The sequence below is a fragment of the Thalassoglobus sp. JC818 genome (assembly GCF_040717535.1).
Lineage (GTDB): Bacteria > Planctomycetota > Planctomycetia > Planctomycetales > Planctomycetaceae > Thalassoglobus.
The window spans coordinates 288358-346028 of record NZ_JBFEFI010000001.1 but is presented as its reverse complement, the minus strand read 5'-3'; the positions used below and the strand labels follow the sequence as shown (position 1 = coordinate 346028).

The 57671-nt window shown below is 51.6% G+C and carries 35 protein-coding genes (2 of these 35 only partly in view); 18 read left to right on the top strand and 17 right to left on the bottom strand.

What is annotated here, in order from left to right:
* Window positions 1-1209: the 3' portion of a GMC oxidoreductase gene (locus AB1L42_RS01175; RefSeq protein ID WP_367050295.1), read on the top strand. Its footprint begins 984 nt before the window's first position; 1209 of the gene's 2193 nt are visible here — the last part of the coding sequence; the start codon falls outside the window, past its left edge; its stop codon occupies window positions 1207-1209.
* Between the two features lie 72 nt (window positions 1210-1281).
* Entirely contained in the window at window positions 1282-3108 is a 1827-nt protein-coding gene (locus AB1L42_RS01170) for an alpha-amylase family glycosyl hydrolase (RefSeq protein WP_367050293.1), read from the top strand.
* Between the two features lie 18 nt (window positions 3109-3126).
* On the opposite strand, the gene AB1L42_RS01165 is transcribed toward AB1L42_RS01170, so the two are convergent.
* Window positions 3127-7431 (bottom strand): protein kinase, encoded by a 4305-nt coding sequence (locus tag AB1L42_RS01165; RefSeq protein WP_367050291.1) that lies wholly within the window; start codon window positions 7429-7431, stop codon window positions 3127-3129.
* 592 nt (window positions 7432-8023) lie between these two features.
* Here AB1L42_RS01165 and AB1L42_RS01160 point away from each other — a divergent pair.
* Together AB1L42_RS01160 and AB1L42_RS01155 are read left to right on the top strand one after the other, a co-directional pair.
* The gene (locus AB1L42_RS01160; protein ID WP_367050289.1) at window positions 8024-9220 is read left to right on the top strand and encodes a hypothetical protein; all 1197 of its coding nucleotides are present in this window, start codon (window positions 8024-8026) and stop codon (window positions 9218-9220) included.
* Between the two features lie 175 nt (window positions 9221-9395).
* Window positions 9396-10967 carry a sulfatase gene (locus AB1L42_RS01155; protein WP_367050287.1) on the top strand — a complete coding sequence of 524 codons (1572 nt, stop codon included), beginning with the start codon at window positions 9396-9398 and terminating at the stop codon, window positions 10965-10967.
* A gap of 103 nt (window positions 10968-11070) precedes the next feature.
* Here the strand turns inward: AB1L42_RS01155 and AB1L42_RS01150 are convergent, their stop codons facing one another.
* Window positions 11071-12636, bottom strand: a complete 1566-nt coding sequence (locus tag AB1L42_RS01150) for a sulfatase (RefSeq protein WP_367050285.1) — start codon at window positions 12634-12636, stop codon at window positions 11071-11073.
* 202 nt (window positions 12637-12838) lie between these two features.
* Here AB1L42_RS01150 and AB1L42_RS01145 point away from each other — a divergent pair, with 202 nt between their 5' ends.
* Window positions 12839-14038, top strand: coding sequence for an agarase (locus tag AB1L42_RS01145; RefSeq protein ID WP_367050283.1), 1200 nt, complete (start codon window positions 12839-12841; stop codon window positions 14036-14038).
* A gap of 298 nt (window positions 14039-14336) precedes the next feature.
* Here AB1L42_RS01145 and AB1L42_RS01140 read toward each other — a convergent pair whose 3' ends face one another.
* The 6 genes from AB1L42_RS01140 to AB1L42_RS01115 form a co-directional block, all read right to left on the bottom strand.
* Window positions 14337-15062, bottom strand: coding sequence for a hypothetical protein (locus tag AB1L42_RS01140; protein ID WP_367050281.1), 726 nt, complete (start codon window positions 15060-15062; stop codon window positions 14337-14339).
* A 155-nt stretch (window positions 15063-15217) separates the two neighbouring features.
* A complete protein-coding gene (locus tag AB1L42_RS01135; RefSeq protein WP_367050279.1) occupies window positions 15218-16873 on the bottom strand; it encodes an FAD-dependent oxidoreductase in 1656 nt (551 codons plus the stop codon).
* 39 nt (window positions 16874-16912) lie between these two features.
* On the bottom strand, window positions 16913-18187 hold the full coding sequence (locus AB1L42_RS01130; RefSeq protein ID WP_367050277.1) for a putative sensor domain DACNV-containing protein: 1275 nt from the start codon (window positions 18185-18187) through the stop codon (window positions 16913-16915).
* 146 nt (window positions 18188-18333) lie between these two features.
* Window positions 18334-19104, bottom strand: a complete 771-nt coding sequence (locus AB1L42_RS01125) for a DNA alkylation repair protein (protein ID WP_367050275.1) — start codon at window positions 19102-19104, stop codon at window positions 18334-18336.
* Between the two features lie 124 nt (window positions 19105-19228).
* Window positions 19229-19873 carry a hypothetical protein gene (locus AB1L42_RS01120; protein WP_367050273.1) on the bottom strand — a complete coding sequence of 215 codons (645 nt, stop codon included), beginning with the start codon at window positions 19871-19873 and terminating at the stop codon, window positions 19229-19231.
* On the bottom strand, window positions 19870-20313 hold the full coding sequence (locus AB1L42_RS01115; protein ID WP_367050271.1) for a sigma-70 family RNA polymerase sigma factor: 444 nt from the start codon (window positions 20311-20313) through the stop codon (window positions 19870-19872). Before AB1L42_RS01115 ends, AB1L42_RS01120 begins: the two co-directional genes overlap by 4 nt.
* Window positions 20314-20504: 191 nt before the next feature.
* Between AB1L42_RS01115 and AB1L42_RS01110 the strand changes: the two genes are divergently transcribed.
* Both AB1L42_RS01110 and AB1L42_RS01105 read left to right on the top strand, forming a co-directional pair.
* The gene (locus AB1L42_RS01110; RefSeq protein ID WP_367050269.1) at window positions 20505-21872 is read left to right on the top strand and encodes a PQQ-binding-like beta-propeller repeat protein; all 1368 of its coding nucleotides are present in this window, start codon (window positions 20505-20507) and stop codon (window positions 21870-21872) included.
* A gap of 168 nt (window positions 21873-22040) precedes the next feature.
* Window positions 22041-22787, top strand: a complete 747-nt coding sequence (locus tag AB1L42_RS01105) for a family 16 glycoside hydrolase (RefSeq protein WP_367050267.1) — start codon at window positions 22041-22043, stop codon at window positions 22785-22787.
* A 127-nt stretch (window positions 22788-22914) separates the two neighbouring features.
* Here AB1L42_RS01105 and AB1L42_RS01100 read toward each other — a convergent pair whose 3' ends face one another.
* The 4 genes from AB1L42_RS01100 to AB1L42_RS01085 form a co-directional block, all read right to left on the bottom strand.
* Complete coding sequence (locus tag AB1L42_RS01100; RefSeq protein ID WP_367050265.1) at window positions 22915-25560, bottom strand: CehA/McbA family metallohydrolase; 2646 nt, start codon at window positions 25558-25560, stop codon at window positions 22915-22917.
* 341 nt (window positions 25561-25901) lie between these two features.
* A complete protein-coding gene (locus AB1L42_RS01095; RefSeq protein WP_367050262.1) occupies window positions 25902-27131 on the bottom strand; it encodes a serine/threonine-protein kinase in 1230 nt (409 codons plus the stop codon).
* A 66-nt stretch (window positions 27132-27197) separates the two neighbouring features.
* A complete protein-coding gene (locus AB1L42_RS01090; RefSeq protein WP_367050260.1) occupies window positions 27198-30266 on the bottom strand; it encodes a DNA translocase FtsK in 3069 nt (1022 codons plus the stop codon).
* Window positions 30266-31012: a hypothetical protein gene (locus tag AB1L42_RS01085; protein ID WP_367050258.1), complete on the bottom strand. Its 747-nt coding sequence runs from the start codon at window positions 31010-31012 to the stop codon at window positions 30266-30268. The genes AB1L42_RS01090 and AB1L42_RS01085 overlap by 1 nt, the downstream gene beginning before the upstream one ends.
* 752 nt (window positions 31013-31764) lie before the next feature.
* Here AB1L42_RS01085 and AB1L42_RS01080 point away from each other — a divergent pair.
* Together AB1L42_RS01080 and AB1L42_RS01075 are read left to right on the top strand one after the other, a co-directional pair.
* Complete coding sequence (locus AB1L42_RS01080) at window positions 31765-33561, top strand: chloroperoxidase (protein ID WP_367050256.1); 1797 nt, start codon at window positions 31765-31767, stop codon at window positions 33559-33561.
* A gap of 1490 nt (window positions 33562-35051) precedes the next feature.
* On the top strand, window positions 35052-35189 hold the full coding sequence (locus AB1L42_RS01075) for a hypothetical protein (protein WP_367050254.1): 138 nt from the start codon (window positions 35052-35054) through the stop codon (window positions 35187-35189).
* A 1335-nt stretch (window positions 35190-36524) separates the two neighbouring features.
* Here the strand turns inward: AB1L42_RS01075 and AB1L42_RS01070 are convergent.
* The 3 genes from AB1L42_RS01070 to AB1L42_RS01060 all read right to left on the bottom strand — a co-directional run bounded on the left by AB1L42_RS01070 (window position 36525) and on the right by AB1L42_RS01060 (window position 40005).
* Complete coding sequence (locus AB1L42_RS01070; protein ID WP_367050252.1) at window positions 36525-38255, bottom strand: potassium/proton antiporter; 1731 nt, start codon at window positions 38253-38255, stop codon at window positions 36525-36527.
* A 124-nt stretch (window positions 38256-38379) separates the two neighbouring features.
* Window positions 38380-38925 carry a hypothetical protein gene (locus tag AB1L42_RS01065; protein WP_367050250.1) on the bottom strand — a complete coding sequence of 182 codons (546 nt, stop codon included), beginning with the start codon at window positions 38923-38925 and terminating at the stop codon, window positions 38380-38382.
* An 834-nt stretch (window positions 38926-39759) separates the two neighbouring features.
* The gene (locus AB1L42_RS01060; RefSeq protein ID WP_367050248.1) at window positions 39760-40005 is read right to left on the bottom strand and encodes a hypothetical protein; all 246 of its coding nucleotides are present in this window, start codon (window positions 40003-40005) and stop codon (window positions 39760-39762) included.
* Here AB1L42_RS01060 and AB1L42_RS01055 point away from each other — a divergent pair.
* From AB1L42_RS01055 to AB1L42_RS01020, 8 genes are all read left to right on the top strand, one after another.
* Entirely contained in the window at window positions 39995-42640 is a 2646-nt protein-coding gene (locus AB1L42_RS01055; protein WP_367050246.1) for a DUF1592 domain-containing protein, read from the top strand. The genes AB1L42_RS01060 and AB1L42_RS01055 overlap by 11 nt on opposite strands.
* 84 nt (window positions 42641-42724) lie before the next feature.
* Window positions 42725-44131 (top strand): DUF1552 domain-containing protein, encoded by a 1407-nt coding sequence (locus tag AB1L42_RS01050; RefSeq protein WP_367050244.1) that lies wholly within the window; start codon window positions 42725-42727, stop codon window positions 44129-44131.
* Between the two features lie 318 nt (window positions 44132-44449).
* On the top strand, window positions 44450-45676 hold the full coding sequence (locus tag AB1L42_RS01045; protein ID WP_367050242.1) for a hypothetical protein: 1227 nt from the start codon (window positions 44450-44452) through the stop codon (window positions 45674-45676).
* A gap of 63 nt (window positions 45677-45739) precedes the next feature.
* Window positions 45740-47098 (top strand): FtsX-like permease family protein, encoded by a 1359-nt coding sequence (locus tag AB1L42_RS01040; RefSeq protein WP_367050240.1) that lies wholly within the window; start codon window positions 45740-45742, stop codon window positions 47096-47098.
* Window positions 47095-47835 carry an ABC transporter ATP-binding protein gene (locus AB1L42_RS01035; protein ID WP_367050238.1) on the top strand — a complete coding sequence of 247 codons (741 nt, stop codon included), beginning with the start codon at window positions 47095-47097 and terminating at the stop codon, window positions 47833-47835. Before AB1L42_RS01040 ends, AB1L42_RS01035 begins: the two co-directional genes overlap by 4 nt.
* Before the next feature lie 199 nt (window positions 47836-48034).
* Window positions 48035-49510: a molybdate ABC transporter substrate-binding protein gene (modA, locus tag AB1L42_RS01030; RefSeq protein ID WP_367050236.1), complete on the top strand. Its 1476-nt coding sequence runs from the start codon at window positions 48035-48037 to the stop codon at window positions 49508-49510.
* Entirely contained in the window at window positions 49510-50403 is an 894-nt protein-coding gene (locus AB1L42_RS01025; RefSeq protein WP_367050234.1) for an ABC transporter permease, read from the top strand. Before modA ends, AB1L42_RS01025 begins: the two co-directional genes overlap by 1 nt.
* Before the next feature lie 13 nt (window positions 50404-50416).
* Window positions 50417-51064, top strand: a complete 648-nt coding sequence (locus tag AB1L42_RS01020; RefSeq protein ID WP_367050232.1) for an ATP-binding cassette domain-containing protein — start codon at window positions 50417-50419, stop codon at window positions 51062-51064.
* 56 nt (window positions 51065-51120) lie between these two features.
* On the opposite strand, the gene AB1L42_RS01015 is transcribed toward AB1L42_RS01020, so the two are convergent.
* Window positions 51121-55449: a PQQ-binding-like beta-propeller repeat protein gene (locus AB1L42_RS01015; RefSeq protein ID WP_367050230.1), complete on the bottom strand. Its 4329-nt coding sequence runs from the start codon at window positions 55447-55449 to the stop codon at window positions 51121-51123.
* Between the two features lie 226 nt (window positions 55450-55675).
* Here AB1L42_RS01015 and AB1L42_RS01010 point away from each other — a divergent pair, with 226 nt between their 5' ends.
* Window positions 55676-56272 (top strand): heme-binding protein, encoded by a 597-nt coding sequence (locus AB1L42_RS01010; protein WP_367050228.1) that lies wholly within the window; start codon window positions 55676-55678, stop codon window positions 56270-56272.
* Window positions 56273-56397: 125 nt separating this feature from the next.
* Here AB1L42_RS01010 and AB1L42_RS01005 read toward each other — a convergent pair whose 3' ends face one another.
* Window positions 56398-57671: the 3' portion of a sulfatase gene (locus tag AB1L42_RS01005; RefSeq protein ID WP_367051686.1), read on the bottom strand. The gene runs 187 nt beyond the window's last position; the window shows 1274 of its 1461 coding nt (coding positions 188-1461); its start codon lies off the right edge, out of view; the stop codon is at window positions 56398-56400.

Genomic DNA, 57671 nt, shown 5'->3' with positions numbered 1-57671 from the left:
CTGATCCCGAGGATGCAGGACTACGAGTTTCGTGAACCGTGGCCAGACGCCGTCAAGCAGGCACTCACGACAGCAGAATCGTCGCAGCCTTCCCGATACGATCAGGCTGAGCAAACCCTGAAGAAAGGTGTCACACTGGGGGCGTTTCAACGCCGTATTCTTGATCACTTGTGCAAAGAACTTCCCGACTACGATGTCGAAGAACTCCCCCGATCCTATCATCAGCCTAACATCGACTCTCAAGGAGTCATGCAAAACCTGCTGCGTCGCGCGAACGGAGTATTCTCGAGTTCGGACCTGCTTCTGGAATCACTTGGCTTCAGTGAACTCAACGGGAACCACAATCTAAGAATTAATTTGCATCAGTTGGCAACGCGAATTGAACACACTGATGGAAGAGCGACGGCTGTTGTCTGCCAGGATCTTGTTGGTGGAGTCGAGCGACACTATCGAGGGAAGAATATTGTGTTGGCGTGCGGTTCTGTGGAGAGCGCCAAGCTCGCATTGAACAGCCAGCTCGATGACCCGAAGAAGCGCATCGGCCGAGGACTTACGGATCATCCGACCTATTTCTACAAAGTCGATCATGTGTTGCCGCAGACTGGTCCATTTGGCTGGATTGGAAATCCAACTGGACACGCCAAGGTGATGCTGCGACACAAAGATGCTGCACCCGGCGTTCATCCATACAACATTGAACTGCTGATCAATCCTCGGTACTGGGACACCCGCTTTGTGGATGACAATCTGTGGCAGAGTCGCGTCGATCCGGGCGGTGACTCAAAAGTTGAAATTAAGTTCATCTTCGACAGTCCGCTCAACAACAAGAACTTCGTGCGATCCAATGGGATTGGTCGTAAACCGGAGGTCTCAGTTGCACGCAATGAAACAGCTGCTTGCTACAAAGAAGGTCTGTTGCCTGTGCGTGATGAAATACTGACGAAGTTAGGAGTTCCTGAATGCGACCTCAGCAAAACCTGGGTTCCGAAACAATGGGACGAAGGTGTTAATGGTAGCGTGCACCATGCTGGCGGGACGTTGCGGATGGCGAAAGACGGTCGTGGAGTCGTCGATGAGAACTTGGCGTTTCTTGCGTACGAAAATCTGTATTGTTGTGATGCTTCGGTCTTCGCCAGTATCCCGGCAGCGAATCCGTCGTTGACAGTTGCTGCGTTGTCATTGCGATTGGCTGACCATCTCTCGCCGTAGTCATTACATCTTTCAAGAGTGCGTCGCCTGGAATCCTGTTCCTATTTGGTCTCTACTCATTAGGAGTTTTGCATGCCATCACCGTCGCGACATTCAGGTTTGGGATCGATGGTGACATCGGATGGAGTCGCTTTTCGAGTTTGGGCTCCACATGCACAGTGGGTTCGGGTTGCCGGGACGTTCAACGGTTGGGACTCAAGTTCACATCCGCTGTCATCTGAAGGAAACGGGTATTGGTCCGCCGATGTTGCTGAAGCTGCCGTCGGGGATGAGTATCGCTACATCCTCGGTGATCTCAATCACTGGCGAGTTGATCCTCGAGCACTGGATGTTGGCCACTCGAATGGCAATGGAATCATCGTTGATTCGCACTACGACTGGCAGGTCAACGACTTTCAGATGCCGTCCTGGGATCAATTCGTTATTTACGAAATGCACCTCGGAACATTCTTGCGGAAGCCTGTTTCGGATGAAGAGATTTTCGAAGAACTCTGCTGTGAGATTGAGTATCTAAAATCGCTCGGTATTAACGCTGTTCAAATAATGCCGGTCAGTGAATTCCCGGGTGATCATTCCTGGGGGTACAACCCAGCGCATATCTTTGCAGTTGAAAGCCACTACGGGGGACCGAACGCATTAAAGAAATTCATCGATCACGCACACTCGCTCGGCATCGCAGTCTTTCTCGATGTAGTTTACAACCACTTCGGTCCCAACGATTTGATCCACTCGTTGTGGCAATTCGATGGCTGGTATCAGAACGATATGGGTGGGATTTATTTCTACAATGACTGGCGTGCTTTTACAGAATGGGGAGCGAAGAACCGTCCTGACTATGGTCGTCCAGAGGTTCGACAGTTCATTCGCGACAATGTACTCATGTGGCTCGAAGATTTTCGAGTCGATGGCCTGCGTTTCGACATGACCTGTTGGATTCGAAATGTTTATGCCTGGGACCATGTTGCTCTCGATGATCCAACCAATCTGGGCGGCTGGGGTTGGAATTTGCTGCGTTGGATCAATGACGAAGTGAATCATCGTCAGCCCTGGAAAATCACCATCGCTGAAGACATGCGACAAAACGCTGCTGTGACTCGTTCAACGTCACACGGCGGTGCAGGTTTTGATAGTCAGTGGGATGATCAATATCACCACAAATTGCGGCATGCCATGGTTACTCCGAGCGATCATGATCGAAATATGGATGACGTGGCAGCTGCGATCACTCGACGATACAGCGGAGACGCCTTCCAACGCGTGATTTATACCGAGTCGCATGATGAAGTCGGTGATCCCTATGGTCGCCCACACGGCAAACAACGCGTCCCGGAACAAATTCATCCCGGCCAAGCTGACGGCTGGTATGCTCAGAAACGTTCAACACTAGGGGCGGCGATTACGTTTACAAGTCCCGGAATTCCGATGATCTTTCAGGGTCAGGAAATGCTGGAGTGGCAACAGTTTGACGGAAAGCATCGACTCGACTGGAACAGGGTTCGAAACTTTTCCGGGATCGTTCAGCTGTATCGTGATCTAATCAAACTCCGCCGCAACGTCTCGAATTGCACACGAGGGTTGTCAGGCCATCACACAAATTTGTTTCACGTTAATCACGATGCGAACGTGATCGCCTGGCATCGTTGGCACAACGGCGGTGCTGGTGATGATGTTGTGATCGTCATCAATTTCAGTAACCAGGCGTTCCCATGGTACCGCATCGGATTCCCTCGCGAGGGAGTCTGGAAGGTGCGATTCAACAGTGATTGGTCCGGCTACAGCGATCTCTTTGAGAATCATTACAGCGATGTCGTCAATGCGTCCGCTGATCCGATGCATGGGTTGAGATACAGCGGAGAAGTGAGCATTGGGCGTTATTCAGCAATTATTCTTTCGCAATGATCGAGGCACGCGGAGCCTCTATTTGCTCTTCTCAATTACGGTTCTGGCCACTCGAAAGCCATCTGCCCCTGTGAAGTGCGAAACCGAATTCCAGTTTTCGAATTCAAATCGCAAAGTCTGTGCATCATTCAGATAGGTGCCTCCGCAAAGTCGCCGGATATCACCGTCACGGACAATGATATCCTGATTCAAGTCAGACGTGAGGGAGCGTTGGTTTCCTTGTTGTTCTTCCGCTTCTCCCAGCGTCCACTCCCAGGCATTCCCGTGCATGTCGAACGCTCCAAAGTCGTTCGGCCGTTGTTGAGCGACGCTGTGGGTGCGAAAGCCAGAGTTGTCGAGAAACCAGGCGCATTCCGTTAGAAACTCTGGTGAGTTCCCGATGGACCATTGAGTCGTTGATCCGGAGCGAGCGGTCGCCAACCATTCGTCGACTGTCGGTAACCGATACCCGGCAAGCTCCGAGTAGTTGCCTCGAATCGACATCCCGGAAGCGTATTCTCCATTGGCGTTTGGCTTGAAGCACCATTCTGTCTCCGGAATGTCGTCTTGTTGACTTAGCCAATTACAATAGGCTGCAGCGTCGTACCACGTAACGTTGTTGACAGGACACTGATCATTTGGTGCTGAACGCCGATCGAAATCATGGTCCGGGCGGAATTTCAGAAAGTCCTCAACGGTGATTTCACACACCCCAACTGAGAATTTGTAGTCGACAGCATCCTGAACTCCTGTTTCAATCGTGACCATTATTGGGGAAGTGGTGGTGCTCCGGTGATTGAGTTCCAATCGCGACTTCCAAGCCCCCTGCCTCGCCATCCATTCCAGTGCGGAGCGAAGTCCTTGATCTGTCGTGTTATCGTAAAGTACGCAAATTTCTTCGATGAGTGCTTCACCTCCGCGCTCGATCGAACGCGAGTCGGCTTTCTCCGCCAGAATCAGTGCCAATGCAAATTTGACCGAAGCATCTCGTTCACGAATATTACGAAGTTGGTCGAGAAATCGTCTTGCCGGGATTTGGCTGTTCTTGAGGCGCTCGATCAGTTCAGTTCGCGCCGTTGGATCGGGGGCATGTTTTAGGTTCGGCCACACGAGAGTCCATCGGTTGGCGACAGCCAGCGCAAACACTGCAGCTGCCCGTTGCGAAGCTTGTTCAGGACTCGCGATCTCGCTGTCTTCGTTGATCACGTCCACCAGAGGAGTAAACGCAGAGTCCTCACCATCCGCGAGATTCGAATAGACTTCGGCGAGTGTCTCGCAAACACGATGGTCGTGAGTTTGAATGATTTCACTCGCCAAATGTGGGCTCAAATGGTCAGCGATCGGAGTCAGCAGGTTGACCCACGACTTCCATTGAAGACTGTTTTCCTGCATTAACCAGTACACGATGTCCGCATTGACTGTGTCCCAACGATCATCGTTTGGATTAGTTTGTGCCAGTATTGAAGCTGCCCTCAAGCGGCATGGATCATTCGCATTCGGATCTTGTAATACCTCCCAGAGCTGCTTGGGGGAATCAATTCCAGCAATTCGCAGGCAACGAAGAACTGCCTGAACTTCTTCAGGTGTTTGGCTGTTGACTGCGAAGTCGTAAACTTCATTCCGATATCGATCGTCATGTTTCAAGAGAGCTAGGCTGGTATGGATTCGTTCGGTTGAGCCATCATCAGCTTTTTGGTGGACAGCAAGAAGTTGTGGTTGAACCCAATTCCAGTGAGCATTCATGTCTCGAATGAGCCGCGGGACTTGTTCAATCCCTGCAGACTGAAGAGCGAGGACCATTCGTTTTGATTCGCGAGCATGATCGAATTGAATCGCAGCCACGACTGCCAGGATCAAAGCCGCGAGAACAATGACTGTTCGCAAGCCGTAGTATTTTCTTGCGTGAGAAAGAAAGTCCTTCTGACGCGACGTCCGATTGCAGGCTTTAGTTACGCTTTGAATCTGCAGGAACTCTAATAACGTCGGCAACTGACGAACATCACGATTCGACTTCCAGCTTTCGGCGAGCGATGAGAGCAGCAAGTACGAACGTCCTTTAAGCGTTGTTCGTTCATAGCGGGCAAGCCATTCTCTCACTGACGGAACGAGAGCGTCGTGCCCTAGCTGATAACTCTTTTGAGATATGTTCGATGATGAAGCATGAGCGAGAGTTATCAAGTTCAAATCTTCAGACAAGGCTCGCACGATTTCCCGAAGTGTTGTATCGCTGACATTGACTGCGTCACGAAGTTCACTCTCTGTCACTCCATGTTGTTTCAAATCACTCGGCTCGACTGGCAGCATCTTCTTTAAGACGACTCTCACGGCTGCGGTGTTTGCTTTCAAGACTTGAGGCGCGTGGGGCCCGGTCAACTTCTCGTCAAGATAACTCACTCCCAGATTTTCAAAGCCTCCTGAATCTGCAAGACCGGCCGAACTCCATTCCCGATGTCGCATCATTTCTGCAAACATGACAAGTTGAATCGGGACCACTTGTCCTGCTTCAGCGAGCCAGTCGACTGAGTCACTCAAGAACTGCTGTTGCTCCGCTGTCAGGTCCTGCAGGTTGGATGGCAAACATTCAAAGTAAGCTCCGAACCCGGCCAATACACGGCGTGCGTGCTCCTTTGAAAACAAGTCGAGCAGAGAGGCGTTGCTGCGATTGTGAATTTCAATGTCTAGCGCTTGCATCAATCGGCTCGCACTCATCCAAAACTCGTCGCGAACGACAAGAACAGCTTGAAGGCGACTTCCATCACATTGCCTGAGGGAACTCGTTAGTTCAGCTTTCTCGAACTCTGACTGGGCTGAGAGCCATTGCTCGAATTGATCGAGCACCAACACGATTTTCGGAGCCGACTCATCATGATGTTCACGAATGGCTCGACATGCCTCAGTTAATGATTGAGTGTCGGCGACTTCGGGAACGGCGTCATGGATTGCCTCCAAAAGCCTCAATTCAAATCCTTCCGGAGAGGCTTCCATAATGACTGGTAAGACGTCCTGCGTCAGAGTTGGAAGCACACCAGCTTTGATGAAGGAACTCTTTCCTGATCCGCTTGGTCCGTACAAGAGGCATACAGACTTTGAATGATCAGCTTCTCTCGACTCGAAGACGTTCTTCCAGAAGCTGATGCTTTCGGGGAACCCCGACCTGTTCTTCGGTCCGGGGAGTAAACCCATAAAGAATTCAGCATCGTCTCGGTCGAACGACCTGACTCCTTTCGGGATAACAATCAGTGATGAATGAGCACCGTTGGTTGTTGCGAATTCAACACTTGATTCATCCAGATAACTTCTGAGTTCGTCTGCAAATTCAGCACATGAGTTGTAGCGTTGCGTGGCTGACTTCGCCAAAGCCTTCAAACAGATACGTTCGAGCGGTTTGGGGATCGTCGCGTCAAGTTGACAGAGCGGAATGGGGTTCGCGTAGGCGGTCTGTTCGAGGATTTCGTGCTTCGTCTTGCCTTTGAAAGGACGCTGTCGAGTTAACAGTTCATACATTGTCACTGCCAGGCTAAACAAATCACTTCGCCCATCGACTCGGTGTCCCTCTCCTCGAGCCTGTTCTGGGGACATGTAAGCTGCCGTCCCCGCCACGATTGCAATTTCCTCTGCCACATCGGCTTGCAGAGCGAGGCCAAAGTCCGTCAGGTAGACTTGTCCGTCAGCATCGAGGAGTATGTTGCTTGGCTTCACATCACGGTGAATCACTCCTCGGTCGTGAGCGAATTGTAAAACCTCGGCGATTGAAATGAGAATGTTTAGGGCTGTCTCACGTTCGATGCCAGCTCTTGCCAATGTCGATAGGTCACACCCTTCGATATATTTCGACACGATATAAAACTGGTGTTCGGGATCACTTCCAATGTCGTAGACCGGAACAATTTGCGCGTGCTCTAACTTCGCGGTCACTTTCGCTTCAGCTTGCGAAACTTTCGCAGGATCGATGAGAATGGCATTCTTGGAATGAGGAACCTTGATTGCCACGCGACGATTCAGTTTGTCGTCGACAGCCAGATAGACATCTCCGAATCCGCCACGCCCGAGAAGGTCTTCGACTCGATATCGCCCGATGGTCTTAGGGAGGTGTTCATTACCTGGCAATTTGACCAAGAGGTCGATGTTTTCGTCGTACAAGACCGACTCACCGCATTCAACGGTCACCAGTGTTTGATCAAGGTTGATGTTGAATTCGAGAAGTGTCTTTGTGCAGTCCTGACACGAGAGCACATGCTTTCCAATGCAGTCCATCATCTCGTCATTCAGACGACCTTCAGCATATCGTGCGAGCAAATGTCTTGAAGGGTGTGTGAAGCTTGAGTCTGGATGGTTCGTCCCCATGTTCCGCCTCAACCCGTTGTGGACTCATTCATCAACTTCAATAGATTCGTAATGCATCCGATCGGCGCCCCGATCAAGCATCATTCTATCGACTCAAGAACAGATTCAGAACAGAATTGCCAAGCGGCTTGGATTGCTCGTTGGAGAATGAGGAAAACAACAGGTCAATTGTACGAACTCTGCGAAGCGATCGGTGGGACGTTCAATCCAAGAGTTCTCGTCCGACCAGCCGCGCCTGTTGCAGTACTTTAGACTTTGAGACAAGGACTGCGTTGACCGTAGTGTTGTTCTCCTCAGCGACCTGCGAAGGCGGAACCTTATCAATGAAGGTTCGACGAAAAATTGACAGTGCACTTTCTGAGACGCGATTCTGATGACCGACCAGTATCTAGCCTGCCAAACAGTCGGTTCGTTGAAGTACTCGCATTGATGAGTTTCTACGAACTGAGTAGATCCGTTGGTAAACCAAGTTGGCCCAACCGGGACACGCGCGAGGTGATCCGGATCGTGTCTCTTTGGTTTCTCACGGACCGTTGTTTGGTTTATGCTAATCCATTCTGTTGTGAACCATCACCTTTGGGATTCTTGAATCATGAAGCATCTGGTCTCTGCGGTTCTCGTTTTGGCGTCTCTTTCGTTCTGTCGCTTGTCTTACGGACAATACAGCGAGGCGCAACTTGAGCGATGGTTGAAACGATTTCCCGAAGCTGACGCGAATCGCGATGGAGAGTTGTCGATTGCCGAAGCGGCGGATTATGTTAAAGAGCTGCAGTCTTCGCGCGGCAAGGGTGGTGGTGCTCCGAGGACCTTCGAAGTCGATCCTGGTTGGAAGGCAGAATGCTTCCCGGAGCATGCTGTTTGTTACAAATCGCCGGATGAAATTGCGAAGCTGTACGCCAAGCAGACAGGTGATGACAGGGCTGTCGTGCGTTTCGCAAAGCCGACGGACGGGTCGCTGCGGATCGTCGGCACTGGGCATAGTTTCATGGCTCCCGGGTACAAAACTTTCCCAGCGATTGTGGAAGCAGCTGGCTTGAAGCAGCCTCCGTTATTGACTCACACGGGCGGTGGGATCACAGGTAGCACGCGATACAAATGGGAGCAGGAAAACGGAATCTTCGAGTTCGACGGAAAACCAACTCCGAAGCTGCTGGCATCGATCTCCAACGGTGAGTGGGATGCGATGATGTGGGGCCCCTACTTCAACGATCACCCGCAGTATTATTCATGCTGGATCGACTTCTGCTTGAAATATAATCCGGACATGAAGTTCTATCTCTCTGATGCCTGGCCGCAGCTCTATCAGCTGAACAAGGTTCCCGAATCTGAAGAGGAACTGACTCCTGAAGTGATCGCCAAACTCGGCGACGAAAAGTTCGAAATCTATTCCGAGATCCTCAACGAGCTGAACGAGAAGTACGACAACAGAATCTTCATCATGCCGACGTGCGAAGCGATGGTTCAGTGTGTGAAGTACTTTGACGAAGGCAAGTTGCCGGGCATCGATGGCATCCACAAGGCTGTCGGCAATAAGGAACGTTCGTTGTGGCGTGATCAGTTGGGACATCTTGGTCCCGGTCTCGATCGACTCGAAGGATATGTTTTCTACGCAACTATCTACGGTCGAAATCCGCAAAACATTCCCGGTGACATTTTTGAAGACAGCAAGTTTCCCAGCCAAACTCTTGACCGACGTTTTCGCGAAATCGCCTGGCAAGCGGTGCTGCGAAACCCACTCTCTGGAGTCGTTGACAAGAACGAAAACGGGATCGCTGATGACCGAGAGTGAATTGATTGTCTCAGCCTTTCGCGAATGCTTGCGAAGACTATTCCAATAAGCGTTGTTTGAACTAGTCGAAGGAGACACACTTCGTTGTGTCATGTACTTCCTCATCTCCGCAACAAAGCGAAGATGCAGGTTTCATTTCAAAAACTGTCGCCGCTCCAGTTTCACAGGCAGCTCAATGACGAAGTTTATTGTCTCAACTCTTGTTCTTTTGAGTTGCGCAGTTTCTGCGAACGCCAAAGATCCGCCGAATGTTCTCTTCTGTTTTTCAGATGATTGGGGGCGCTATGCCAGCATCTACCGAGACCCGAATCAGCCCGGGCTGAACGATGTGATCGAGACACCAGCACTGGACGCAATCGGTCGAAGCGGAGTTGTCTTCGACAATGCTTTTGTCAGCGCTCCAAGCTGTACGCCAAGTCGAGCGGCTGTCGTGACTGGGATGCCGTTTTACCGCTGCGGCAGTAACGCTTTCCTTCGCTGTCGTGAATACGGAAAAGCAGAAGATCCATATTCCTCTCTCCCAGGCTTCTCAGAATTACTAGTGCAGAACGGCTATCATGTGATGCACTGGGGGAAGACGACGAATAGAAATGCGGGAAAGCGGGACCTCACTCACAAAGATCCAATTTGCAGTTTCTCGCAGACTGTGTCCGCAGCCACTGACAAAGAAGCTAAGAAGAAAGAAATCTTCTCTTACGTCCGTTCCAACTTTCAGAGATTTCTCGACGACAATCAGGACGACAAGCCCTTCTTTTATTGGTTCGGCCCGCACAATTCACATCGTCAGTGGACCAAAGGTTCCGGGAAAGCTCTTTGGGGGCTCGAACCTGATTCGCTTAAAGGAAAGGTGCCAGCATTTCTACCGGATGTTCACGACGTCCGAGAAGATATGGTTGACTATCTCGGCGAAGCACTGGCATGGGACGGCATGATCAATGAACTCATCGAAGAACTGAGATCACGCGGTGAACTCGACAACACGCTCGTGATCATTTCGGGAGATCACGGAATGCCCGGGATGCCACGTGGAAAATGCAATCTTCACGACTTCGGATCAATGGTCTCCTTGCTCATCAGCTGGCCGGACCGTGTCCAACCTGGTCGACGTGTTGACGACTTTGTGAGTCTCATGGACATCGCTCCAACAGTGCTCGAAGCAACGGAAATCGACCGACCAGATCACATGTTGGCAAAAAGTTTGATGCCGATACTTACGTCGGGAAGAAGTGGTCAAGTCGACCCAGCGCGTGACCATGTGATCATCGGACGCGAGCGACATGTTGGCGAAGCCCGGAGAGACCGCGCCCCCTATCCTTCTCGCGCGCTACGCACCGCAGACTACCTGCTGATTCGGAATTTCAAACCGAATCGTATGCCAATGGGCGACGTGTTCGACAGCGGAGCGTCTGCAGAGCAACATCTGCAAAACCACAACCTGGCCTACCCGGATATGGATGCGAGTCCGACAAAGGTCTTTCTAATGACTAACAGCGACTCCTATCCAGAACTGTTCGACATTGCTTTTACGATCCGTCCGGAATTCGAACTTTACGACCTGAAAAGAGATCCCGATCAAGTTGTCAACGTAGCGGATGACCCGGAATACGCTCAGACTCTACAAATTCTCACTGATCGGCTGATGAACGAATTGCGACAGACCGGTGATCCACGCGTGATCGGAGACGGAAGCACGTTCGATCGAAAGCCATTCGTCGATCCTTCTTTTGTCCCTCCACCGAAGAAGTAGTACACCTGAAGCTCTGAAGGCGATACTCTTTCTAAGCATCGACCTTCAGGATTTAGATGTCAATGATCACTCCAGAGTATGATCTGTCAGCGCTATCGAGCTTTTATTCGATGGATCGAAGAGGTTCGTCGACGATAAACGCTTCCGGGAAATCGGCAGCTTTGACTCCTCCGCGGCTGCGCAGACGTTTATTCTGTTGGTTGCCGCGCGGCGGATTCAGAGGAATCTGTAGGCCTCCCAACTCATCCATCATTTCATAAAGTCGATCCTGCATTTGCTGTTTGATTTCTGCAAACTCGGGATCGTGAACGAGGTTGTTCTGCTCGTCCGGGTCAGCCTGAATATCAAACAACTCGTCCGTGTCCCAAAGCCCGTAGTAGGTTGTGTACTTGTATTGGCTGCCTCGTAGAGAGAAGTGAGTGGGCGTCTGCGGATAGTTCTGCTCCCAGTAGTAGACATACAAGAAGTAGTCTCTCCACGGAATCGATTGCCCCTGCGTCAGCGGGAGAAAGCTCTTGCCATCCATGTGCGGCGGGGTTTTCAATCCCATGGCTTCCATCACTGTTGGGCCGATGTCAATATTCGCGACGACTTCTTCGACGACCGTGCCTCCTTCCGCGATCTCTGGACACTGCATCAACATTGGGACTCTGCTCGATGTCTCGTACGCAACACGTTTGTCGAACAAACCGTGCTCGCCAAACATGAATCCGTTATCGCCCATGTAAATCAAAAGGGTTTCGTCGAGGATTCCCATCTTTTCTAATTGTTGCATTACTGCACCGATGCTGTCGTCGACGCTGCAAAGTGCTTCGCAATATCGTTTATAGAAGTGCTCCACGCTTTGGCCGGTGTGTAACGCAAAGTCCATCCCGTGCCAGCTGTTTCGCTGATCCAACAGCCATCGAGGTCGATTCTTCAAGTTGTTGTCGAGCAATTCGCTTGATGCAGGGAGTTCCATTGTTTTATCGCGCAGTGAGTCCTTGTATTTGGGCTCCGGTGTGAAGGGTCCGTGAACTGCCTTGTGCGAAAGATAGAGGAAAAACGGTTCGCTTTCGTTTGACTGATTCTCGAGAAACTCGATTGCTTTGCGTGTCAAAAGTGGTGTGATGTATCCATCCTGGGGGACTCGTTTTCCATTCTCGTTCAGTGTGTAGTTCGGACCGGGCGGGTAGTAGTTGCCCTGTCCCTTAAAGCTGAACCAGTAGTCGAATCCGGGACGCGGCTCATCACTGGCGTGCCCCATATGCCACTTGCCGATGAATCCAGTTTTGTAGCCAGCTGCTTGGAGGTATTGCGGAAAGTAGATTGTCCCTTCTGGGACTCGGCGTTGATTGTCGATTACGCGATGTCGAAATGTGTAGAGGCCTGTCAAAATTGACGCACGGCTGGGTGAGCAGAGAGATGTCGTCACGAATGCATTCTTGAGATGCACACCGTTCTCGGCCATTGCATCCATATGCGGTGTCTTCGCGAAGGGGTGTCCCATGAAGCTCATTGCGTCGTAGCGGTGATCATCGGAGAGTATGAAGACCACGTTCCGTGGCTTCGCTCCCTCAATTTTTTCAGGGACGATCGACTTCGGAACCGGGACCACGTCGGCCCAAACCACAGAAGATTCAGAAAAAACTAAAGTGATTGTACTCAGCAGCAGCAAGAATGTTTTCATGGTCATTTGAAATACTGTGAATGATTGCGAATTTGGGTGCCTGCGTGTGTTGTACCAAATCACAGCAATCAGTTCCTGGCTGTCGCAGAATCGTACCGAAGATTCGCGTTTGAATTGCGAGTGTTAGACTTTCAGGTACGATCGTCGAAACTTCGAATGTTTTTGATCAGATCAACTTCGATATCCTGACGTGATGATCACTATGAATTCGCGCATTGACCGACGCCGCTTTTTGAGTTGCACCCTCGCAGCTGGTGCTGGGATAACTGTCGCATCGCTGTCGCGGGCAGTTGCAGCGGAAGCGACCAAGACCACTCAGTCAGATCCAACCGGCTACTTCACATTGGGGCAAGAAAAAGGCCATTGGTGGCTGATTACACCCGACGGTCAGCCGTTCTTCACGATGGGCCTCAATCACATCGATCCCGCCAGCCTTCGATATCCAGAGAACCTGCATCTCTGGCGAGAGAAATACGGTGGCAGCACGATTCGCTGGATCGAAGAGTCAGTCGTCCCCAACTTGCATGAATGGGGTTTCAACACTGTCGGATGGGTTCAGGAAGTGACGGTCCGTCTTCCCGAACAAGGTCTGGCTTGGCAACACTCACGCCCTTTCACGATTGATGAGTATCGAGCGTTGGACATGCCCTATTGCCACTTGTTGCCATTCACCGAGTCACACCAGTGGGAGGGGCATACGGTTCATTACGACTTCCGCAGCGAGGACTGGAAAGAGTGGTGTGACTATGTCGCGAGGTCTCACTGTGCAGAGCTGAGCGAAGAGAAGAACTTGATTGGTTATTTCTACAGCGACTGCCCGACGTGGATACACGAGCGTCCCTCAAACGCTTGGCGTGGTCCGATTTTTGATCCAGAACAACTCGAGACTGAGGCCGGTCGTAAAGAGCTTTCCGATCTCGCTGGACACTACTACAAGACGATCCATGATACCATCCGTCGCTATGACAAGCATCACTTGTTGTTTGGCGACCGATACGAAGCCAACGCACCGATTGCTATCGAAGTTGTGAATGCCGCGAAGTCGTACGTCGACGTGCTTTCATTTCAGGATTTCAAAGATCCCGTCAAACATCTTGATGAATGGCACAAAATCACAGGGAAACCAGTTCTCCTCGCCGACGCCGCGAAAGTCGAAGGGAGTAGAAATGAGTTCTTCAAATCGAACAACGGTATGTGGTATGCGGAGACGTTAGCGGCTCTCCACAAGAACCCGGGTTGTGTTGGTTTTCATCTCTGCGGCGCGTACCAGCGCAACAAATCCCGACGACGTGGTTTGCTGGATGAAATGGAGAAACCGGATGAAGAGCAAGTCAAACTGATCACCGAAGCGAACCGGCAGATTAGCCGCCGAATGGACATGGAATTCGGAAGCCCCAAGTGAGATACGATTTAATCTCGTCTCTTACTTCCTTCCACTTTGTTCGAATCTGGCGTTCGCTAACCTCTTAGCGCGGGTTAGATACTTCAGTCGCGATGCTGAAGAAGGAACTCGTTTCTCGGTGCTCATCTCGATGGACTCATTTGCTCTTCATTGTCCGTTGATCAGCTTGCGACATAGGTAAAAGTCAGGCCATTGGTTTGTTGATGACTGCAACTGCAGCGCTCCGGGACTTTATTAGTAAGAAGTCGTTCTGATTGAGAGGCTAATTGCTTCGCAATTTTGTTTCCGCGCGGGCAAGTTACTTTTCCAGCGGCAAATCGAGCAATATCGTAATGTTGTGCCGAATCAATTCATAATCTTCGCCATTGTCGCTCCCAGGTGTTGGTTCTTCGACACTGCTGCGAAACGTGTAGCGTCCGGGTTCCGCTGGTTCGACGAAAACGCGGCCTCGATCGTTCGTTTTCACGTTCATCCGAAATCCTTTGGGACCGCGAATGAATACCATTCGGTCTGAAACTGGTTTTCCTTTCCAAAGTAACGTCAGTTCGAGTTGGTCACCGATGTCGTGTGGCACGAAGTCGAGATCAAGTTGTTCGGCCCTGCCCAGTTCGTGAATTGCATCGTGAGAGGATGCTTTGAGTGTTCTGGCGTAGTAGTGCAAAAGCACTTTCGTTGAGCCGTACTCATAGACACCAAATTTTCCGTAGGTGTCGATGCTGTACTCGTCGGCATCTGAAAATTTGACACGTAACCAGCGATTCTTGTCTTGCTTGACTTCAGTTGCTTTCACCGGCTCAGGGTTCGGATGTGAAATTGTCCGAACCCAAACGTCACTCGAGCCGAGAAAGTGATCCAGATAGTGTCCATCGCCGGCACTGGGTGCTTCTTCGAAATAGATGTTGGCGACACGATTGTCGTCTTGATCGTTCTCGACGATGACCCAGAGATAGTGGGCGTTCGCCTGTTCGACGAAGAGGAACAACGTCAAGACAGCGATTGCGATGTTTGAGATTTTGCGGAACATGAAGATGACTCAATCCACACTTTATGAAGACGAATTGGTTTAGGTGGACGGAAATACTACTCGATCTGAACCACGCAGAACACGGACCTGAAACTGTGAATTGCAGATGAAGACTGTTGGCAGCTCGATCAGAAATTGTTGTCGAAGGCCATCGCCTAGCGGACGAGAGTCTGTTCTTCGAGTGAACTCAGGTACTGATGCACGCACGTGATCGCGAGTGCTCCGTCGCCAGCTGCAAATGCACAACGTTTCGTCGTTCCGCTTCGAACGTCGCCAGCTGCAAAAACGCCTGGACAACTTGTTTCGAGTTCGCAAGGCTCGCGGTCGAGTTGCCACCTGTTGGACCGGCGAATCGCGGGGCCGGTCAGAATGAATCCGTGTTCATCGAGAGCGACTTCGTCAGGCAGCCAGTCGGTGTGGGGTTTCGCACCGACGAAGACAAACACAGCTGCACAAGAAAGTGTTTCAGTTTGACCGGTGTCGTTGTTGTGGATCGTGATTTCTTCCAGACGATTCTCGCCGCCCAGTTCCTGAACCTCGGTATTGTACAAAACTTCAATCGCTGGGGTTTGCTCAATCCGACGGGCAAGATAGTCAGACATGCTTTTTTGTAGGTTATTGCCTCTGAGCAACATTTTGACCTGTTTCGCATGTTGCGAAAGAAACATCGCAGCTTGGCCGGCTGAGTTTCCACCTCCAATAACAATTGCTGTCGAATCGCGGCAAATACGTGCCTGGACGGACGTCGCTGAGAAGTAAACGCCGGCTCCTTCAAGTCGATCACATCCGTCGATTGGCAATCGTCGGTATGAGGCTCCCGTCGCAACAAGCACAGTTTTCGAACGGACAGTCTGGCCGGTGCAAAGTTGAATTGAGTGGTGACCGTCAGCGGTGCATCGCATCGAACGAACCATCACGGGGGCAGTGAACTCTGCTCCAAATTTCATTGCTTGCAGGAAGCCAAGATTCGCCAACTCAGCTCCTGGAAGACCCGATGGAAAACCCATGTAGTTCTCGATCTTCGAACTCTGTCCCGCCTGTCCGCCAGGACCAATGCCATCGACGACCAATGTCTTGAGACCTTCTGACGCCCCATAGACCGCCGCTGCTAGGCCTGCAGGGCCTGCTCCCACGATGAGAACGTCGAACAGCTCATCTTTGATCTGACGAGAAATTCCGAGGCACTCAGCGACTTTTCCGAGAGAAGGGGCACGTTCGACGTGCTCGCTGCAAGCAATGATGGGCGTCTGATCAGCTGTTGCGCCAAACTCGGAGAGCGCAGCTTGCCCCTCAGCTTCGGCGATATCCTGAAACGTGTGCGGAACTTTGTTCTTGTAGAAGAACTCACGAAGCTGGAGTGCTTCTTTCGAGTCAGCACTTCCAATCACTCGGACACCGACGAAGCCTGACGACTCAAGCAGTTGTCTGCGAACTTGAAAGGCCGCAAGAAGTTTGTCGCTCAACTCTGGCACATCGGCCAGCATCCTCCGGATGGTGCAAGCAGGAATCTCGACGACTTCGCAGTCGCCATTCGCGGTCGCAGTCACGACGGATGGACGTCCCGTTAACATTGAAACGTCGCCAGTGAATTCGCATTGCCGATGCGTGTGAACTTCTTTCGAACGCCCACTCGAAGACTCCGTGATCAGCACTTCGCCGGATTTGATCGCGAAGAATGAAATGTTGTGGTCACCAGTCTCAAAGAGAATGTCCCCGTCGGAGAGACTTCGACACGTTCCGAGTTGCTCGATACAAGAGATTTCATTGTCGGTTAACGTCGGGAAAGCGACTGATTTGCTGTCGGTCAACATTCTAAAACTCCGTTCACTGCTGCTTTGTAAGACTCTGGTTTATGGGAGATAAGGCCAGTAACAGAGTTGATCATTGTGATGTGCGACAAAGCGGACGTCGCCATCCTGAGAGGCAACAATTGCCAATGAATCATGTAATCCATTGACGAGCCGATACGCGGATCGATGGCGAGTGCCAGCCGCATCAGCTCGCTCGATGGTTGAGATCTTCGCTTCGAGGTCGAGGGCACGATCAATTTTATGAACAGGAGTTTCTCCAAGAATCTCACCGCCAAACCCGAGTAGGCGAAAACTGTGATCGAGCACAACCGCTCCATCAACGCTCATCATGTCCGCCACAAAATGACTGAACTCGATGAGCGCTTCATCTAACTGTGCCAATTCAGGATCGTGCAATTTCTGATAAGCACTCCAAGTCACAACCTCGAGTTCGTGCGTTCGACCAACATGGAGGGCGCGAGTCATGAGTCGCAACATTACATCGCTGTAAAACGAAGAGGGTCGGTCAGCCTGATACTGAACTCGAAATCGCAACCAGCGTTCACATGTTCCATCGATATGCGATCCGTCTGGCATAAAGATCAGCGTCCCGCCATGTCTTCGGTTTCTTACGAGTCGAAGAATGCGTCGAATAACACTTTGACCGACATCACGAACAAAGGATTCACAGACTTGAGTAGCCTGTGCATTCGGCTGTTCAACTGGAAGCTGTCGGAGCAACGACTCTCGGAATCGAATGAAGCGTCGCGGAAGCCATTCTGATAGGAACGGGTCAAAACCTTCGGTCAGTAGCTGACCGTTTCTCGTTTCGAGGATGCGGGAGAACCCGGAAGCAACAATCAGATGTCCAGGGCCGAGTGATTGAATGACGACGTTTTGCGGAAGTTCGACACCTTTGCTTTGATAGCCATCAACGTGATTCACCCAATCGGTGCCTGTGAGAACGATTCCCCAAATCACAAGCTCTCCGCTTTCGTCGAAATTGACCGCCAGCAGTGACCGGTAGAATCCTGCCGCTGCAGACAGCTTGCGGAGGTTGTAAGGGGTGTAGCTTGAAGGCTCTGCAAAAGGGAGCACACGTAGACCGCGAGGTTCATCTGAAGTCGCACTTGCGAGTTCGTCAGGAGTGGCGGAAATAATTCGACATCGGACGGGATCACCTTCTTCAACCAACAAACTCGCCTGATACATCGTGTCGATCAGTGATTTGAGCGGTCCTGGATCGGGAAGAATGGAAACAGAAAGTCCACGCTTTTCCCACTGTTTCTTCAGTTCGTTGGAGATCTCAATCGGGTAGGTGGAACTTGCAGTCATTCTTGCTTCACACGGGAGCAGTTGATTCAATAGTCTTCACGAACTTCATTTTCGCGACGAGACCCTGATTCGACAAGTTTCCGTTGCGGAATCGCGATTCGATTGCGAAGAACTTTCACACGACAAACTGTCTGCCGAAACGAATTTCACTCGACTAAGCTTTGTGCTTCCGCGATGCCAGCTTTCAACTCTTGCCGCAGAGCGTGTTTAATGATCCACTTGCGTTGATCAGTTGCGCCGCGTTTCCATCGCTTCAGAACTTTCATCGCCACGTCACGATTGTCTTTGAGCATGTCGTTCAAGTGATTCGCAACTGACTTCTGGACGAACCGAATTTGGTCGTCTTTCAAGTTTTCGAGAATGGGAAGAGTCGACTTCGGATCTTCGATTGCGAAGTCCAACTTTTTCGCCCACGGTAATCTCGGCCGACTTCCTTCCGATGCGAGCCTCCTCAAGTGGAAGTTTTCGTCCTCTGACCATTTGAGCATTTGATCGAGCGTTTGCTCCGGGTAGCGAGACAGGTACGGACGAATCGCGAATTCGCCCGTGTTTCGTTTGGTGATCTCGCCAATCGCGTTGAGAGAAATTTCAAGATAATCAAGCCCGTAGTGCTCAACAAACGTCGCGAACGGCATCACCCAATAGTATTCAGTAAACATGCCAGTTTCGTTTGGATTTTCATCGCCGAGGCATTTGAGGATGATGGGAATTGCTGCCTCGTATGAACGTGGGAGATGGGCTTGCAACTGTTTCGCGAACAGCGCGACCCGTGCTTTGAGTTCCAGGTCACTAATACCGTCGCGAATCTTATTGACGAAAGCTTCTCGATTGAATTTGCGATGGTTTTCGGCGATCCGGTCTGCCAACCATTCCGCCAGGGTTTCGTCGAACCAGTCTTTGTGTTTCTTCTTGCTCATAGCAGCCCCCCAATGCGAGTCATCATGCAGAGTTTCTTCCAATTTCGCCTGACAAAGGCAGCATGAAACTAACCTTTGGCATTTAGTTTTAACTCAACCTCGCTCGCTGTGGCGCATTACGAATTTAATCAGTGAGCTGGTCATTCAAAGCGACTGAAAGGTTCTCAAAGCTGGACTCGGGTTCGAGCATTGCCAGGAGATCACCATTCGAGTTCATCAGAATCCATCCGGTATGGTCAGCGGAGTCAAAGAGGTCGCCAACTCCCAGTTCGACACTTTTTTGACGCGTCTCCGCCAGATGGGGCCGGTCGCTGAAATCGAGTTGGACAAACGCGACAGGTTTTTCGGCGAACTCTTTTTGCAGCATCACGAAGTTCTCGCTGATTCCGCGACACTGGTCGCACCGGTCGCGATGTCGGCGAAAAGCGACGAGACGCAAACGACGGTCGATCGTGTCGTCATGCGTCTCAGTTTTGTTAACGACTTCAACGAATTCCTCTGGTGTCTCGACTTCTAATCTCTCGACAGCGTCGGCTTGATTCTCAGCGACTGACTCATTCGTGTCATTCGCTAACTGCCGCGAGAGCAAGATTCCGCAAGCGACGGTCATGATTGAGGCGACGACAATTGCGCCGATCGCAACTCGCTTCCAGCTCTTTGCGTTCGTGACGACATCGCGCATCGCGAAGATGTCGTCAATGCACTCATTTGACGGCGTTAGCTGCTCATAGAATTCTCGAATTTCCGAGTCCGGTGAGTCCTGACTCATGACTGCTTTCCTTCAATGCGTTCTCGCTCTGGAGCGAGCTTCTTCTTTGCGCGAGAGAGTTGACTGAGTACGGTTCCGCGCGGCTGCCCGGTGAATTGACTCAACTCCGCCGCTGTAAATCCCTCAGCACAACTTAAAAATAAAAGCTCCCGCTCATGTTCTGTGAGTCGACTCAATAAAACATCCAGGTCCATTTTATCCATCACAGAGTCGGCGTGACGACTTTTTTTGTCTGCAACCGATTCCGTCGGAAGTGTCTGCCGCGGAAGTTTTCGTCGTCGGTTCTCATCAAAGAACAGATTGCGAATTGTTGTAAAGAGGTACGCCTTGTCGCGAAAGTCACCATGGGCTCGAAAGACGCGGAGACACGCTTCCTGCACAAGGTCTTCGGCATCCTGTCGATGGTGAGTAAGCGAATACGCATAGCGGAATCCAGACACGACCAAGCTTCGGTCGGTGGGATGTGCTGATTGGTGATCCCGTTTGTGCATGCTGAACGAGGCGTTTTTTGACGGCAGAAACGATTTCTCGAAATCCTCTCGGAATTCAAAAAATTGTGCAATCAATGGCCACGGAAATTCGTGTCTTCTGATGTTACCCCCCCCTGCAATGACTCAGACGAGGAAGTGTGATGTCCCGCATACAACAATCGGTCGCTTTTCTGTTTTTGTGCCTAACTACCGTGTCCGTGAACGCCGATTGGCAACGATTTCGCGGACCCAACGGAACGGGGGTTGCTGAGTCGGCGGCTCCTGTTGCTTTCGGAGAGAATCGCAAGATTCAATGGAAGACACCGCTTCCCGGTCGAGGTGTTTCCAGCCCGATCGTCGTCGGTGACATGGTGTTTGTTACCTGCTATTCAGGCTATGGAATGGGTGGCGAGAACGAGCAGATCGAAAACCTTACTCGGCATCTGGTTTGTCTCGACAGAACGTCGGGAGACATTCTCTGGAAGTCGAATGTCGCAGTGAAACTCCCGGAAGACCCGTTCGAAGGCATCGGAGTTCCGCGTCACGGATATGCCAGCCAGACGCCCGTTAGCGATGGAGAGAACGTCTTCGCATTCTTCGGGAAATCAGGCGTCTATGCTTACGATTTCTATGGCAATGAACTTTGGAACCAGTCGGTCGGAACTGGTTCGGGACCGAGAGCATGGGGATCGAGTGCCAGCCCAATCGCGAATGATGAGGCCGTCATCGTGAATGCGTCCGATGAGTCGGAATCGATCGTTTGGCTGGACAAGAAGACGGGTGAGGAAAAGTTTCGGGCAGGCCCGGTTGATGGTTTGGTGAATGTCTGGGGAACGCCTGTCCTGGTGAATGCTCCAAGCGGCCAGGAAGTTGTGATCGCTGCGTCTGGTGAGATTTGGGGACTGAACGCTTCTTCCGGAAAACTGAAATGGTATGCAACTGGAGGATCGGAAGATCCGCGATCAAGCTGCATTGTCGATGGTGAAGTCGTTTATGTGATGAACGGAAGCCGTGGTGGTGTGGGCGCCGTTGCCCTGGAAGCTGGTGGATCAAAAGATGTCAGCGAGTCAAACACTGTTTGGAAGGGGCAGACGTCGACGGAATATGGGACCCCTGTTCTCCACGATGGTCACCTTTACTCGGTCAGCCGTAGCGTGATGACATGCCTGAACGCCGAAACTGGCGAACGTGTTTATCAAAAGCGACTCGACACAGGCGAGACTGTCGGTGATGGCGAAGGCGAACAGCGAGGAGGAATGCGACGCGGAGGAGGAGGTGGAATGAGAAGCCAAAGTGGCCCACCGTCAAATGGTGGCGACTATGCATCGCCTGTTCTCGCTGACGGAAAGATCTATGTGACCACCGATACCGGTGTCGTTTACGTTGTCGCAGCGAAACCAGAGTTTGAGCTCATCGCGACCAATGACATGACGTTCGACAACAGTGGATTCGGCGCGACTCCTGCTATCAGCGACGGCCAACTGTTTCTTCGCTCGCACACACACTTGTACTGCATCGGTGACGATTAAATCCGTCGTCGATCCCTTTATAAGTTTCAAGACGAGATCAAGTTACTCTTGCCAGTGTGCTCGCTTGCGCGATCTCACTCATTAGAACACTGAGTTTGCTCGTGCGAGCAAGTGCAAAGCAAATTTGAGAATGATTTAAACCGCCTATCCATAGGAGTAGTTTCAACTATGTCACGCCGATTCTGCGCTTGCGTTTTGCTTCTTACAGTCTTATTCGTGAGTCCCGCTGAAGCACAACAATCCGATCTCCTCAGTTCAGCGGACAATCTCGAGCTCGTCAATGTCGAATCGAAGATGGTCGAGTATCAAGGGAAACGAGCCGTCAACCTGAATGGGACTCAACAACAGGGGGCGCCGGACATCCGAGGCAATCGTCCTCGACAAGCAGGTGAGCGTGCTGGCGCTGGTGGTCGAGGGGCTCGTGCCGAGAGTCTGGCAATTCTCAAAGGGATCGAATTCACAAACGGAACAATTGAAGTCGAACTGGCTGGCCGCCCCAATCAGAACGCTGGTGACAATGCTCGTGGTTTCATCGGGATCGCATTTCACGTCAACAAGAGTGATCCGATCGCTTACGACTGTTTTTATCTGCGACCAACAAACGGCCGGGCAGATGATCAATTGCGGCGCAACCACTCATGTCAGTACATGTCGCATCCAGAATTTCCATTCAATGTACTGAGACGCGACTTTCCCGGGGTTTATGAGTCGTACGTCGACCTGGCTCCGGCGGAGTGGACGCAGGTGAAGATTGTTGTTGATGGCGAAAAGGCTCAACTCTATGTGAACGGAGCGGAGCAGCCGTGTTTGATCGTGAATGACCTCAAACGGGCTGGGAAGACGGGCGCAATCGCCCTTTGGATGGAACAGTCGACCGAAGCTTACTTCCGGAATCTCGTCGTTTCGGAGAATTAATCTTTGTGTCCCATAACATCAGTTCGCTGTCACCAAACCGCTGACACGATGGCGAAGTAAAACGAGGTTCACGAGTGCGAACTTCCATCGACCAATGGAGTTGATCAGAGCAATCTCAGCATCAGCTCTATTGGTCGCTCTGTTCGATGAGTTCTTGATACGTGCGGCGGGCGTGCTCGTAAGCAGCTTCGGCATCAGCTTGTTCTTCCGAGGCGTAAGTGTTCTGTTTCGATTTCCAGCACTGTTCGACTCCAGCTAGGCACCACCGGGCACTCGCGTTAACCGGTCGTTGTGGCTTACCGTCGACGACGATGTGAATGGGGTTCGTATGCGCCTGCGGAAAAACGCGGATGGCGACCCATTGACTCTCGACAAAATCCGTTTCGAAAGTAATTTCAGTTTCGGTTCCATCTGCTTTCAGCGTTGCGGAGTCAACAGGGTAGCCGTTGACAATCAATTCGACCGGCAAGTCGGGAGCACCATCCAAACGTGCGGCGGCTTGAACGGTGAAGGTGACCTGATCTCCAGATGCGACCTTAAGTTCGCTGCCATCAATTCCCATTCGCGCCGACTCGTTACCCACTTCGGCTTGAAAGTTCAACAGATGACAAGTGCCGTCGCTGACGTAGCTTCTCCCATTGCCAATTGACTTCACCCATTTGCTGAAGGTCAACTCGCCGTCGACTTGTGCATACACGCGGCCAATTCCCACGCGGTCGCCACTCATGCAGGGAAAATCGGTTTCACCACTCGCTGCGACGCGAAAGCCACAGTTCAGAGTGTGATACCACATATTCCATTCTGCAACGCGTTCCGTATTCATCGTCGAAATGAAATCGACAGCTGGAACGAGTTTCCCATCGGGGCCTGGAACCTGGTGAGTCACGTCGACAATGAATTCGTTGGCGCCGATGCCATCGAAGATTGGAATACTGTAATTCGGAAGTGAATTCGCTCCGTCCATTCCGTCGGTTTCAGGGAGTCGACCCACAAACCGAGTCAGCCCGAGTGAAGAGTGAGCCGGACCGCAGACAGCCCCCTGCTCTTTCGCCCAGCGAAGCGTGTTGAGTCCAAGTGTCGGCCAGTGCTCTTTGGATTCTCCGCCGGGATAAATCTGCTCCTGTAAATTGAGGAGGTTAAGATGCCCGGACGCATGCGAGCCAAATCCGGAAACTTCGACATCGTAGCGCAACGTATATGGGGAGCGTGATTGCTCCGCGACTTCTCCGGTGAAGAAACGTTTCTGGAAATCGAAACACGGGCCCCAGGTCAAGCAGCAGCCGACTTTCAGATCTTCACCCATGATGTGACGGATCATATCTTCCGGCTTCACACCGAGCGTCGGGCTTTCATAGTGCAGGCACCCGGCAGCATGGATGTGATGATCACCAGACCACCAGCCTTCCAGCGACGGATCAATCCAGCGGTCAACACGGTAGACCAGCTCCGTTGGAGATTCTCCGACAGTAAGCGTCTTGGTTTCGGGGATCGTCTCAGGACCTCGTGAGCAGACAATTGTATATTCACCCGGTGGAAGAGAGACTGTTTCTCCATCTCCGCGATAGATCTGCCGTTGGAAAAAGAAGTCTGGAGCCAATCGTTTCGACTGAGCGGGATAGACTTGTCCTTCGTCGTCTTTGATCTCGAATTTTGCAAATGCTGGCAACCCATCGCTGTCGATGATGCGAAATGTCACAGGTGTGGCTGCCTGACATTTGAAATCGATGGGAAGTTTTGCCCAGTTCTCTGATCGTTGAGCTGAGTACAGATCAATCCAGTCAATTCGAATCTTTCCCGGCTTAATAAGCGGATCGAGACGGATTCCGGCAAGCTGGCTTTCTGAGTGAAACGGTACCTCGTAGAGCTGTTCACGATTTGGTTCGATGACGAAATTTGTTTGGCGATTTCCAGTCGGCTGAGGAATGTCTTTCGTCCACCAGAAGAGTTGTCCAATTCCGTCGACGTCTGACTTCGCCCAAAAGCGGAGGACCAATGGTCCGCCACGAGCATCGACGTCTGCTCCCATGAATGGATCTCTGCCACTTGAAGTCACATGCAGAGATCCATCGCTGACAGCGAGGTCAACCTGATTCATCGCTCGCCAGCCATCGGTATCATCATCGAATCGCCATTCGCGAATCAATTCGCCGTCGTCACCTGCTCGGTTACTCACGGTAAACTCAAGAAGAGCTTGTTTCGGACCGGGATCGCGACTGTAAATCTGCACAATCCGATACTCCAATTCCAAGCCACTCAAATTCGCTTTGAGAGGCTGTCCATCAAATGAAGAGAGCTGCATCCACCGAGATGAAACTTCGTCAGCTGGTGCGTGTGGGAGCGGCTGAGCATTCGGACTTTCGATCAACAGTCGCGTTCGATGACCCGGTTCATTCACGACCTTGACAAGGAACGTTCGCCAACCTTGTTCGAGTAGCTCTCGCGGAGCTTTTCCTGCTGTGACCGTCGGCGGACCACTCTCTTGCAAGGCGACCCCGGCCAGGCAAAGTGGATCAAGCAACTGCTGAACTTTTTGCGTCACCACTTCTTGGTCTTCGATTTCAGAGAGCCGATTCAGTTCGTCGATCGTGGACTGCGGGAGCGGGCTGCCAATGTATTCCATGGCTTCAATCAGTCGAGCGATTGATGCCAGTAACGGTTGTGATTCGACCTCCGCGACGAAAGGCAACTTCGCATCACCGTCAGCAGCTGAAAGTGGTGAACTGAGACCGATTGCAAGAACGATGAGTTTGAAAAACGGCGATGGCAATTTCATTGGAGCGTCTTCCTCTTTGCGTAAGCTCTATGTGAGCACCTGCAACTGATTCGAGTCGGTTTGAAGTATATCGATCGCAATGAGAGGCCTGAACCCTATGGGCCGCGTCGAGATGTCGACGACATTGCCGCACACGATAATCGCGTTGAATCGCTGGCAGGGAATTCAGATATGCTGACCCCAGAAAGCACGCAAGCTGAGCGTTTGAATGACGTGGTCGACCGGCACGGGAGGAGAAACTCGCACCATCTAAGGTTGCCTCGCAGTGGGTTCAGACGAAGTCCAGTAGTCCGATGGTTGAGTGCTCAATGTCAACGTGAGACCGATCAATCGACGACAGGTTATTCGCTCAGATATTCGCGAAAGACGTGCTGCACGTCGATGATTCCTTCAGGAATGTCCACTCGAAAAGGAATGATCTCAGAGAGATCTTCTCGAAGCTCCAGTGCATTTGCGTAACGGTACTCGGGGCTGGCCAGGCAGCGTGTCAGAACTCGAATTGTGTGTGAGTCGGCAGCGTGATCGCGAAGTCGATGAGCGAAGTCATACGGTGGGCGCTCGAGCGAATTCGTCAGCAGCTGAAACCAAATCACGCCGATTGCAAAAACATCGGCACGGAAACCGTCGACTTCTCGTCCGGGAGTCGACGCTTCCGGTGGAAGATAGAGGGGAGTACCAATGGAGATTGTTTCCCCTGCGTTCGATTGCTGACGCTCATTAAAGTCTTTGGCAAGTCCGAAATCAGTGATCTTGATTTGTGGATGATTTTGGGCATTCGTCAGAATGATGTTGGCTGGTTTCAGGTCGCGATGGCAAATGTCCCAGCGATGCGCTTCGGCGATGCCGTCAATCAATCCACGCACTGCATCTGAGATCAGCAAATCAACTCGATCACTGCGATTCTCGAGAATCCAGTCTTCGAGCGAACCTCCACCAGCGTATTCGAGTGCGAGAAATGGATACTGGCAGTGAGTGACGACATCGAGATACTGAATGACGTTCGGATGATCGTTCAGCTTCTGTTTAATCTTCGAAAGATTGGACTGCTCACGTAAGAGCCAGTCCTTCCCGTCTTCCTGAGTGAAAAACTTGAAAGCCCGTGACTCCGGATAACCCTGGTTAATCCCCATCCAGACTTCGCCGAAGCTTCCCATTCCGAGAAATCGTTCAACGTACCAGTCATGGCCGGGAGCAATCTGGTCTCCTTTTTTCAACTTGGTCTCGATTTGCGAGAGCAGCAGATCGATCATCTTATCGGAACGAATCAGGCTGCTGCGGAGTGTCCCTTGCGTGGTGAGGAATTTCGCCCCGTGGCTGAGATTGATGAGAGTTGCACAGAGTTGTTCGAGTGTCGTCTCGTCCAGCGGAACATCTTGCCGTCGTTCCCAATCAACGACTAACCGGCGAATCTGGTGATCGGTCGTCGTGCCTAAGTTGCCGAGGAACTCGAGGATTCGATCCTGCCGTCGTGTATAACAGAAGCTGCGCACCGCCCCACGAATATGGGGATAACCAGCATTGACCACTGGAGCCAGAATTGAGACCAGGTCAATTAATTCTTTGATTGGCATAAACTTACTCGCGGTCTGCAACTCGATGAAACCGGAAACGACGCTTTAGTTCGAACGAATACAGCTCTAACTGGAAACTCGTAGTGCTGCCTCGAACTCTTCGGGATTAACAAGTGGGCTTTGCAGTCGCAGAACACTCGCAGCACGTTCCCAGAGGAGATCGCCCTTACCGAGCAACTGACATGCGTCAGGACGGTTGATGGCAATTTCCGAATCTCCCTTCGATTTCACTTTGAGTGCGATTCGTCCGGGCAGATTCGTTTTGATAATGGGAGTGACAACGTTCTTCTCCGGTCGTTGCGTCGCCAGGATCAGATGAATACCAGCCGCTCGCGCTTTAGCGGAGAGAGTTTTGAGAGCGGTCTCAAGATCCTCCTTCGTCTCTTTGCTCGCCATCAGGTCAGCGAATTCATCGCAAACAACGACGATGCGCGGCGGGGCGTTCCCAGTTGCGCTCTGAAGTTGAGCGAGACTTGAGACGCGGGCTTTTTGCAGCTGCGAATAACGTTTCTCTGTCTCCTCCGCTGCCCACTGTAAGAGCGGAATCGTCTCGTCGGCAGTGTAAGCAACCGGTGCGTGAAGATAAGGAGAGTCGCCACTTAAATTAAATGTCACTCGTTTCGGATCGATAAGGATTAATTGCAGCTCGTGAGGGGCGAGTCGATTCGCCAGAGCAGCGACAATTGATTTAAGAAATTCGCTCTTTCCGCTTCCCGTCGTACCCGAAACGAGAAAGTGGCACATGTTCGCGTTGGACAAATCTGCCCAGTGTGTTGTTCCGGCAACGTCCTGTCCAACGGGGAAAATGGGCGTGTCGGGACGTGACTTCGGCACATGTTTGATCACTTCCGAAAACGCCACAGTCCTTTTCTGATCTGGTGGGAGTTCCACGTCAACGCAAATTGCTCCGGCTTGTGAATCGATAAATGGAAGATTGTCCAACTCGAGGCGGATCTTTAGATCTTCGGATCTATTCCTCACTTTATTGATGGTTGTTCCTCCCAGCGGACGAACGAGCAGTCTCGCGAAGACGGGGCCCTTTCGGACTTCCATCGCTTCGACTCGAACATTGAGCGTGCGGAGTTGTTCCACGACGAGATGAAGTCGCTGATTGGCCCAGTCAAGTTCCGTCTTCGAGCTCTTTTTCACTGTTACCGCAGTCGCCGTCGAACCCTTCTCGCTTGGTCGATCTGCTTCATTCGAAGACGCTTCATCATCAACAAATGGAAGAGTCGGATTCTTGTCAGTCGAATTATCCGGTCGCGCGGCTGACGCAGAACGTTGCCTATTGGTTTCAATCGGGCGGCATGCTTCACTGAGGCAATGGGCCAGCAGGTTGTTGCCATCCAGAAAAGCCGATTTCACGGCCAGTTGGCGACAGTCATCCGGTTCGAGTGTCTTCCCACCACAAACCAGATTCTGTTGCTCAGCGAGTCGAAGGAGTGACCAGTAACAGTGGAGTTGTTCAAAATCTGTAACATAATCGCGAAGTGAAACCGCTCTTAATGTGCCAGATTCTAAAGCTTCGTCATAAAGCTCCTTCGTCTTTCCAGTGCCGTAAGGAGGTTGGTCATCGTGATGGACGAGGACGCCCTGAGTCGCTTTGTTTGTTCCAACTGTCTTCAGGAAGGCTTTGAGGTAGTGTGAAAAATCTCGTGCACTCTCGAGTTTCGTAAAGCCGAGCACAGACTGTTCTCCGCCCACCGTGATCGCGCAGCCAAATCGCTGATATTTTGGAGTGCTTGTGAGAACATCTTCTTCGATCTCACTCAGCGGTGGTTGTTGAGCATCTTCGATCATCCGCAGAGTGTTGAAAGCTTCGACAAAGATTGCATAGATGTGACTCTCTTGGAGGTGGTCAGGCGAGCGGTTTTTGTCCGTGCGAATCTGATCGAGTTCGTAGTTCCACTTCTGCTGGAATTCGTCTTCGAGGTCCATGCCTTTTGTGGGGCGAATCAGGACATTGGGTTGGCCGTTCTCCAACCATTCCTGAAAGTGTCCAGCTGCCTGATTAAATAAATGGCGGGCTGTCGGCGGATCGTTGCGATAATGTGCCGCCCAGGCGTCGAGGTCCAGTGGCCAATTTCCGTTGGTCGCCTTTTGGCCAGACCATGTGGCCAGACGTCGCTGAAGAAGTTGGCGGATGTGAAATTCGTCGAGCTGTTCAAGTTTCCCTGCCTCGGGCAAATCGCACCGAGAACCGAAAGATGTTTCGCTCCACGCGACGACTTGATCCCATCGGTCGTCGAGACACGACAGAACGATTTGAAGATTCGGAACTTCGTGCAAAAGCGCTGTCAGGGCGTTGGTGTAGTCTTTTGTGGCCGTTTCGCTTCTCAACACTGCATCGAGTTGGTCACAGCAGAGCACAATCGGGACTTCATGTCCGAACAGCGCAGACACCGCACGAAACAACTTCGTGGTTTCAATCGGTTCATCACTGAACCGATATTCCTCGCGAACCGAATCCGGAAGAGTGTCTCCTCGAAGCCACTTTCGAGCATCGGTGCGCATGCGCTCTGGTGCCCATCCCAGCGAAAGAGCTCGGGCGATGTCATTTTGAACTGTCGCAAATGGGGCGTAATCACTCGCCACTGCTTCAGCCAGATTTCGGAACGCTTCAGCCGCCGACACACCATTGGTGATTTCTAAAACGGCGAGCGGGTCGTCCTTGAGCCGTTCCCCCAGTTGATGATGGGTAGCCTGAACCGATGAAGGCAGCCATGTGAAATAGTCTCGAAACGAATCCATCGCGAGTCGAGCCAAACCGAGTTCAAGAGCGCTCGGTTTATTCGACGACCGACGTTGAAACAGCGTTTCGATCAGGTGCCATCGAAAGTGCCGCATCGGGTTTTCGAGCACTTCGATCTGCGGCACAAAGATCGTCAGAATCTGTTTCTCAGTTCGATGGGCAAGTCGTCCGAATAGGTGAGTTTTTCCCACCCCCGGATCTGCCCGCAAAACGCAGATCTTTCGCTGAGGATCGGCGAATTCGCTCGCGGACAGAGAATCGATTCGCGATTCGAGCCACCGGCTGGCAGCATCGTGAAGCGTCGTGACGTCCCATTCCGGTCGATAGTCAAAGGCATGATTTAAGCGGTCGGAAGCAAATGGATTTGACCCGGCAATCGACATTAAGTTCTCTCCACAAAAAACAGTGTTCGGCCCTCTCCCGGAAGTGCATCCTGCAGTTGATCTTCTGGAAGCGAAAGGTCAGTCGTCGCGATCAGTCGGATCTTCTTCTGATTCCAGAGCTCTTTCATGATGGAATCGAGCGTGCCATGGCCAGCCGATTGCATTCCGAATCGCTCCCGAATTCGTCGTCGAACTGCGTAAACAGGAACGTAGCTGCGGTGATGGAATTCGTTTCGTTTCAGCTCAGCAATCTCTTCAAGCACTGCGGAGCGAATGACGTCGCTGGAGACAGCAGTTGAAGTCGAGACAGCTGGAGCCGCTTCGAATTCGTTCGCAGGTGTGGAAAGTTCTGTGCGAGGGTCTTCTGCCTGAGTCGGAGCAGGGACAGCGAGTAAATCAAACTGACTGTGATACTCGCTGACACATGCGATCAATTCATTGATCATCTCTCCAGTGATTTTATTCAGTGCTTCGGGGTATTGCCGCGTCTCTGCGAGTCGACCTCGCCCGCGCTCGGTGATCTCGTATTTCGCCGATCTCCCCTTCTTGTCAAACTCCCGAATATACCCTGCTTCGCACAATTCGGATCGCAACTCTTTCGGCACGCTGACCTTCTTCCCGAAGAGCTTCGAGTTGCCGATTGCGTGTTTGTTGAGGTTGCCAAGGCGCCGCTTCTCCGGGTCGCTTTGGAGAAGTTGTAGCAGTAGAAACGCTTCCCGATATTCGCTTTTATCGTCTTCAGTCATCAGGTACCCGTTCGATTGGAAGACTAATTCGTAGAAGATGAGCCCCATGGTCTGAGCTTACCACACTGATGCTCACTGAAGTTCGTTGCGTCAAAAAAAGATGCGAGCGACGGTGAAGAACAGTCGGTTTGCGACAATGAATATTGAAGTCCCGTTTATTCAATTGCAAGCGATTGCAAGACTCCTCCGTTGGACCGCCGTCCCGAGTGAAATCAACTCGCTCCGTTTCTCCATCCGAATGATGCCGTGCGATCACTTCTGCTCAGCATCGACGATCTAGTGAGTCTTCTTCGCAGATGAAAAGAAACACTTGTAGCTGTGTGAATCGAATGTTCAACCACCGGGTGTCGGAACGACTCAACCGACCATGTCGATTCAGCGTTTCGTGAATGACAATGAATTTTCGTCATCTCAATGTGATGTTGTTGGTACTCCTGCAAACCTTAGTCAACTGAAAAACGAAATCAGTACAACCGATTTGATCCTCAGAAAAACTGAGTTGATTGGGCAAGATGCTTCTCGTTTAAGATTTAAGTTCATGTGACCTTTCACGTCACCTTGTCACATGAGTTGTTCTAGCCCTTCTCAATTCTGTCGTCACTGATCGCTTCCGAGGTCTTTGCAAATGGTTCGAGTCGGCTCTCTCGATGAGAGAACTGCCGATTCGGAAGATCTTATTGCAAACCTCTCCACCTTGTCCGATTCTGAGATGAAGGTGCGCGCTGAGATCGATGACAAACCAGGGAGACTCGATGATGTTGTTTCAAAAAGCGAATCGACGCCGACAAAAACTTCAGAACTCGGCAGCCACAGCCATTGTGCGACTGGAAGAACGCGTGCTGCTTTCAGCAACTGGTCAAGCGATTGACAACATTGATGCTCCGAACACAGTGTTGAACGTCGACGTAGATAGCACCGAACTTGATTCCAGTGACATCGATGACTTCGGTTCCATGGCTGTGAGTTCGGATGTCGTTCTGTCGTGGAATGACTTTTTTGGCGAACTACTCGTCGCTGACGTTACAAAACAGAATCCCGGTTACGCTTCGAGGTCGATGGCGATGTTCAATCTCGCCATTTACGATTCCGTTCAATTCGCCTCGGGAAACTCAGGCGGAACGTTTTTTAACTACAACTCGGATATTCTAAATACAACAGGTTCGATTTCTGCGGAAGTTGCATCGACTCAGGCAGCCTACACGGTGTTGAGTGAACTCTACCCTGATCAGCAAGCCAATATCGATTCCTTCTATGCAAGCGTCCTTGATGGACTTCCTTCAAGTTCCAAGACAGAAGACAGTTTTGAGCTAGGAACGCAAATCGGAAATGCAATCATCGCAGCCCGTGCAAACGACGGTTCAGATGCGGTTCTCGATTACACATTCTCCGATGGTGCGGGCTACTTTCAAGTCGACCCGCTGAACCCAGATGTCCCGGTCTGGGGACCTGCTTGGGGAGAAGTTGAAACTTTCGCTATCTCGTCGCCGGAAGGATTTGCACCTGAGAGCACACCTGCCCTGACGAGTGAGGAGTACGCAGCTTCTTACAATGAGGTGAAAGAACTTGGTTCGTTCGATAGCAATGTGCGAACGGAAGACCAGACCGAAGCTGGTCTCTTCTGGGCTTACGACAACGAAGGAATGGGGACACCAATCGCCCTCTACAACGATGTCCTCATCACGATTGCTGAACAGCAAGGCAATACATTCGAGGAGAACGCTGCCTTGTTCGCTCAAACTTCGGTCGCCATGGCAGATGCCGCGATCGTCGCCTGGCATACTAAGTTCGACGAAAACTTCTGGCGACCAGTTACTGCGATTCACGAAGGCGACAATGACGGAAATCCGCTGACCGAAGGAGACCCCAACTGGACAGCTTTAGGAGCCCCAGATGGACAAGGCGACATCATCGGTTTCACACCCCAGTTCCCGACCTATATTTCAGGTCATGCGACGTTTGGCGGCGCGCTCTTCGGATCGTTACAAGAGTTCTATGGAACAGATGATATTTCCTTCGATCTGACATCTGTGGAGTTGGAACTTCTGCTTGCTGACCCTGATCTTCAGGAGGCATACGGGTTGGATCTTGATGATGCTGTTCGATCGTTCGATTCGTTGAGTGAAGCGATGGCGGAAAACGGACGCAGTCGTGTGTACCTGGGAATTCATTTCGACTTCGACGATTTAGTTGGGCAGGAAGTCGGTCAGGCAGTCGCTTTCAGTGTCGCGAGTGATTTTGAAGTCAACGGACATGACGGCGATCACCATGACAAAGTCCGAGGCAACCATCATAGAAGCCATCACAACAATTCCGGAAAGAATGAAAACAAGAATGGCAAGCACCGTTCTCAGAAGAAGTCAGATCACAATCGCCGAGATCTTCAAGCCGATGTCGCGTCGAAGGAATCACGCGATTTCTGGAATCAAACGGTTCAAGGCTCTTCAGGTCACGACAACGGAGTGCATCGCCCGTCGAGGGAAACCAATTGGATGTTTGCATCCAATGATCAGAAAGACGTGAGGAATGGAAGCCAGCGAAGAGGTCGATAAAGGTTCATTCGAAGCAGCAGGCACACGACTGTGAACAAGAAGTTCCTTCGTGTGCTGTCAGACAGCAATAATCTTCTCTAGCCCCACAGCGCAATACTCAAGACTGATCAAAGATCGAGTCGGTTCGTCCGCAGAGTTTGCGTGAGCAGTTCACTTCTTCGTGTGTGGTCGAGTTCTCTGATGCGCGCCGCTCAAGACGCTCAACGGATTCCTTGAGTCAACCTTTTGAGTCAATTACGTATCGGTGAGACAGCATAGAAATTCGCACGACTTTATTTGGCGTGTTAGCCAACTCTATCTTGCCTTGCCACTTCACTGAAGGTTACTAGACGAATGCTGTCCACGAGCGTCAGGAATGCGCAAAACAATCGCTCCCTGCGGATTGATCAGCGACGAAATGCGGTTGATCGCATCGAAGCTGTAAAGTCGTCCGACCTCGATCCGGATCGATCATCACCGGCCGATTCATACTCGAAGCGGCTGACTCTCTTGGAAATTTCTGTTGTGAATCCTGTTTGACTGACATGACTCATGAGCATGCTCGGACCTGTCCCAGCTTACCTCGCTGACCAGAATGAAATGTCCCCGTACCGCTTCAACGATGAAGTCACTCCTAATTTTGCATTCCTTTAATGATGCCATTCCAGGCGTCTTGAATACAGCGAATCGTATTAGAGGCAACGAGAAGAGCCACTGTTATCGCGAAAACCGACACTACTGTTCTCGAAGTGCCGCGTGAACGACTTGGCCCTAAAAACAACTGCAAGAGCAGCCACAATGAGGACCACACAAACACGAAGGTAAGTATCCCTCCAACGACTATCTCGAACTGAAACGAAGAAACAACTGAATAGTAGTCCCATCCAAACTCTTCAAGGCTAGCTCTAACACGAGTCTCGCAAAAGGGTGACAATACCGCATCTAATCCCAATGCTAGACCAATCTTTGCGGATGGGCCGAAAGCCACCCATGACCATTGCAATATAGAAAGTGTCAAAACAATGATGGGTGACTTCGCAGTGGCTACGCGCATGATCTAAACTCCGAAATCGAATCTGGTGTTTATTGGTCGATATTCCTGTTCTCGCCTAACATGCTCTGTAGAAATCACTGGAACCAAGAGGTTTCGCAACTCGTAGTTGCCTCCTTCCGTTCGGGCTACGTCATCCCTCCAGCAGACGATTGTGATTGCGTTTTACCAAATCCGATCTCTGATACTGGGGTGCCATTAATCGGGGAGGGCACTGTCTGCTGGCCGATGCATTAGTGAGTCACCGATCTCTACTTCGATGAGCTTTCGGGGCGAACGTCTAATTGTTGCTATCAACGTCGTTGTTCATCATCTTTCTCACTCCCGTTTCATGATTTGCCAAGAGTGCGTCATCGATGGAGCACTTTATGGTGCGACTGGTGACAACGAAGGAGAATTTCTGACATGCACGGACTTCCAGACCGGGAAGCTCTTGTAGCGAGATCGCGACGCACCGAAGGTGGCACTCTTGCTGGCCGAAGATCGGTTCTATCTTCGTGCAGAAGGCGGCGAAGTCTTGCTCATTGCGCCTTTTCGCGATGAATTGAAAGATCGAGGACACTTCGAGCAAATCGACCGCAGCGATTCCCCAGTATAGACACATCCGATCGTCGCCAAACGAAAACTCTACATCCGCGATCGAGGCCTTCTGCTTTGCTATGACGTGGAGAAGAGGAGTTAACAAACAACTCTGCTCCCATCTCACTCTTGGTTTGGTTTGTATCACTTTTTTCGTAGATGGAATTCCAGATTGATTTGTGGGTGACGTTGAAGTCAGAGGACGGGCTGATCACATCGGGACTTCGTAGAAAGTGGTTGGTACTGTTAACTCTTCCATGGAAGGACTGGGAATTTTGAGTCTTAGGCTGGTGCAGAGGCCAATCAAGACTCCCAGAATTCGAAGACATGTATGGTGTCACACAATGGGCAGGCTAAGAAGGCCAACTGAATGTTTTCACTCGACCCTTCGCCATTGTGGAAAACACCTCCCATGAATTCTGCGCCGGAGTTACAGCAACAGACTGGCGTTAAAGAAAGCAGTCCTCGCGTGTTAATGCAGTCAGGATTCACGCATTTCGTGCATAGACGACGAATCGGTTGGAAAAAAGGATGAGGGATTTCATCAAGCAGTTCTCCAACTGAACTGGGGGCTTCACCCATGGTGGCAAACATGTAGTCCTTGTTTGCCATCTTAATGGACTTAATGTAATTGTTGACAGAAAGATCATTCAAACCGAAGACTGAGGCGAACGCATACGCGTCCTTTAGGTTGCTTGAATCATATGGGACTGGTGTGGAGACTAAGCTTACTCTTTCATAGGATGAAGGGTAATTGTGGTAGGGCCATTCGGGGGCGTCTTGTGGTGCGATGTCCCCCTCAACAAAGCAGTCGATGGACCGACTGTCGTTTTGACCACTCGGTTTATAGGCAAAGCTCGTCACGCGAAGGTCATAGCAGCAAAACAACTCCAGGACGTCATCGTTCCCAAAACGAAAAGGCACAGCAGGGTCAGATTGGTCGATGGAGAGTAACAAGTGAATTGGAACGTCAATATTTCGGTTCTGGACTGACGTGGTCGAAGTTCCTCCAAGCTGGTGGGAATAAGACGATTTTTTTCTCGTGAGTTTGGAGATTGATCGATCTCCGAAGAGGTAAACGCTTTCAAAGTCCATGCCAAGTGTTCCTCGTAAGCAACTGCCCTCATGCGTCACTGATAAACTGTTCAAACCCGTCAATGAGACGAAGATTTGTGAAGTGGAGCATAGAGAAGGTTGTGACTACGAGAAAGTTGAGACTATATCAGTTTACTGGCCATTCACGACGACCAGAAACTCGCGAGAGTTGTCCAATGGACGATGTTGGTTGAATAATGATGAGGGAGGCGAGTGCCAAGGTAAATCAGTTGAGAGTAGTACCCTGCTCTGCTCGTGTTTAGGAATTGACTTGCTGGTCTGTATGAATTGTCATTCCGACAGCTTCGATGCCGCCTGTGCGGTCGATGCTACGAATTCGGAAGGAGAGTGGACCAAGTTGAACCACATTTCCGGGCAGCACGTGATCGATTCCGAGTTCTTTCTTCAGAACTTCTTCGAGCGTGATATCGAGTGGTCCGTCGAGAGTGATTCCATAAAAGTCATTGAGGTTGCGGAGAGTTGTTGTTGGCCGAATCGGAAATTCGAAAGCTGCGGGAATCTCAACAATGGCGTCACGCGGGGCGAAGATGTGGTTCACGATGGCGCGTCGTTCAGGACGCAGCACAACAATTGCATGGTCGTTCGGAAGGAGTAGTGTCTTTCCTTGCGGGGGAATTAATTGTTCGTTCCGGACGAGCGTGGCGATAACAACTCCTTCCGGAAGTGCGAGATCCTTCACCATTCTTCCGGCAGCACGTGAGTCTTCACTCACCAAATAGTCGACGATATCCCCTTCAACATTTCGCAACGAACTGATTTCGAGAGTCACTGGCGGAACCGGGTCGGGCGTGGTCGTCAGGCCAAGCCACTGGGCTGCGAGTCTTAACGTGCTTCCTTGAACGACCGCCGAGAGAACAACGATAAAGAAGACGATATCGAACATCAGTGACGCTCTCGGAGTTCCCAGCATTAAAGGGAACGTCGCTAAGACGATCGGAACTGCTCCTTTCAGGCCAACCCACGAAATGAAGAGCTGTTCTTTCCATGGGAATCGGAACGGAGCCAGCGATAGCACGACCGCCACTGGACGAGCAATCAACATCAGAACGCATCCGATCAGTAGCCCTTTCAATCCGACTTCGAACAATCGGCTGGGGAAACTCAACAATCCCAGCATCACGAACATTACGATTTGCGAAAGCCACGCACTGGCATCGTGGAACAGGCGAATTCCACGCTGGAACACGAGGCGACTGTTCCCCAGAATCAACCCGGTGAGATAAACAGCCAGAAATCCGCTTCCGCCGCATTGAGCAGTGACGCCGAAAGTGAGCAAGCAAAGTGTGCTAACGAGAATCGGATAGAGACCAGCGGTATCAAGTTCAATCCGATTGACAATGATGGTCGCCAATCGTCCCATTCCCAAGCCGAACGCGGCGCCGATCAGCATTTGAGACGCGAATAACCCGAGTAGTTCGATCCCAAGTGGCATCTTGTGAGAGAGAACTTCGATGCATCCGACGGTAAGAAAAATCGCCATCGGGTCGTTCGAGCCACTCTCGAGTTCGAGGATGGAGACCAGGTGCTTGCGAAGACTGACTCCCCCTGAGCGGAGGATCGAAAAAACGGCTGCCGCGTCGGTGGAACTGACAATTCCACCGAGCAGCATGCCTTCCATCAAAGAGATCTCCAGAATCCAGGAAGTTGCGAGACCGGTGATCGCGGCGGTGACGAACACACCTACAGTCGCCAGAACCATCGACGACTTCCACGCCAGACGGACTGCCGAAAATCGAGTGCTGAGTCCGCCGTCGAAGAGAATCATGACCAGTGCGATGGTTCCGATTCCGTGCGCCAGTTCGTAATTCTCAAATTCAATCCCGCCGATGCCTTCAGAGCCAGCGAGCATTCCGAGCAGGAGGAAAAGCACCAGCCCGGGAATTCCCCAGCGTGAAGACAACTTGTTCGATGCAATCCCGAGAAGGAGCAGTACTCCACATACGAGGATTAATCGGTCTACCAGAAACATGGAGTAGCAATCAGACGGATGTAAACACGTTTATGCAAAACTAAAGTCTAACCACGATTGGTGTGAGTCGGCCCACCTGTTAAGTATTGGGAGCAACTCACACAATCGTTCGAGTTCTCTTTCACTAAATCAATGTACCAGGAGGAAAATCAAGCTGCACAGCGCGCTCAATTGCGATTCCTGTTTTCCATTGGAGCCATTCCCAAGTCGAGAGGTTTTTCTGCCAGCGCTCGATTGCCTGTCGAAGTGCTTGAACATGCTTGTCGTTCTTCTCTTCGATCTCTCCCAGAATTCTACTCGCGCCGGAGACGTTCCCGGAGAGAGCGAGTGCGGTGGCAAAGTTGGTTTTGACGGCCAGCGAAGTGTTTCGCTTCAGCAATAGACCCCCTGATTCGAGGGCGATCGTTCTGAGGGCTTTGACCGCCTCGGCTGGCTGATTCAGTCTCATCAGGCAGACAGCACGCGCATTGACGGCGAGAGGACCACCAGAACTGCGGCCGATGACGACCTTAAGTGCCTCTTCAGCTCGACCGGCGTCAAGCAGCTTTTGTGCTTTTTCGAGTTCGGGGGGCAATTGCGTCGTCGATTGTGCCGACGGGACGTGAGCTGGTTGATGGCTCTCAGGAGAGAGAGTTGCAGTCGCTGGAGCCATTTGTTCATTTTGAACCATTGAAGTTCTTTCGTGATCTTATTGAGAGCAGACGATGTTCGCCGTTGGGCTGCGGAGTTTTTACTCCCGCCACGGCGGTCTGAAGCATCGTCTGCATGTACGGTTAGAGATAAGTGCGCAGAGTGTTCACGCAGCGGTCTCATTTGGCTCAGAGCGTCGAAAGAGATCTTCGGCAGCCATTGACCGCAGCGGAAACTAACAACTTAAAAAGCAGTCGTTGTAGTCAGCGCGGTTATATCTGTAACCGGAGATTGCGGCCGCAAGTTGAGAAGTTGCAGCGAAAGGCTCCACGTTGGTCCAATGACCGTGGGCGGCAAAGCATCGAAAGCTCAATTTGCCCGGCAGGCGTTGAAGCCTTCACCCTCAGGTCTCGATACTTGGACGACTCTCGCTCTCGGATCAGCCCAGCGGGAAGGTCATCTCGTTCGGAGAGGTGAAGTGGATTCGGATGCTGGCTCTCTCTCGAATCGACGGAGTTCAGTTCCGACTCAAAGTTCGTTTGAGATGTATGTGGAAAGGCGGTCATCGACCACAATTGGCTTGATCCCATCGGGAGGCAAGCGATTGCAGTTGAGAGGATCAGAGCGAAATAACCACGAGACATTTCCACGACCATCCGAGAGCTCTTCAGATGGTTAAATGATAGATGCTTGTATTGTTTTAAACAAGATCGAGATTCTTCGGATCGTTGAAAGGGAGAGCAACATTCGACGTTGATTGAAGACGGACTTCTCAGTTTTGCATCAGCCAACTTTTCCTCTCCCCTGCTCTGATCGCAACTGCAGAGTCGAAAGAACTTGGGCTGGGTTTGTCCTGAATGAGAGTGAGATTTCGCTACGTTTGGCCGCTTCCACTCGTCAACGTACCCACGGCGAAATCAGAAACTTCTGATGGTTTCCCTAGGAGCGACTCCAGCGTCAAAGTATACTCAGAGACGCAGCCCTCCCCACGTCCTCCCGCCTCCGCAGCCATGACTGACCGCGCCTTAGATCGACCATCATATTTCAGGTCCTCAGCGACTGCTGGATCAAAGTTCGGTCTCCGATTGTGTTGTGCTGCTCTCGCGTTTGTGCTTGGCATTCTTGTTGTCTGTTCAAACTACGCTCTTGCAGACGATGGCAAAGATCAAGCATCCAAAGTCAAGAACACAGTTGAACGCGATGAGAACGAAGCTCAGATCCTGGTTGCGAGCGACTTGCACACTTACGAGACGAAGATAGAACCGCTTCTCAAGCGGGCTTGTTTTGAATGTCACAGTGCAGACTACTCCGAGGGAAACTTCCGGGCCGATCAGCTTGATCCCGATTTCCTCAGCGGAAACGACATCACCTGGTGGCTGGAGGTTTATTCCGTTCTCAGCAAGGGGGAGATGCCTCCTCCCGATTCAAACGAGTTATCGGATGCTGATCGAATTCTCATCGTCGACTGGCTGTCGAAGGAGATTCAAAAAGCTGAGAAGCTGCGAAAGTCGAGCGGGAATCGTTCGTCGTTCCGCCGACTGACCCGCTACGAATACAACTATGCGCTTCAAGACTTGCTTGGAGTTCCCTGGACCTTCGCCGATGATCTTCCGGAAGAAGCCAGTGAAGACGATGGCTTCGAAAACAACGCCGAGTCGCTGCTGATTTCGGTGAAGCAAGTCGAGACGTACTACGATCTCGCTCTCAAAGCTTTGCAGCGAGTTACAGTTCGTGGTGAGCGGCCTGCTGTCGTCCACTGGTCGATCTCGATGAAAGATGCTTTTCAACGTGAAAAGAAGTGGCATGACGAAACAATTGATTCGACGAGAAAGAAATTTGAGAACGATCCAGAAGAGCAGACGAAACAGATTGAGCGGCTGAAGAACCAGTTTCAGGCGCCGGAAAATCGCTCTCACTATTTGGACTCAGCGACGGGTTTAAGAGCCAGAGTCGAGTGGAACTATCGCAAGGCGATTTATGCTTTCGAGACGAGCGAAGGCGAGCAATCAACTCTCGATCCCGGTTCTCAATTCGCTGTCGTTCAACCGGGCAGTCGCGAGGCTCTCACCGTTGAACTGGGAGATCAGCTTCCTGATGTCGGAACACTCCGCGTGCGTGTTCGCGCATCACGGGCTGAAGGAGTGACTGAGCGCGTTCCAAGTCTGCAGTTATATTTCGGATTTCAGGCAACCGATCAGGGCCGATCGATCAAACGGATCAGTCAGCAAGACGTTCAGGTTCATGCACTGTTCGGGCAGCCAGAAGTTTATGAATTCAACTTTCCACTGAGCGAAATTGAACACCGCAACACCTATCGCGGAAACATGAAACTTGGTGAACAGCCGAGCCCGTCGGAATATATTCGCTTCGTCAACAGCACTGTTTCCGGATCTGGGGATAGTGCAGCAAGCTCAGCGATTCTGATCGACCACGTGGAAGTTGCTGCCCCCGTCTACGAAGAGTGGCCACCACCATCGCATCGCAAACTTTTCATTGAAAGCGAAGTCGAGCACGACGAGGCAGCTTATGCCCGAGAAATCATCGCAGCGTTCATGTCACGAGCTTGGCGACAGGTGACACCTGATGAAATTGATCGCAAAGTTGAACTGTTTGAGCACGTCCGTGCGGGCAGTTTGGATTTTCAAGATGCAATCATCGATGTGCTCGCAACGGTTCTGGCATCGCCTAAGTTCTTGTATGTGTCAAAGAGCGAAGTAGAATCTCGAGCGGATCAAGAACTCCGTCCAATTTCGCAGACTGAGTTGGCAACCCGCTTGTCGTTGTTTCTTTGGTGCAGCTTGCCAGATGAAACGTTGTTGGAGTTGGCTTCCGCTGGTCAACTTTCAGACAGTGACATTCTACGGCAGCAGGTCGACAGTATGCTCGGCGATCCCAAAGCTGCCCGGTTCTCAAAACACTTTGTGCAACAATGGTTGAAGCTGCGCCCTCTTGAATACTTAAGCCCGTCAAGTGGGGAAAACGGGATTGATGAAGCGTTGCTTGAATCGATGAAAGCAGAACCAATCGCTCTCTTCCATGACATGCTGCAGAACGATTCTAATATTCTCGATTTCATCGCTGCTGACTATCTCGTCGTGAACGAACGACTTGCTAACCACTATGGTATTTTAGGGGTTCCGGGAAACGAATTTCATCGAGTTCCGGTACCAGATCGTCTCAATCGCGGAGGACTCCTGACCCAGGCGGGCCTCTTGACCATGAATTCGGATGGGGAAGATTCACATCCTGTGAAGCGAGGCGTGTGGCTGTTGACGAACCTCCTCAACGATCCACCCCCTCCTCCCCCGCCGGCCGTGCCTGAAATTGACCTATCCGACCCGGAAATCGCGAAGATGACGCTCAAAGAGCGCATCGAAGATCATCGCAATCATGCTGCGTGCCTTTCGTGCCATCAGAAAATTGATCCCTGGGGAATCGCCTTCGAAAACTATGACGCTCTCGGGCGTTGGCGGATTCAGGTCGATGGCAAAAACATCGATGCTTCGAGCATGCTTCCGAACAATACTAGACTCAACGGAATCGTCGGACTGAAAGAACATCTGGTTCAGCACCGGGACGAACAGTTTGTTCGGGCGACTGTCGAAAAAATGGCCTCTTTTGCACTCGGGCGACAGCTCGATTTCGGTGACCGTGCGGAAGTGACCGACATTACCCGAAGCGTGAGAGATGCAGGTGGCGGAATTCGATCACTCGTCATCTGTTTGGTAACGAGCGATTTGTTTCAGTCGAAGTGACTGAGAAAAGTCTTCGTCTGCGACGATTTAGAACCTGATCAGGACATTTGAATCCTTCCAATGACACAAGTGGAGTGAGATCACATGGCTATCAATTTTCAACAGCTTGATCGTCGCCGATTCCTTCGAGGGGCTGGGACCGCACTCGCACTTCCGCTGTTGACTTCCGGTCTTCCGCTGACAGCAGCGACGTCAGAAGGTGAAGAAAATCCCAAACGGCTCGCCTGTATTTATTTTCCCGACGGCGTTCCGATGCCGCTGCGGGAAGATCCCGCTTTCGAAGACTGGTCGTGGTTCCCGCATGGTGGCGGAACAGACTTCAAACTCACGAAGTGTACCGACGTCTTCGAACCTTTGCTTTCAGACGTGACGATCCTCTCAGGGTTTTCACATCCGGAGGCTAGAAAAATACACGGACATCGCAACGCCGACCAATTTCTAACGGCAGCGAAAATTCGTCGGGACGTGACGTACAAGAACACGATCTCACTCGACCAGATTTATGCGGAACACGTCGGAGATCAAACTCGGTTTTCGTCACTCGTGATGTCCACCGACGGTGGCATCGGCACTCCTTGCGCAGCCCAAACCCTTTCCTTCAATCGAATGGGGCGACCCATCCCAGCCGAGCAAAGCCCGAAGCGAATCTTCGACATGCTCTTCGTGAAGAAGGATGCCGACGCAGCACGTCGATTGGCGATGAGCGAAAGCGCATTGGACGAGATGCTGGCAGATGCGAAAGATTTGCGGGGTACTCTGTCTGCTGAGGATCAAGGACGTCTCGACGAATACTTAAACTCAGTCCGCGAAGCAGAAATTCGCGTTCAGAAAGCCAAAGAATGGGTTCACAAGCCGCTTCCGGTCGTTGATCAATCTCTGTTCGAGCAGGATGTTTCGCCGGATTCGCCGCGGCTCTATCTGCAGTCGATGTTCGACATGATCTATCTCGCCTTCAAAACCGATTCGACTCGCGTCGCGACGTATCAGATCGGGCGAGAAAACGGTGCCGGAGTCAGCGACCGACTGGCTCGCGCGGTCGGTTTCAGCCTTGCTCATAAGCTTACACACGACACCAAGTTCCCAGGTGGTTGGGAAAATCTCGGGAAGTACTGTCGATTCCTGAACGAGGAGTTCGTTCGGTTTGCGACTCGGCTCAAAGAGACTCCAGAACCAGCCGGAACCGGGACGATGCTCGACAACTCATTGCTCTTCTTCGGGTCTGCGTCGAGTGCATTCCATCTCTCAAGGAATTACCCACTCGTGTTGGCCGGCGGCAAGAACATGGGCTTCAAACATGGTCGCTATCTGAACTACGCCGGAGCAAATCCAATGGGAGGAGCTTGGAACGGCGGAATCGAACCATACCAACGAGAGATCAATCACGACGATCAATCGTTGACTCGAGTCTTCGTCACGATGTTGCAGCAGTTGGGAATGGAGACCGAAAGCTTCGCTGGAGTGACCGGAAACTTTCCTGAGCTGCTGTCTTGATTTTTTCTGGTTTCAAACGTTTTGCGAAACGAGTGTGAAGGATGAGTCGATGGGGACGCGGTTGATCACTCTGTCCTTCAACATTCAAAAAGTATGGATTCATTCGACGATCGACGGTTTGACTTTCATAGGTGTCGGGTTGCTTTGCCGATTGTTTGCAAAGAAATTTTCCCGGCTTCATATTTCTCGGGAGGCCCACTGAATCTGTCGGTTGATCGTCATCAGCAGCTTGCAAATTGAGATCGATTGTCGACACTGCCCAAGCAGGGATCCGACGAGAGTTCGTCGACCGTCGATTGCGAGGAGAGGTCTGAGAGTATGAATCATTTATGCCACTGCCTTCTGGCTTCGCTGGTGATCTTGTGCAGTTCCCTGAATCACGTCGAAGCTTGCTCAGTCCCGGTCTTTCGGTACGCACTCGAGCAGTGGGCACCTGATGATTATCGACTCGTCGTGATGTACGAAAACGAAGTCTCCTCACAACTCTCTGGACAGATCGAGAAGTGGAAGGAAGTCTTCAAGCAACACCATGCCAACGTTCATGTTCAATTGTTGGAGATTCATGGAGATATCAATCCCCAAGACCAGTGGATTCTCCAACATGCTGGCGTCACTGAATATCCAGCATTTGCACTGATCAATCCCGGCGGCGGATCTTATCCACCGCAACTTGTCACGGCAGGTTTAGCGACTGAGTTCGAACCGGAATCATTGGTCGCATCCGACGTACGCGATCAAATCACCAGCCACCTCGTCGGAGGAGCCTCTGCCGTTTGGATTTTCCTGGAATGCGGTATCCCGGAGAAAGACGATGCCAGCTTCGAAATCCTGACGACCGAATTAGCGAAACATCAGAACGAGCTGAAACTCCCCGAAATCGACGCCGACGACCTCAAGGAATTGAATGTTCGCCCGGAAGAGCTTCGAATTGATTTTCAGGTTCTGCGGCTTTCACGCGATGATCCCAATGAGCAGGTTCTCGTCGACCTTCTCTTAGCCAGCGAACCGGATTTACGCGAAGTTTCTTACCTGACTGAACCGATGGCGTTTCCCATTTTCGGTCGCGGACGATTGCTATACACCCTCATCGGTGCAGGTATTCAACCGCTCACAATCGAAGAGGCATCCAAGTTTTTGGTCGGAGCCTGTCAATGTACCGTGAAGGCCGAGAATCCGGGTGTCGATTTGCTTCTCGGCCACAACTGGAATGATTCAATTCAACTGACTGAACCGGAACAAGTTGAAATCGAACTGACCGGCGTTTCGAGCTTCAAAGGCGACGAGCAGACTTCGACTGACTCGATGGCCGCGAACTCCGAATCGGATAATGAACTCGCTTCGGTAACCGTTTCTTCAGAGCCGCCACTGCAGGCTGAAGCAGAAGTATCGATCGACACAGAGGCTATGTCGCCAACCAAAACAACGAATGCAGTCGTCCCGAAAGAGAATCGTGTGACTGGAACAACAATTGGAGTCTGGGCTTTGTTGGGAATGATTGCCGGAGTGGTCTGCATTGCGTCATTCGGAGTCATGCTGCGGTCGTAACACCGATTTCGTCTCGGAGAGAATTCACCAAGAACAGAAACCGTTCTCACGAATGATGGTTGTATGAACATCCTCCACCTAATTTGGCGCGAGTTGAATTTCCGACGAGGCGGATTCGTTTTGGGCGTCCTGGCAATTGCCGTCGCGACAGCAACCTTCGTCGCTGCGGAGGTGATTCTGCAATCAGACCAGGTTGTGACGCGACAACTTCTCGACCAGCATCAAGCCAGTTTCGAACAGTCCATCGCTGAGCGTCGTCAAGATGTCGAAAAAGCTGGCAAAGAGTTGGAAGATGCGACTCGCAAACAGATGCTCAAGCTGGGATTCAACCTTCTCATCCTTCCTGAGTCGCAGGACCTGAACGAACTCCACCTCAATGGCACGTTGTCGGCAGTGATGCCGGAGTCGTACGTCGATCAGCTTGCGGAATCATCGATCGTCACGGTCAACCATTTGCTCCCAGCCGTGACGAAACGAATCCAATGGCCGGAGAAAGACATTGAAGTCGTCCTTCACGGCACTCGCGGTGAGGTCCCGATCATGCATCGTGCCATGAAGAAACCACTGCTCGATGCAGTCGCACCGGGGCAAATGGTCGTGGGACACAGCATCCATTCTCAACTCAACCTCGAAGTGGGAGATGTCGTGCATTTGATGGGAAAGGAATTCACCGTCTCTCAACTGCATCCGCAACGAGGTTCAGCGGACGATGTCACCGTCTGGATCGATCTCGGAACCGCACAGACATTACTCAAGATGGAAAACCTGATCCATGCGATTCTCGCACTCGAATGTGAATGCGCAGGTGATCGACTCGCTGTGATCCGTGAAGAAATTGCGGGAATTCTCCCAGCGACGCAGGTTATCGAGCGATACTCCCAAGCCGTCACGCGAGCTGAAGCACGCACTCAAGCCAAAGAAATCGCCGAACACGCACTCGTTCAGGAGGAACAATCGGCCGAAACGCTGCTCGCTCAACTGAAAGAATCAAGAAACGAAACGGAAACGCAACACGCAAGCTTGACTGCTGTCGTCGTCCCGACGAGCTATCTCGCAGCCGCATCGCTTGTGGCACTACTTGCACTGATGAACACATTCCAAAGACAGAGCGAAATTGGAATCCTGCGTGCCCTCGGAGCAACAAGTCGGCAAATCCTCGGCGTCTTCCTCGGGAAGGCTTTTCTACTGGGATTAATAGGTGGTTTGCTGGGATCGGTGGCAGGACTTGTCATTGGATGGATGCTAAGCGATCTTGGACAAGCTTCCGACTCTTTCATGAATACGTTTGCAGAAGACTTCGGTTTGGTCCTTCTCAGCGGTCCAGTGTCGGCGATTCTGTTAGCTGGTCTCGCGAGTTGGATCGCAGCCCTCGTCGCCCTTCGACTGGATGCGGCAGTCATTCTGCAGAAGGAGACGGCATGAGCACCTCAATGCAAACTCGCGAAGCCACAGATCCCAGTGAAAAGTCGACGGAAACGACCCTCGTTGAAGCGAATGAACTCTCAAAGCTGTACACGGGACAGCAACAAGTCAAAGCGCTCGACAACGTCTCGCTGAAACTTCAGCAGGGAGAGTTTGTTGTCATTCGTGGCGCGAGTGGATCGGGCAAAACAACACTCTTGTTGACGGTCGGAACACTGCTGCGACCTGACAGCGGAACGCTCCGCATTATGAGTCAAGAACCGTACAACATGTCCAATGATGATCGCGCTCGTTATCGAGCTGAAAACGTTGGGTTCGTCTTTCAGCAGTTTCACCTCGTTCCATACTTGAGCGTTCTTGAAAACATTCTCGCCCCTGCCCTGACCAATCCACAGGTTTCCAAGGACGATGCAGTTCGCTTGATGGAACAGTTTGGATTGAGCGATCGAAGCAATCATCTCGCCAGCCAACTCAGTTCCGGAGAACGTCAGCGATGCGCGCTGGCTCGAGCCATGGTGACCAATCCCATGCTCCTTCTTGCCGATGAGCCGACAGGCAATCTCGACGAGGTCAATGCTGAAATCGTGATGAAATCACTTGCAGATTTTTCCAAACAGGGCGGGACTGTGTTGCTGGTTACCCACGATCAACGAAACTCCGAATTCGCAGACCGGACGTTAAAGATGTCCAACGGTCAACTCCTGATTGAAGATGCTGGTCATGCTGAACCAAACTAATCACTCAAACATTGAGTTGACGCGAAATTTTGACTTTCCAGGCCGGAGCAACTGGAGTGCTCGCGCAGGAAGCCTTCATTGGCAATTGCTGATCGCAATCGTGATTTGCTGCGGCGTGTTGTTCTTTGTGATGCGTCGCGGAAGCCAACCGACTCATTCATCCAGTTCTTCATCTGAAAAGCCTTCTCGCACAATTGTGATGCATACTGCTGCCGGGATGCGTGTCGCGGTAGAAGAAATTGCAGCTGATTACGAACGCGAATGCGGAGTTCACGTCGATCTGCGTTACGGAGGGTCGAACACACTCCTCAACCAAATTCAGGTCAATCAGTTCGACACTTCGGATCTCTATCTCGCGGCTGATGACTCTTACACTGAAAAAGCACGTGAGCTCGGACTCGCGCAGGAACAAATCCCGATCGCCTATCTGACGCCGGTGATCGCGGTTCGAAAAGACTCAAAGAAGATATTTCAATCGCTGGACGATCTGCTCGCTGACGGGGTGTCGCTTTCAGTCGGAAGTCCCGATCAGGCAGCAGTTGGTAAAGCCACGCAGAAGGCACTCGAGAAAGTTTCTCAAGGGAACACGAACTTCTGGAACGCATTCGAACAACACGTCACCGAGCATGGCGTATTTAAGCCGACCGTGAACGAAGTCGCCAACGATGTCATGATCGGTGCTGTCGATGCCGGAATCGTGTGGGATTCGACAGTCATGATGCCGAATCTTCGTGAGGAGTTGAAAGCCATTCACATCGACGAGTTGGCAACTGACCCCAAATTGGTTTCCGTCTGCGTCCTCAACTCGTCGGAACAACCGGTTGAAGCTCTGAAGTTCGCACGTTACCTCTCAGCACGAGATCGTGGACTGACAACGTTCCAGAGTTATGGAATGGAACCGATTGAAGGCGATGTCTGGGAACCTCATCCGGAACTGAATTTCTTCTGTGGTGCTGTCAATCGACGAGGGATCGAACCAGTTCTGGAAGCATTTCAGAAGCGAGAGGGAGTCACGATCAACACGGTCTATGACGGATGCGGCATTCTGACGGGGCGAATGAAGAACATCGATCAACAATCGACCGATTTAGGTTTCCCCGACATTTATATGGCGTGCGATCGATATTATCTCGATAACGTTGCCAGTTGGTTTCAAGACGATGTGAATGTGACTGATACGGAAATCGTCATCGCAGTCCCGAAGGGCAGCCAGAAAGTTCAGTCTCTAAGCGATCTCATCGAACCGGGTGTCAGGGTTTCAATCGGCGATGGAACTCAATGCACTATCGGCGCCCTCACCCGACGATTGCTCGAAAAGGAAGGGCTTTACGATGCGTTGATTGAAAAGCAGCAGTCAGCGAGTGATGTCGTTGTTGAGAAACCATCATCAGCGATGCTTGTACCGGATGTTGTCACCGGTCACGTCGATGCGACGATCGCCTATCTGACGGATGTGATGCAAAACTCCGAGGACGTCGACGTAATTCGGCTCAACTCCCCGCATCGACACGCAGTCCAGCCTTTTAGCATCTCTCGATCGAGCCATCACAAACAACTTGCTCGACGATTGATGACGCGAATTCATCAGTCGCAGCAAGCCTTTGAAGCAACTGGCTTTCACTTCCTGCTTGATTCGTCTGCTCTTCGGGTTTCGGCTACCGAGAGTCAGGATTGATGAAGACGAGGAACGCAAGTGAAGAACGAGAACTGGCAGTTTCACAACCAGTCATCTCTTTCTCGAATTCGATGTTCTATATTACGCTCTCAATTCTGGGAGCATCTTACGTCGTTCTCATCCTGGCGATGTTGTCCGCTGATTTTGCCTACATGATTCGAGAAAGCAGTGCTGAGGCAGCTTTTAACGCGTCGGAAAGTTCGACTGATCTCGCAGAGCACAGAAATCCAATTCTTAAATCGTTGAGTGATCCGAAAGTCCAATACTCAATTTGGCTGAGCATGACGTCATGCACCTTCTCAGCACTTTTAAGTCTGCTCGTTGCTGTGCCGATGGGCTATCTGATGTCGCGCTATCGGTTCCCGGGCCACGGATTGGTCGATGCAATTCTGGACATTCCGATCGTTCTCCCCCCGCTGGTCGTCGGGCTGAGTCTTCTGATTTTGTTTCAATTTCCGCCGTTCTCATTCTTTGCACGTGAAGTCGTGTATCAGATCCCGGCAGTCATCGTGGCTCAGTTTTCAGTCGCGTGTGCGTTTTCAGTTCGGACGATGAAATCGACCTTCGACCATATCAATCCCCGCTGCGAACAGGTGGCAGTTTCTTTGGGATGCTCAAAGGCTCAGGCGTTCAGTTCAGTCGTGCTGCCGGAAGCTCGTCGAGGAATTCTCACAGCGTTCACGCTGGCATGGGCGAGATCTCTCGGTGAATTTGGCCCGCTGCTAATTTTCGCCGGTGCCACTCGCATGAAAACTGAAGTCCTTTCAACGACCGTTTTCCTCGAGATGAACGTCGGAAACCTTCAGGGGGCAGTCGCAGTCTCACTGATCATGGTATTCGCGGCGGTTGTCGTGCTGATCTTGACCAGAGTTTTCGGTCAGTCGGAACTTTGAAAGGGACCGAGTTTTGATTTCGCTTCAGAACGTCTCGATTCATCAGGGAAAGTTCCGCCTCGACGATGTGAACTTTCTGGTTCCAAGCGGGGCATACTCGATTCTGATGGGAAGGACCGGGTCCGGGAAAACGACCATCTTGGAAGCAATTCTCGGCTTTCGAAAGATCGCCCAAGGCCAAATCACACTGGTTGGAAAAGACGTGACAAAGTTGAATCCAGCGGTCCGCGGTATTGGATACGTCCCCCAAGATGCTGCGTTATTCTCAAGCATGAACGTCCGCAGCCATCTGGCATTCGCTCTTCAAATCAGGCGGTGCAATAAGCAGGTCGTCAATCAACGGGTCGAAGAGCTCGCTGAGCTGCTGGGGATCACTCATCTGCTCGATCGGTTTCCAAATAAACTCAGCGGTGGCGAGAAACAAAGAGTGGCGATCGGCCGAGCAATTTCATTCCGGCCCAAGATTCTTTGTCTCGACGAACCGCTCAGCGCACTCGACGAAGAAACACATTCTCAGATGTGTGATCTGTTGAAGACGGTTTGGCAGGAAACGAAGGTCACTACGCTCCACGTGACTCATCATGTTTCAGAAGCAGAAAACCTGGCCACGCAGATTCTTCGCATCGCTGACGGTCAAGTTCATACGACTGATGACGTTTAATCACTTAGCCAAGTCTTCGTCGCGTTCCGACGTTGCTATTCTCAGCTGGCAGGACTCTATTCCTCAGCTTCCACAACCTCGTGGATTTCGATTCCGCTGAGGACCGGCATTCCTTCTTTCGGGAGAAAGCGTAGCTTCAACCGATTTGATGGAGACTGAGTTTTAATCGTGTGGACCTGTGCCTGTTCGTCAGGATTTCCGTTCTGTTGAAGGGTGACATCCTGCAGCACAATCTCATCTGCGATGGCGACATCGAAGCGACGACGACTCGAGTCAGCGTTGCGGGGGAGGCCGAAGTAGAGCGAGAGTTCATACTCTCTTGGAACAGCAGCTTCTTGGTCATCGATTTCTGCTTCATCGGCATCGATGATTAACCTCGCAGCCCCCTTTTGTCCCCGTCCACTTGACGAGACAGCGACACGTTTTCCTGTCCCGGAGAGAATGAATGCCAGCGAGTTGCCAGGTTTCCAGTCGTCGCGATTCACGATCTCTTGGATCAACCTAGAGATGTCCGGTGTTCGTTCAGCGTCAGTTGCAGCCCCTGGACGTGTCCAGGGTTCAGGCTGCCAAATGACTTCGGCTGCTGTTCTGGCTCGCAAAGAGACGTTGTTCGTTTTGCTTTCAAACGCGCTCGCATTTCCGGTTGCTTCGCCGTTGATCACGACCGATGTCGGAATATCCGAAGCTTCATCACATGTGAATTGAATCCAGGCCGAGCGAACCTCGGTTCCCTGAGCCAGCGGGATGTCATTGAAACGCAATCCGATTGTTTGCTTTCCGCCATCCTCCAGAATTTCGAGATCACTGCTGCCAGTACTGACTTCTCCCGACTCAGCTTCTTCGACATCGTCTTCCGAGTCATTGACGGCAATTCCTGAGCTAAGATCGACGCGCTGCTTGAGATTTAAATCGATCGTCAACTCAGTCACGTTCTCAATCCCAGACGCCAGCACCCACGCTGCTTCAGCTGTGCCTACCGATGAAGAGTGATGACTGAAGTACTTGGCCTCGTCGTTGAGGCGAATCGCGAATGGAGCCGATGGGCCAGCCACCGGAGGATGCTCCAACCACAAAACGCCATTCTCATCGGTTCTGTCTCCAGGAGCACCGAAATTGATGCCTCCGTCTTTCAGACGACCAGTCGTTTCATGAACGCCGACGGCAGGATTGATCGTCCAGAACTCAAGTTGAGGCATGTGAACAAGTGCTAGAGAAGTTTGATTCTGATAGGCACAACTACAAGTCCTTGTGTAATCGGGAGCGTTCAGAACTCCGTTGGCGACAACAAGGTTGGAAGTACAGCCTGACTTAAATCCTCCAAAGTTGCCCGTCCCGCTCTCACTTAGAAGGTCATAAAACCCAGCTGCTCCAGAGCGAAATGTGAGTAGGTTTTCACTGGCAATGACGTTGTTACATCCGTAGGCCCGTGTCAATTTCCACGGTTGTTGTTCACCGGTCAGCGGATTCGAGACGAGCTTCGGGTGGCCATCGATCAGATGAAAGGCTCCCGCAGATTCGCTGTACGAATTGGCGTTCGTGAAGATCCAGTCATTGTGAAGAATGCATGGACCCGCATACGAAATTGAGTCGTTCTTCCATTGAACTTCTCCGCTTTCTGCCTGATAGACGGCCATCCCCTGCCCGACTTCCGCGTAGAGGCGATCGCTCGCGGAAGCCCCAGCTTGGAGTAACAAGTCATGCTCTTCTGAGTAACCTAACCAGGTGCCGAAGACTCCTTCGGCAATCTCCCAGTCCAGTTTTCCGGTTTTCGCGTCGAAGGCTGCAATGCGGTACGTATCGGCATTCGAAACACCACGACGACGCAGAGCTGCCGCAATCAGTTCAGGCGTTCGGTCGAGGCAATAGATTCTTCCCCCACCCGCAACAATCCCGTTGTGCCAGAAGCTGTGGACCGCGTCGTTCTTCCAAAGAAGCTCGCCGGTGTGCCGGTCGAATGCGATCAGTCCCATGCTGGCAGCTCGATCGAGACTTTTGGAACCGAAGCCAGCTCGGTTGCTTCGAAGTTCATCATCAGAACTGAATTTCAGATTCAAACGAGCTCGGTAAGAAGCAAACCCATATCCTGCGAGCAACAGATCTTCATAAACGCCGATGTAACCCCATTCCGGACGTTCACCAGATTCATTCATCGGGAGATCGAGTTGCTGAAGAGTCTCTCCACTCGCTGGATCGAGAATGTGACAGCGACTCCCTTCGACGATGTAAACGCGATCTTCGGTGACGACGTAGTTCGTTCCCCGTCCATTCGCACCGGGGATATGGACCTGATTGTATTTCGGGTCCAGCGGAGTGTCTTCATATGTCTCATCGTAATAGACATCGTAAGTTCCGAGGTCTTCGAATTCTCTCTTCCACAGGACGCGCCCCGTGTAGACATCTCGAGCGCTAAGGCTGTTCATTCCCTGAATAAATAAGCGGCCGCCGACAACTTGTTCCGGTGGTCCATGACCATGTCGAGGCAACACGTCCATGTTGCTGCTGCCGCCGAACCACAAAACACCCAGCGGAAGTTTAACGCGGCTGTCGTCGGATTTGATGGTATTCGCCACGTCTCCATGCTGGTGCGTCCAGTCTGCGGAACCCGGCAGAGCCCCGACACGCTTGACCGTCACGAACTCGTCATCAATCGTCACTTGGGCTTGTTCAAGATTGAGAGACCGAACCCGATCCGCCAGATCGCGATGGTTATTACTGGCGATCAGTCTCAGCGTGCCTCCGTATGGGCGGACCGATTCGTAAATTTGCTCGATCTCAGAACCGGAAGCGCTCGCTGCTTCTTCAGCTCCCACAACGATCAGATGAGCGATGTAGCTTGGAGCGAGGAACGATTGCGCATCGCCAACATGTGCTGTCGTCTGGCCATACAATCCTGCTTCATCGAGTCGCTTTCGGAGTCGATCAACGCGTCCTGCATCGGAGTCAACGACTGCGAGTTGTGAGAATGGAAGCTCTGCCATTGCGAGAACGAGTGTTTCATCGCTTGCACCAAAAATGAGCGAATAACCACTGGTGTCACAGTCAGCCACCAACTTTGCCCCTGCAGTTCGAGACTCGTCATCAATTGCCAGAGACTTCTTCTCTTCAATGATTGTATTCGGCGCCTCTTGAGAACCTTCTCCGAAGGCAAGGATCGACCCGTCGAGCGTGACAGCAATCAGCTTGTTGTCACCCGCGAGCAGACGTTCTACTTGTCCGTCAATTGGAATGGTCTTAACTACTTGCGCGGCAGTCTGATCGGTGGGAAGTTGAATGACGGAGATCTCTTTTTCGCCCGCGGCATACAGTCGATCACTCGCCAGAATCAGATCGCCGCTCCCGTCAGCCTCAATCTCCCAAAGAAGTTGGTCTTCCTCACCATATGCATAAATAACCGGTGTCTCCTCCTCGGTCATGGCGGTGTAGACGATTCCGTCCGACAGAACCGGCTCGTTCGGCATGAATGCCGTTTTGACGCCGCTCTCAGTGTCGAATGCTCGTGTCCCCTTCAAACGGGTGTGCAGGTAGAACCGCGATTCATCTGCTGCAATGAAAGTTCCTCCGGTTCCTTTTCCACCAGCATTGATTTCGAAGTGCTTGAGACTCCCTGAATCGCGATCAAAAACCGCCGGGACCGATCGTCCTCCGGGAACGATCAGATGATTTTCCGTCGCAACCAGAGCACCTTGAGGAGCAACGCCCGCAAACGATGGAGCACTGTGAGGCTGTTTGATGTATTGAGCACCGGTGCTGTCGTTGAGCCATTCGACCGTTCCAGTGTCGGCATCGAGTGCATAAATGAACGTGCCCATCATCGGCCAGATGCTGGCGGCAAAGTACACAGTTTCATCTCGAACGACCGGGCCACCGCGCGCCGGCCAAACTGAGACGAATCGCTCGTTTCCGATCGCCTTCTGATTACTGGGGGCTCCACGAAACTTCCAGATGAGCTCTCCGTCTTCTGCAGAAACGCAGTACAAATGGCCGTCGTCTGAAGTGAAGTAGACCTTTCCGTCCCATGCAGCCGGCGGAAGTCGAACTGGAGCATCTGTGAAGAAGGTCCACAATTCATCGCCCGAATCGGCATCGAATGCCACGAATTTGTCGCGGTCATTGAATCCCATAAACAAACGGCCATCGAGAATCACCGGCTCGAAGACTCGATCGTACGTCATCAAATCGAGATTGAGCGGATCGTCCCAAGCTTGCTCTCGCTGTGAATAAACTCGCTTCCAGATCAACGACAATTCGTCTGGAAGCCCATCTGCAGCGACTGCTGTGCGTTGAGAATTCCCTCGCCACATCGGCCAGTCAGACCCGAAAGCACACGGCTGATTCGTGAGGACGAGAAACAGGAAGACCATCGAAGTCAGTTTGGGGATGCTCATTCCGTGTATTCCATTCAACGCTTGTTAGAGAGTTCGTAGACACGATTGAAGCGATGCTAATCGAGTCAAATGAAGAGAACGTAAATCAAATATTACGGTTCTGAGATTGCTCACAAGTTCCCGTCATCGACCGGACTGAGTCTTGTGGCAATTGTGGTCACTTCACAGCTCAAGTCTAGACTCAGTCTAGGTGTTCGAATTTCCTGAATTCAATCGTGAGCATGAAATGAAGACTCAAATGTTCTACCTGATCGGCGTCGGTTTTTGGGTCATTTTGGGTGTGACAACTTGGAATGTCACTGCCCGAGCCGGGTATGAATCCGCACCGTATGAAGTGATCGAGAAGGATGGGAACATCGAAATCCGAGAGTATCCTGAGTTGGTGCTCGCATCGACGCAGACGAATGTGGAAGCTCGCGGCAATGACGGAAGCTTCATGAAGTTGTTTCGCTACATCAGCGGAGACAACGAGACCAACCAGAAAATTGAAATGACGACACCTGTCTTCATGGAAGAAGGTAGCAAAACGTCCGAGGGATCCATGGGCTTCGTGATGCCGCAGGATGTTAAAGAGGCCGGTGCTCCCCAACCACGAAGCTCAGATATTTTGATCTCAACGCGTAAAGGCGGACGATTCGCCGTCATTCGCTTCTCCGGAATTATGAACGAGCGGAAAGCTGCCGTTCAGGAGAAGCTCCTGCGAGATTGGATGGTCTCACGAGAAATATCTGGGGAGGCCTCTGCCGAGCGTGCTGGCTACGATGCCCCGTTCGTTCCCGGACCACTCCGTCGGAACGAAATCTTGATCCGATTGAAACCGTAACCCGACTCGAATCAGCCTTCCCAAAACTTGTCGAATGACTAACTTCCAGACGACCTTGCTGCAGCGATAACTTTCAAACCGACAAGGCATCTGCCCATGCGAATCGCTCCTGCCACGAACGGCGTTCATTCGCTCTTCGATTTCTTCGGGCTGTCGAGATTCTTGTCTTCAATTGGAATGTGCCTGTCAAAGAGAGTCCCGAATCTTCGGTAATCGTTGTAATTCACAGCATGCTTCTTCCAATGGTCGAGTTGCTGATCGTATTTGGACCGCATCATTTCGATCGCATCAGTGCTCTGTGAGTTTCCAGCGAGGTTCTTCAGTTCCAGTGGATCGTTCTGAGTGTCGAACAGTTCTTCGACCGGTTCCATCTCTTCTTCACCGTACCACCAGTAGGTGTACTTATATTGCGGAGTCAGGCAGCTCAGGCTGTGAGTTGGAAGTGGACCATACACGTTGATGAACGACAGTTGCTCGTGGCCACCGTCAGTCGGATTCTTAAGCAGCCCCAGGAGACTTTTTCCATCCATGTTGGAGGGAATGGAAAGTCCTGCCAGTTCCAGCATTGTCGGAGCGAAGTCGATGTTTCCCGTTAATCGGTCGCAGCGAACCTGTCGCCCATTGAGCGAGCTGTTGGGATGATAGATCATCAATGGGACCCGAGAAGATTCTTCCATTGGTAGAACTTTGGAACCGTACCCGTGCGATCCACAGATGTAACCGTTGTCGCTCGTGAAAATGACGACCGTGTTCTCTTGAAGACCATGCGCCTTTAGCTCATCGCGGATCATTCCGACAGCGACATCAATCCCGAAGACCTGCTGATGGTATTTCGCCATCTCGCCGTCGTAATCGGTGTCGTAGTTCCAGTCTGTGAAGCGTGGATATTGGCGTCCTTGCTTGCTTTGAGCTGACAGGTGTTCGCCGAACTCTCTGCCAAAGTTCTCCGGCTTCGTGAATTTCTTTCCTTGATAGACATGATCGAAGCGAGGATCAGGAGTCGCTGGTTTGTGTGGGGCCTTGAAACTAATTGACAAGCAGAATGGGCGGTTTTGTTCGGAAGCTTCGCGGATGACATCTTTCCCAAACGCTGCATATGACAACGTTGAGTGGGGATATTCGTCGGCATACTTCTTCATCGACGCATTCTTTGCGGTTTGGTAGTTGGTCTGTCCGGGGCCACCACCCCAGAAATCGAAGTCGTCTTCACAAAGCCCCTTCCCCTCAACTTCAATTCCGAACTTCCCTGCAAAGGCTGTGAGATAGCCAGCCTCACGTAACAGCACAGGATAGGACTTCGCCCAGATTTCGGGACGCATATCGCCGTGAGTGAAGTTGCAGCCCGTCTTATATTCATACATTCCAGTGAAGACGTTCGCACGACTCGCCATGCAAATCG

Coding starts and splice junctions, on each gene's coding strand:
- AB1L42_RS01010 (WP_367050228.1), top strand. CDS start 55,676: ATGAAGACTCAAATGTTCTACCTGATCGGCGTCGGTTTTTGGGTCATT.
- AB1L42_RS01065 (WP_367050250.1), bottom strand. CDS start 38,925: ATGGTTCAAAATGAACAAATGGCTCCAGCGACTGCAACTCTCTCTCCT.
- AB1L42_RS01095 (WP_367050262.1), bottom strand. CDS start 27,131: ATGCCAATCAAAGAATTAATTGACCTGGTCTCAATTCTGGCTCCAGTG.
- AB1L42_RS01170 (WP_367050293.1), top strand. CDS start 1,282: ATGCCATCACCGTCGCGACATTCAGGTTTGGGATCGATGGTGACATCG.
- modA (WP_367050236.1), top strand. CDS start 48,035: ATGCATACTGCTGCCGGGATGCGTGTCGCGGTAGAAGAAATTGCAGCT.
- AB1L42_RS01165 (WP_367050291.1), bottom strand. CDS start 7,431: ATGGGGACGAACCATCCAGACTCAAGCTTCACACACCCTTCAAGACAT.
- AB1L42_RS01060 (WP_367050248.1), bottom strand. CDS start 40,005: ATGCCAAGCACAAACGCGAGAGCAGCACAACACAATCGGAGACCGAAC.
- AB1L42_RS01145 (WP_367050283.1), top strand. CDS start 12,839: ATGAATTCGCGCATTGACCGACGCCGCTTTTTGAGTTGCACCCTCGCA.
- AB1L42_RS01120 (WP_367050273.1), bottom strand. CDS start 19,873: ATGAGTCAGGACTCACCGGACTCGGAAATTCGAGAATTCTATGAGCAG.
- AB1L42_RS01080 (WP_367050256.1), top strand. CDS start 31,765: ATGATGTTGTTTCAAAAAGCGAATCGACGCCGACAAAAACTTCAGAAC.
- AB1L42_RS01015 (WP_367050230.1), bottom strand. CDS start 55,449: ATGAGCATCCCCAAACTGACTTCGATGGTCTTCCTGTTTCTCGTCCTC.
- AB1L42_RS01140 (WP_367050281.1), bottom strand. CDS start 15,062: ATGTTCCGCAAAATCTCAAACATCGCAATCGCTGTCTTGACGTTGTTC.
- AB1L42_RS01150 (WP_367050285.1), bottom strand. CDS start 12,636: ATGAAAACATTCTTGCTGCTGCTGAGTACAATCACTTTAGTTTTTTCT.
- AB1L42_RS01070 (WP_367050252.1), bottom strand. CDS start 38,255: ATGTTTCTGGTAGACCGATTAATCCTCGTATGTGGAGTACTGCTCCTT.
- AB1L42_RS01125 (WP_367050275.1), bottom strand. CDS start 19,104: ATGAGCAAGAAGAAACACAAAGACTGGTTCGACGAAACCCTGGCGGAA.
- AB1L42_RS01135 (WP_367050279.1), bottom strand. CDS start 16,873: ATGTTGACCGACAGCAAATCAGTCGCTTTCCCGACGTTAACCGACAAT.
- AB1L42_RS01040 (WP_367050240.1), top strand. CDS start 45,740: ATGAACATCCTCCACCTAATTTGGCGCGAGTTGAATTTCCGACGAGGC.
- AB1L42_RS01050 (WP_367050244.1), top strand. CDS start 42,725: ATGGCTATCAATTTTCAACAGCTTGATCGTCGCCGATTCCTTCGAGGG.
- AB1L42_RS01085 (WP_367050258.1), bottom strand. CDS start 31,012: ATGACTGAAGACGATAAAAGCGAATATCGGGAAGCGTTTCTACTGCTA.
- AB1L42_RS01090 (WP_367050260.1), bottom strand. CDS start 30,266: ATGTCGATTGCCGGGTCAAATCCATTTGCTTCCGACCGCTTAAATCAT.
- AB1L42_RS01155 (WP_367050287.1), top strand. CDS start 9,396: ATGACGAAGTTTATTGTCTCAACTCTTGTTCTTTTGAGTTGCGCAGTT.
- AB1L42_RS01110 (WP_367050269.1), top strand. CDS start 20,505: ATGTCCCGCATACAACAATCGGTCGCTTTTCTGTTTTTGTGCCTAACT.
- AB1L42_RS01100 (WP_367050265.1), bottom strand. CDS start 25,560: ATGAAATTGCCATCGCCGTTTTTCAAACTCATCGTTCTTGCAATCGGT.
- AB1L42_RS01160 (WP_367050289.1), top strand. CDS start 8,024: ATGAAGCATCTGGTCTCTGCGGTTCTCGTTTTGGCGTCTCTTTCGTTC.
- AB1L42_RS01035 (WP_367050238.1), top strand. CDS start 47,095: ATGAGCACCTCAATGCAAACTCGCGAAGCCACAGATCCCAGTGAAAAG.
- AB1L42_RS01105 (WP_367050267.1), top strand. CDS start 22,041: ATGTCACGCCGATTCTGCGCTTGCGTTTTGCTTCTTACAGTCTTATTC.
- AB1L42_RS01130 (WP_367050277.1), bottom strand. CDS start 18,187: ATGACTGCAAGTTCCACCTACCCGATTGAGATCTCCAACGAACTGAAG.
- AB1L42_RS01045 (WP_367050242.1), top strand. CDS start 44,450: ATGAATCATTTATGCCACTGCCTTCTGGCTTCGCTGGTGATCTTGTGC.
- AB1L42_RS01025 (WP_367050234.1), top strand. CDS start 49,510: ATGAAGACGAGGAACGCAAGTGAAGAACGAGAACTGGCAGTTTCACAA.